Here is a 57,671-nt window from a genome sequence, read left to right as displayed (position 1 = left end):
GCTGCCTGCCAGTGGCCACCGCCGCGAAGTGAGTCGGCAGCACCTCACCATCGGGAGTTCTCCATATGACCGCGTATGAACCGTGCCCGTCCCCCGCCGTTGTGAAGTGCACCTCCCAGCTGGCCCGGCTTCCGTCCGGTGGATGGGTGGCCGCGCTGCCTGGCCAATCGACTTTGTGGCCGGCAGGCCGGGAATGGGACGCGGTCCGGCTCGGACCTGACGCCGCCGCCATGGTCTACGAGCACATGTGTGGCGCGACGCATGGCGACCCCGGTCCGGTGCTCCTCGATCCATACGCTGGATGGCACTACTGGCTGGTGCGGCCCGGGGCTACGGCCTCATGGAAGCTGCCCGGCGTGGTCTGCCGCAGCACCGGCTCCTGGGTCACGGTCGTACACGCGGCACGGACCGCAGGCCCAGGGCCGCACTGGCTCAACCCGCCGCGGCCCGACGGTCGACTGACCCACGCCGTGCTCCTCCACGCGGCGATCCGCGCCGTGGTGGGCCCATGATCTCCCGGCCGGTCCGATGTGACTGGGGCCGGACCGGCCGGGACCCGTGGTGCCATCGGCTATCCCCCGATGCCGGGGCGCCACACCCCTGCCGGGGTTGTCCGTGAACAGGTTTCCCGGGCTCGACGGCTGGGGTGACACCCACCCCTCTGTCAACAGGCAGGGACCATCACCGGAGCGAGAGAGGAGGTGAGCAACGTGACCACGACCGGTACGCAGACCAAGCTGAGCGCCGAGGCCGTGCGACTTCTTCAACGTCGCGTGAAGGCGTTCGCGGCGACCGGCACCACCAACAACGCACCGACGACCTACCACCGGTAGCCGTCACGCGGGGAGAGGCGCATGGGCGCCTCTCCCCGTCCGCCCCTTACTCGCGATCTACCCGGGAGAAGCACCCGTGTTTTCCTCTGGCTTGCACCTGACGTTCCTGGGACACCAGACCTGGCACATTAGCGACGGCCACACCGTCGTACTGCTGGACCCCATCCTCGACACCGCCTTCGGCGCGGGAGACTTACAGTTCGCCATCTGGCCGCCCCGCTCGGTCGACATCGCCGCGATGCCCGCGCCGAACGCCGTGGTGCTCAGTCACGAGCACCTCGACCACTTCCACCTGCCATCGCTGAACCTGCTGGAGCGCACCACGCCCGTCTACACCGGCGTGACCACACCGGCCGCGGTGACCAACGCGATCACCGCCCTCGGTTTCACCGTGCACCGGGCCGACCACACCCAGCCGATCAGGATCGGTGACATCGAGATCACGCTGTATCCCGCTGGCGCACGGACTCTGTTCTGGGAAAAACGGGTGGCCCAGCCACTGGTCCGTCTCGCCGGCACCACCGGCGACGATGTATTCATCGGCGTGGACGCCGATGTCTCTGACCTGTACACCGAGCAGGTCAGAGACGGGGTCCTGGCACCGCCGCGTCTTGCGGTGGTGTCCAACAACGCCCAGACAGTTCCCTACGGGGCGCTGGGTGCGGACGCCAACCTGCTGCCGGGCATGGACGGCCCACGCAACCGGAAGACCGGCCTCGAAATCCTCAACGGTCTGCTGATCGACTACCTGCGGCCGTTGGACGGGGTGGGCAATGTCGCCTTGTGCGGCAACGGCTTCACCGCCCCGCGCAGTCCGCACGGCCCCTTCCTGTACGCCGACCACGCCAGGCTCGCCCAGGCCGCCAACGCCATGCAGCACCTGTTCCGCGTTCACGGCCCCCGGCCGGGCGACTGTCTTACGGTGCCGCGCAACGGGGAAGCCATCGCCATCAGCCAGGTCCCGTGGGTCGAGATCGACACCGCCGCCGAGGACCGCGCCGCCGCCGAGCTACACCTCTTCCTCGACAAGCCCAGCCAGGTCGCTCCCACGCCGATCACCCCCGCGCTGCCCGAAAGCGAATGGGACGCCGCACGGGAAGCAGTGGCCGGGGAACTTCCCCGGATGGCGCGCGAGTTCGTGGCCACACGTACCGGGGCGCTGGCCACCAGCATCCACGACTACCTGTCCGGCCCACTCGGCGCCCACCGCGTCGTGCTGCGGCTGCTCGACCCGCCCGGCCAGCCCGGAAGTATGGACAGCTACGCCTGGGACATCACCGGCCCGAGGTGGGAGGCGGTACCGACCATCAGCCGGGAAGAAGCCATGGCCGTCTACCCGTTCGGCATCGAGATCTACTACCAAGACCTCGCGGCGCTGTTCACCGGCCGCGCCCAGATCTGGGACGTGGTCGGCGGCTCGTACCAGGGGTGGCACATCGGCGAGAACCTCGACTCGCCGGTCTACGCCCTGTTCGCGATCTACGGTGAACATCAACGCCCTGACCTGGCGGCCCGCTGCTACGCCTACAGCCTGTCCCGGCTCGGGTCCACTCCGACGGCAGCATCGTGAACTGCACCAACCATGTCGGGCCGTTGGACGGGGCCGCCCGTCTGCGGCCCGACGGCTGGCTGGCCCGCCCGCTGACCCGCAATCGGATCCAGGCTGAAGCGCAGGCCCGTCTACTGCTTCAGCGGTATCACCCTCAATCCGCAGGGCCGGTAAGGTGCCTCACCGCCCGCTACCGCACCGCCGCCTTCGCGCTCGGTGCCCCGGCGCAGCGGCTACTCAAGCGGCATGCTGATCAGGCCGCCTACCTCAGCGAAGTACTGGCCTACCAACTACTCGACAGCGAGGGGGTGCTGCCAGCCCTGCTCAGCTCCAGCGACACCTCGTTGTCCCTGGTCACCGAGTACGTCGAGGAGCGGATGGACCTCGGCAGGCCAGCGGTCTTCGAGGAACTGGTCGCCACCGTCGCAGCGATCCACACGGCCCCTGCCCGGTGGCACCCGGCGATCCAGGAGACGATGGCCGACTGGACGGTCGCGGCGGCTCTCGACGCCCCGGCGCCGCCGTGGATCAGCGTCCCGCACCCGTGGGAACTGCTGCTGAAGGTGGTCGCCGACGCGCACGGCCCGGACCATGTTCCCGTCGGCCACCTGGACCTGAAGGCCGACCACGGGCGGCGCCATCCCGACGGGCACCCGGTGGTCATCGACGTCGAGACCCTCCGGCCGGACCTGACGGGCCAACCGGACCTGATCACCCTCGCCCACCTCGCCCGGGTGGAAGGAGGGCGTTTGTCTCCACGATCGGTCCGGCACCTCTACCGTCGTTGCACCAGCATGTTTGGCGCCCAGTGGACGGACGCGGCCCTGGTGCGGGCGCTCACGGCGTTCGCGGAGGCCACGGGCTTGCGCTGCCTCCACGGCGTCGAGAGGTGACCGGAAGAGGGAAGCAACAGCACATGTTCACTGCCGTGCGTACCGTCATGGTCTTCGCCGACGATCCCGAGAAGTGCGCCCGCTGGTGGGCGAGCGTCCTGGATACCGAGGTCCGTCTGGAGGTGGATGACGGCAGGGTGTACGCCTGGCTGGACGTCAGCGGGATCGAGCTTGGCTTCCATCCCGCCGACGAGACACGCAATCCACGCGGCGGCAGCCCCGTCGTGTACTGGGCCGTCGACCACGTGGACGCGGTCCGCACGCGTCTGCTGGACGCCGGCTGCACCCACCACCGCGGCCCCATCGAAGCCGAACCAGGCCGAAAAATCTGCCAGCTCACGGACCCATTCGGAACCATCTTCGGCATCGACGGACCCGAGTCGACATCCGCGTAAATAGCAGTGCCGCTCGCAGCCGCCCTACCAGTACTACAGCCTCATTCGGCTTCGGCGTCAACATCGGCGCTGAAACCTCGTGGTCTTCGACCAGCCCTAGAGGTGCGCTCCTACTCATCTGAACTGCCCCTGCGGACACGCGGGCGAGGGCCTCCACACCGCCGCATAACGACTACCCATTGCACTCACTAACCCTCTGAACCCAGCGATTGCTAACCGAGGCCCGGCCAGGGTAGGGAGCGGACCACACCAACAGTCAGGTGCCTGCAGCGTATGCGCTGGTCGAGCCATTCGGATACCTCGGATGATTCCAGCACCTGCAGCAGACGCTTGCATTCCGCCTCACCTCCGTCCAGCGGCGTGGCCGTAATCAGGTGATTGTCCACTGCGACCGGATCAACGCCTGTGACCAGCACCCCAGCCGCCCGAGCCTCTCCACCGGCCCTCGAACCCGGCCGGGAAGTCCGACGGATCGCAATAAAAGGGGGAGTTACCAATCGCCCTGCGAACTGACGGGAACGGCCGGGAACTCCTTTGGCTCCGGACGGCGGAAGATCGCGAGCAGTGAGGAATGGAGCAACTGGCCCCTCATGCGGGTCTCGATTGTCCACGACAGCTCCCACGCGCACCTCAAACGCATCTTCAACGCTTGACGAGGCCATCGGCGCCGGCCACCACGGGCCTGCAGGGACGCTCGGGGTTCTCTTGCGTCTGCGGGCTGCTCGCATAAGAAACACATCGATGTCAGTCTGTGCATCGAACTGTCCGTAGAGGTCAGCACGTTCCACATCAAGAAGCGACTCCACCCGAGAGCGCCAGGGTTCATAGCGACTGCCGCTGCGCAGCACGTCAGGCAGTACGGCAAACATCCGTTGTTGGATCCCCAGTGCCTGTGCGGCCGCGAGGACAAAGACGGCGGCCTGCGAAACGGCACCGCTAGTCCAGTCACAGTCGGGGTCTGCGGGAGCAGAGCCATACGGAGGGTTAAGCAGCAGATGCCCTCGGTAACTGGAGGTTGAGCGCAGCAAGGCGAGCCCGTCGCCAGCTTGTATACCCCGGAAGGCGCGAAGCCCGGCGTCCACATTGATGCTGCCCGGGCTTACTTCCCCACGATGCCTAGCTGCTGCTGCCAGGAGCAGCCGCAACCGAGCGGCATCCACGAACGGCTGCTGCTGATCGGATCCGCGCAAGCGCCTGCCCCAGAGTCGAACAGTTTCGGCCAATGTGGAGCCGATAGGGAGACGATCGGCAGCAGCAAGCAGCAGGTCCCCGGCTCCACATGTTGGATCCCAGAAGCGTTCCGCGGTCGATGGCTCGCCAGTGTCCATCAGCGCGGAGACCCGGGAGCGGACCTCACCTCCTGTGAAGAAGGCACCTTCGTCCCGACGGACCTGCAACGGCACCAGGCTGCGCAAGCGCTGGGCAGCCTGGCCATTCAGAGCATGCTCCACGTCTTGATGGACTCGCCTCCACGAGCCCTTGACAACGTCTGAAGCGAGCAACCGTAGTTGATCGGTGTACGCCGCATACCCGGCTGTTCGCACGCGAGGCTCCCCTTCCCCCCTCTTGGCGTCAACTACCCAGCAGTTAGCTAGAGGTGACGCCCCGTCCGCCGCTATTCTGCAGCAGTCCGATCGACCCCGGAACCCTGGGGCACGACCTGGCTCGGAGGGGGACTCTTGAGCACTCATCTGCGCTTCGCCCCGGAAATCCTGGTCCGGCTAGGAGAGGAGCTCATCCCTCACCCCGACCTGGGCGTGATCGAACTGGTCCGCAACGCCTACGACGCAGATGCGACTCACTGCACCGTCACACTGCATAACGCTTCGCAACCAGGCGGGACACTGGTGGTCGCGGATGACGGCGATGGGATGACAGCGGAGAGCATTCGAGAGGGCTTCCTCCTGATCGGCCGGTCGACCAAACCGACCTCACCTCTCACCCGCAAGGAGCGTCGCAAGGTCGGAGAGAAGGGGCTCGGTCGGCTCGCTGCTCTGCGGCTGGGACGTCAGGTCGAACTCTTCACTCGTCCCCGCGAAGAGCCCGGCGTCGAGCACGTCCTGGTCATCGACTGGTCAGCGTACGAGTCTGTGCGAACCGTTGAGGAAGTCGAACTCATTGTCGAGACGCGGCCTACGAGGAAGGGCCCAGGAACAAACTTGACCGTTCACCGCCTTCGGCAAGGGTTCGACGATGCAGAGATGGAACGGCTCGCCCGAGCCATGCGCCTGCTCACCGGATTCTTCGATGATGAGGACACCGGCTTCCAAACCACGTTGAATGCACCACAGTTTGAGCGCGTAGCCGAGGCCGTGAACCGCGGTTTCTTCGACGAACATGAGTACAAGCTGGAGGCCCACCTCGACGAGCAAGGGTATGCCCGCACGGTCCTATATAACTGGAAGGGCGAGGAGATCGTGAGGGGTGAGCACAGTGATGTGGCTCCTGACGGGCCTCGTGGCCAATTGCAGGCACCGCTCAAGTACGAAGCTCCGTCGGCCTCTTTCGAACTGTGGATGTTTCTCCTGGACAAGCGGTCGTTCGAGCTGCGCGGGTCCCGACGACAGTACACTGAATTGCGCCCCTGGCTGAAGGTAGTCGGTGGTGTGCACCTATTTCACAGGGGGCTACGCGTTCACCCGTATGGCGATTCGGGTTTCGACTGGCTAGACCTCAACCTCATGCGATCGCGTAGCCCGGAACTTCGTCCATCCACCAACAATAGTGTTGGTCGGGTATCGGTGGATGACCCGGATGACACCTTGATTCCCAAGACGGACCGAATGGGATTTCAAGAAAATCTGGCGTTCATAGAGCTCCGGAGTTTTGCCCGCAGTGCAACTGACTGGGCCGCCAGAGAGCGAAAGCGCATACGTGATAACAATCGCACTGGGAATGCTGCGACAGTCCGGAAGGAAAAAGATCAGGCGAAGCGAGCAGTCAAGGAAGTCCTGAAAGACCTCCAGCGATTCAACCCAGTGCAGGCTAGGCAAGTTTCGGAGCTGGTCGACACCCAAGAACGATACATTCAAGCCCTAGAGCGGGACCGTCTTCTCTATCGCTCTCTGGCGACGGTCGGAATCAGCACCGCCGTGTTCGCTCATGAGTCATTGAGCACAGCTGTGGGGCTTGGCGAAGACTTGGAGATGCTAGAGCGGCGGAGCCGCAAACTTCTCGACGCCGAAACATACGAGGAGAAGATCAACAGCACTCTAGGGCGAGCTCAGCGAAGCGCTGCTTCTATCCACTCATTCGCCAAGGTCCCTCTACGGATGCTGCGCCGCAACAAGCGCCGAGCTGCAGCAGTCGACGTCAACGAAGCGTGTCGCGAGTTCGCTGAGATGTTTGGCGGCTATCTTCAGGACTGGCACATAAAGCTTGATCTCGATCTGTGCGATGAGCCCGTCTGCGTGCTGACTCCGATCGCCGATATCGAATCGATTTATGCAAATCTCGTCATCAACGCGGCACACGCTTTTGCGCGCTCAAATGACCCGTCGGGAGAGCGGACGGTGCTCATCCGAACTCGGGCGGAGGCTGACCGGGTGGTAATTGATGTCGCCGACTCTGGCCCTGGGCTCACGGATGTTGCCGTACAAGATATGTGGCTCCCTGGTGAGGGCGGTAGAAGTTCCGATGGCACGGGGCTCGGCTTGACCATCGTCAAGGACATTGTCGCTGATCTTCACGGCAAGAAGACCGTCCTTGAAGAGGGCGAGCTCTCAGCAGAGATACATGGCGAGCTTGGGGGCGCAGCCTTTCACATCCGCTTGCCTCGACAGGCAGAGGGACGCGACGGGCAGGCGGCGACCCCATGAGTAGAGCATGTGCTCACAACGTCCTGGAACTCGCTAGCCCAAGAGTTGCCCTGGTGGATGACCGGGAAGAGGCACTGATCAGAGCCTGTGATCTGTTGGGAGACCTGCCTCTGACAGTTGACCCCATGCTTTTACGTGAACCGCGTACGCTCAACAGCGTGTTAGACGAAATCCTTGGGCGCGGGTGTACTGCATTGATTTCCGATCACAGGCTGCGTCATCACGCACGCGTCGGCTTCGACGGAGCGGAGCTGGTGTACCGGGCGAATGAACGGAAGCTCCCGGCTGTGCTTTACAGTGCCCATGTCGAAGACGACGAAGCGACCTCTATCCGAGAATGGCGATACCGTATCCCTCGAGTAGTTCAGAAGGGCCCGCACTCAGTAGAGGCAATTCCCGAGGCGTTGCAAACAGCAGCGGCCGAGGTAGCTGGTCGTCGCGCGCTGGAACGTCGAGGGTTCCTTACCCCTGTACGTGTCGTGGATGTCCATCGCGACGGATACCCGACCGTTGACGTAACGGTCACCGCCTGGAAGCCCGACACCGTGGTAACCATTCCCCTGACTCGGCTCCCGGCCACACACCAGTCGGCTTCCTCATCGTTGATCGGCACGGTCTTCCTTGGCAAGGTTAACTTCTATGCTGAGTCTGAGGCTGAGCTGTTCTTCCACGATCTCGAACTTGCTCCAGATCCTCCGGCCGATTGGAACACCGAATGACCGAGGTCCAAAGTGGACTTCGCCCAGCAGGTCGCACTGCGGTTGACACGGCTGAGGCCGTGATCCTGGACGTGGGACATGGCAATTGTGCCGTGCTTCGGGATGGCGTGCGCTGTGTCATCGTAGACGCTAAGTCCGATAAGCTTCTTTATCAAGAATTGATTGACTCCGGAATCTGCCGTATCGAGCACTTGGTGCTGTCGCACGCCGACAGTGACCATATTGCGGGTGCTCTTAGACTACTGCCAAACGAAGACTTCGATATCGGAACCGTCTGGATAAATTCGGATAGCAACAAGGATAGCTTGAAATGGCACGAGCTGTTGGGCCTGCTCGCTAGGTTGAAGCGAGATGGCAGGCTCAGGACTCGGGTGGGAATCTGCGATGAGCAGGATTGGGATCTCTCCCTCGAACGAGTTCTCATCGACGTCCTTCATCCCACCCTCACGGACATAGGTCATGGCACGGGCAAGGCGGGCCGAGTCCGTCCGGAGATCACCACCAACGGCATGTCAGTCGTACTCCGAGTGCTTCTCGATGGTCATCCGGCGCTCTTGCTGCCTGGTGACCTCGACGCCGCCGCGCTGGAGCAGATGCTCAGCCGCTCTAAGGCCATGACTGCCCATGTGCTTGTCTACCCGCACCACGGCGGGCACAGCGGTGACGGCCCGGAGAACGAGTTTGCCAAGCAGTTGTGCGAGGCCGTCCAACCCGAGGTTGTCGTCTTTTCGATGGGGCGCGGTTCCTTTAAAAACCCCTTGCCTGAGGCCGTTGCTGAGATCAGAAGCTCACGTGCCGGTACCCGCGTTGCCTGTACTCAGCTATCACCGAACTGTCATGCGGGCGAACCACCTACTGCTCAACCACTCCACCTACTTGGCCGCCCAGCAGCTGGGCTCACAGGTAACCGATGCTGCGCAGGAACTGTCAGAGTCACCGCGGTTGACGGGGCACTCCTTGTCGAACCCCGGCCTGAGGACCATCTGACCTGGATTGAGCAGCATGTACGTGCCCCCATGTGCAACCCAAAGGTGCGGCTTCCAGGACCGCGTAAGCCTTGAGTTGAATGCTTACAGCGACGCAGGCCGCAGCAGGCGATGCGGCTGCGTGACCGGTGCGTGAGCAGACGGCGCGTCCCGAACCATCACGGGCCGAACAGCACAACCCGCCGCGTGGCGCTGACCAGCCAGAACAGCACCACGCGGCACGGTCGGCCAGGACCGATCCGATCTCCGTCCGCCTTGTAAAGCAGGGGCATCGGTTTCGAACCCGACCGAGGACTCCAACCTGCGGCCCAGGCTCACGCCGACCACCGTTCGGTTCCCTGGCAGCCGCCTGCCGCCCAACGCCGGCGTCCGGGGCAATTGGACACGGTCAGCCCATCCCGACCCCACACGCGCGCGCATCCGGCCCATCGGTCACAGATTCCGTGGCCAGATGCCGCCCCCTTCCGCTATCGGCCCGTCACGTACATCCAGCACCCATCCAGCAACCGTACCGATAACCAGGGATGACGACAGCCGACGACCCGTCACCAAATCCAGCACGGATCCAGCAACGGGAACGCGAACGGGGCCGACCCCAACCAGGACCGACCCCATCCGACCTGCGCGTTTGCTAAATCACTGCATCAACGCTACAGCGCCGCCTAAACGTTGAACCGGAACTCCACCACATCCCCGTCCTGCATCACGTACTCCTTGCCCTCCATGCGGGCCTTGCCCTTGGCGCGGGCTTCGGTGACCGAGCCGCATTCGACAAGGTCCTCGAAGGAGACGATCTCGGCCTTGATGAAGCCCTTTTGGAAGTCGGTGTGGATGACACCGGCGGCTTCGGGGGCGGTGGCGCCCTTCTTGATGGTCCAGGCGCGGGCCTCCTTGGGGCCCGCGGTCAGGTAGGTCTGCAGGCCCAGGGTCTCGAAGCCGACGCGGGCGAGGGTGGCGAGGCCCGGCTCGTCCTGGCCCATGGACTGCAGGAGTTCGAGCGCCTCGTCGTCGTCGAGTTCGATCAGCTCGGACTCGATCTTGGCGTTGAGGAAGATCGCCTCGGCGGGGGCGACCAGGGCGCGCTGCTCGTCCTTGAACTCCTCGTCGACCAGTTCGTCCTCGTCGACGTTGAAGACGTACAGGAACGGCTTGGTGGTGAGCAGGTGCAGCTCGTGCAGCAGGATGCCCTGCTCGGTGCCCTTGGTGATGCCCGCGGAGAAGAGGGTGCGGCCCTCCTCCAGGATCTTCTGGGCGGCCTCGACGGCGGTGACGACCGCGGCCTTGTCCTTCTGGAGGCGTGCTTCCTTCTGCAGCCGCGGCAGGACCTTCTCGATGGTCTGCAGATCGGCGAGGATCAGCTCGGTGTTGATGGTCTCGATGTCGTCCTTGGGCGAGACCTTGCCGTCGACGTGGACGACGTTCTCGTCCTTGAAGGCGCGGATGACCTGGCAGATCGCATCCGACTCGCGGATGTTCGCGAGGAACTTGTTGCCCAGGCCCTCACCCTCCGAGGCACCGCGCACGATGCCCGCGATGTCGACGAAGTCGACGGTGGCCGGGAGCTTGCGCTGCGAGCCGAAGATCCCGGCGAGCTTGTCCAGGCGCGGGTCGGGGACGCCGACCACGCCCACGTTCGGCTCGATCGTGGCGAACGGGTAGTTGGCCGCCAGTACGTCGTTCTTGGTCAGGGCGTTGAACAGGGTCGACTTGCCGACATTCGGCAGGCCGACGATTCCGATCGTGAGCGACACGTGGCGACTTCCCAGGGCGAGGACGAATGGTTCGGTCCCCATCGGGACCGAACCCCCAGTCTAAGCGGCCCGCATGCTACGGCCACCGCGCTGCGCCACCAGCACCGCCAGGCCCAGCGCCAGCCAGATCAGCCCGACCCACTGGGCGGTGCGCGCCGCCTCGACGATCACCGCGATCGTCACGGCCAGCCCCAGCACCGGCACCACGAGGTGCTTCACCACACTGAACGCGGCGTCCCGGTTACGTACCGCGAACCACCCGACCACCGACAGATGCAGCAGCGCGAACGCGGTCAGCGCGCCGATGTCCACCACCGAGACCAGCCGGTCCAGGCCGTCCGCCCGGCGCGCCGCCCACACCGCCGCGACCAGTGTCACCACGGCGTTGACCAGCAGCGCGCGGCGCGGCACACCGCTGGTCGCGTCGACCTTCGACAGGGCCCCGGGCAGCCGCCGGTCCCTGGCCATCGCGAAGAGCAGCCGCCCGGCCGCCGCCTGCCCGGCGAGCGCCGCGAAAGCCGCGCCGATCGCCTTGCTCACGGCGACCAGTTGGTGCAGCCAGTGGCCGATGCCCGCCTCCACCACGTCGTAGAAGGCGGAGCTCTGCCTGGCAGGGTCGGCCGCGAGTGCGGCGGCGGACTGCTGGGACAGCAGGGCCGCCAGATACGTCTGGGTGATGAACAGCGCCCCGGCCAGCACCAGGCAGAACAGCACCGCCCTCGCCACCCGCCCCGATCCCCCGCTGGCCTCCTCGGCGAACGCCGCGATCGCGTCGAAGCCGAGGTACGACAGCACCGCCACCGACACCGCGCCGAGCACCGCCGTCCCGGAGAAGCCGCCCTGCCCGGTGAAAGGCGAGGCCAGGCCTCGGCTGGCGCCATGGCGTACCAGTACGACGATCGCCGAGCCGACGAAGACCAGCAGCACCGCGATCTCCATGGCCAGCACCAGGAAGCCGACGAGGGCGGCCGCCCGTACCCCGCGCATGTTCAGCGCCGTGGTCACCACCACGGCGATCGCGGTGAAGACCCACTGCGAGACGGACGGGATCAGCGCATGCAGCGCGATGCCCGAGAAGAGATAGGCGACCGCGGGGATCAGCAGGTAGTCGAGCATCGCCATCCAGCCCGCGATGAAGCCGGGCGCGGGGCCGAGCCCGGCCCGCGCGTACGCGAACACCGAACCCGCCTGCGGTACCACCCGCACCATCAACGCGTACGAGAAGGCGGTGAAAGCCATCGCGACGGTGGCCGCCACGTACACCAGCGCCACCGCGCCGTGCGATCCGGCGTCCAGCGCGCCGAAGACACCGACCGGCGCCATCGGGGCGATGAACAGCAGCCCGTAGACCACCAGGTCACGGAAGCCGAGGGTGCGGCGCAGCTCCCCGGTGGGCGCCGCGGGCTCCTGTGCGGTGGTCATGGGTGCCTCCTCGGGTCCGGGCCGCTCCTCGCCCGATTGCATCACCGGGCGTGCTTCGACGCGTGCGAAGCCGCGCCCTTGGGGCGCCGGTACGCGCCCGTACGATGGGGTCATGACTGCTACGACTTCCCGCCGGGTCCTGCTCGCCGCCCCCCGCGGCTACTGCGCAGGCGTGGACCGAGCCGTGATCACCGTCGAGAAGGCCCTGGAGCAGTACGGGGCGCCGATCTACGTGCGCAAGGAGATCGTGCACAACAAGTACGTCGTCCAGACCCTGGAGAAGAAGGGCGCGATCTTCGTCGACGAGACGGAGGAGGTGCCCGAGGGCTCCATCGTCATCTTCTCCGCGCACGGCGTCGCCCCCGTCGTCCACGAGGAGGCCGCCCAGCGCCGCCTCGCCTCCATCGACGCGACCTGCCCCCTGGTGACCAAGGTCCACAAGGAGGCGCAGCGCTTCGCCAACGAGGACTACGACATCCTGCTGATCGGGCACGAGGGCCACGAGGAGGTCATCGGCACGATGGGCGAGGCCCCGGACCGGATCCATCTGGTGGACGGTCCGGAGGACGTCGCGAAGCTTGAGGTGCGCGACGAGAAGAAGCTGGTGTGGCTGTCGCAGACCACGCTGTCGGTGGACGAGACGATGGAGACCGTCGACCGGCTCAAGGACCGGTTCCCCGCACTGGTCAGCCCGCCGAGCGACGACATCTGCTACGCGACGCAGAACCGCCAGGTCGCGGTGAAGCAGATCGGCGCGGACGCGGACCTGGTGATCGTGGTCGGCTCGCGGAACTCCTCCAACTCCAAGCGACTGGTCGAGGTGGCACTGCAGGCCGGTGCCAAGGACGCGCACCTGGTGGACTTCGCGGACGAGATCGACGAGACGTGGCTGGACGGGGTCACGACGGTCGGTCTCACCTCGGGCGCCTCGGTGCCGGAGATCCTGGTCGAAGGCGTGCTGGAGTGGCTGGCCCAGCGCGGCTACGCGGATGTCGAGGTGGTGACCTCGGCGGAGGAGCACATCCAGTTCTCACTGCCGAAGGAACTGCGCCGCGATCTCAGGAAGCCGGAAGGCGCGTAGCACTTCCTTCCGGATAGCGCTTCCTTTCCGGGCGTCGCCGGGGCGGGCTGGCGCTTCCGGGGGTGACCGGCGCCGGGCGGCCTTAACTTGGGTCCTATGAATGTCTTCGGTGTGGACATCGGTGGATCCGGGATCAAGGGCGCTCCGGTGGACCTGGAGCGCGGCGACCTGGCGGAGGAGCGCTACAAGGTGCTCACCCCGCATCCGGCGGAACCTGACACGGTGGTGGAGAGCGTCAAACAGGTCGTAGACCACTTCGGTTGGTCCGGACCGGTCGGGGTGACGTTTCCCGGGGTCGTCATGGACGGCGTGACCCGCACCGCGGCGAACATGCACAAGGGCTGGATCGGAACGGACGCCCGCGCACTGCTCAGCGACGCGCTGGGCATGCCGGTCACGCTGCTCAACGACGCGGACGCGGCCGGAATCGCCGAGATGTCGTTCGGCGCGGGCCATGGCCACGACGGAACGGTGGTCCTGCTCACCTTCGGCACCGGTATCGGCAGCGCCGTCTTCGTCGATGGCCGGCTGCTGCCCAACACCGAGTTGGGCCACCTGGAGTTGCACGGCCACGACGCGGAGAAGCGGGCCTCGTCGAAGGTCAAGGAAGACCACGAGATGACCTGGAAGCAGTGGGCGGCCCGGGTGGAGCAGTATCTGGCCCATGTCGAGATGCTGTTCTCACCCGGCCTGTTCGTGATCGGCGGCGGGGTGAGCCGCAAGGCGGACAAGTTCCTGCCGCTGATCAACGGCATCCGCGCGCAGATCGTGCCCGCCGGGCTGCAGAACAACGCGGGCATCGTGGGCGCGGCGATGGCCGCCGCGAAGGGCTGACGGCCGCGCCCCGTCCGCGAGCCCGGCTCAAGGCCCTCCGCGAGCCCGACTCAAGGCCCTCCGCGAGCCCGGCTCAGGGCCGCCTGCGGGCCCGCTGGTCGCTGATCTTGCGGGCGGCGGCGATGACGGCCGCCAGTAGCGTGCCGCCGTAGAGCCAGCCGGTGCGGGTGGCCAGACCGGTCACCGTACCGGCGAGGTGCCCGAGGAAGCTGCCGTCACCGGACTCCCCGGTCACGCCCAGCGCCAGGGCGAAGGCGATGGGCGCGCTGACCGGAGCGGCGGCCAGGTCCTCGCCGCGTACCCACAGCGCGCCCAGCACGCTCGCGATGATGAAGACCACGCCGAAGAAGGTGCCCGGCTCATCGGTGAAGAGGTTGTCCAGGGCGCCGCCGATCACCGTGACCGTGATGACCACCAGACCCGTCCCGAGCCCGGTGAGCCGGGCGCTCGGCCGCACGACACGGCGCAGGACGGTCGCCACCGGCTCGGGGAGCGACGCCCGGCGCCGCGCCCGGTAGCAGGTCGCGGTGGGCTCGGGCATGCCACTGCGGGCGGGGCGCGGCGTACGCGTGCTGGGTTGCTGCTCCACCGGACCAAATTGGCATCCCATACCAGTGAAAGCCAGGAGATTTCTGCTGAAGTCGGAAAATTCCAACTTCAGCCGGTATCCGGATATCCGGCGGCGCCGAACCCGCCGCACCCCGGCCCGAACACGGCCGCGTTCGGGCTGTCGGTGCGGACGGCTAGTCTCGGCACATGGCACTGAGCACATCAGCGGAAGCGCCGATCCCGGTCGGCGAGGTGTCGCGGTTGATCGGCGGGTGGATCGACCGGCTGGGTGCGGTGTGGGTCGAGGGGCAGATCACCCAGCTGTCGCGGCGCCCCGGCGCGGGTGTGGTGTTCCTGACGCTGCGCGACCCCTCACACGATGTGTCGATCAGCGTGACCTGCTTCCGCGCCGTCTTCGACGCGGTGGCGGACGCGGTGACCGAGGGCGCGCGGGTGGTGGTGCACGCCAAACCGGAGTGGTACGCGCCACGCGGCCAGCTGTCGCTGCGGGCCGCCGAGATCCGGCCGGTGGGGGTGGGCGAACTCCTGGCGCGCCTGGAGCGGTTGAAGAAGTCGCTCGCCAGGGAAGGGCTGTTCGACGCCGACCGCAAACAACGCCTGCCGTTCCTCCCGCAGTTGATCGGTCTGGTCTGCGGTCGAGCCTCGGCGGCCGAGCGGGACGTGCTGGAGAACGCGCGGCACCGCTGGCCCGCCGTCCGCTTCGAGGTGCGCAACGTCCCGGTGCAGGGCGTACAGGCGGTGCCGCGCGTCATCGAGGCCATCCGGAACCTGGACGCGCACTCCGAGGTGGATGTGATCGTGGTGGCCCGCGGCGGCGGCAGCGTGGAGGACCTACTGCCGTTCTCCGACGAGGAGTTGGTACGGGCGGTGGCCGCGTGCCGCACCCCGCTGGTCTCGGCGATCGGGCACGAGCCGGACTCCCCGCTGCTGGATCTGGTGGCCGATCTACGGGCCTCCACGCCCACCGACGCCGCCAAGAAGGTGGTGCCGGACGTGGGCGAGGAGCAGTTGCGGATACGGCAACTGCGGGAACGGGCGCTGCGTACGGTGCGCAATCTGCTGGACCGCGAGGAGCGGGGGCTGGCGGCCGCGGTCAGCCGGCCGTCGATGGCGCATCCGCACCGGATGGTGGAGGAGCGCGAGGCCGAGGCCGCCGCGCTGGTGGAACGTTCCCGCCGCTGTCTGGGCCATCTGCTGGACCGGGCGGACGCCGAACTGGAACACACCCGGGCGCGGGTGCTGGCGCTCTCCCCCGCCGCGACGCTGCGGCGCGGATACGCGGTGCTGCAGCGCGAGGACGGCGCCGTGGTGCGTGCGGCCGACGAGGTCGTGGCGGACGAGAAGCTGCGGGCCCGGGTCGCGGAAGGCGAGTTCAGCGTGCGGGTCGCGGACGGCGCGGCGGGGTGACGCGGGGGCGGACGCCGCCGGGGTGACGCGGGCGGACGCCGCGACCCGTGGCGCCGTTGACAGTGCTGTCGTACCCCGCGCCTAGGCTTGGTCCCATGGCAGATCAGGAGACGGCCGAGCAGGACACGCTGGGATACGAGCAGGCGCGCGACGAACTGGTCGATGTCGTGCGGCGGCTGGAGGCCGGCGGCTCGACGCTGGAGGAGTCTCTCGCGCTGTGGGAGCGCGGCGAGGAGCTGGCGAAGGTGTGCCGTCGCTGGCTGGACGGCGCCAGGGCGCGGCTCGACGCGGCGTTGGCCGACAGCGAGGAGGCCGCGGACGACGCCCGCCCCGCGGACGAGGACGGCGAGGATTGAGCCCGGGGCCGACGGCGCCGTTCGCGCTCGACGGGGTCATCAGCGCCGTTTGAGCGTTGCGGCAAGTCCCTGACCGCCGGTCCGCGGCATCGTGGTGGCTCGGCGTCGCGGCGGAAGTCTCCTGGGGGCACGCCCCCAGACCCCCACCGCTACGGCGCTCTTCCCGGGGCGGTCTCCAGACCACCCGGGGGTGTCGGGCGCTTGCGCCCGGCAGGATGTCCCGGCGCGACGGCGGGCAACCACCGCGGCACGGACCGGCGGTGGCTAACCGACCGAAACCCGGATACCGACCGAAACCCGGATCAGGATCCGCCGGAGGCCCGAAGCGCCGCGGCCAGCTGAGCCAACTGGTCGTACGGTGCGGTGCCGGTGACCAGCGTGGTCACGCTGCCCTTGTGCCGCACCAGCGCCCGGTACCGGCCGCCGTCGTAGCGGTCCCAGGTCTGCCCGGCCACCGACTGCGAGCCGTTCTGCTGCGAGGACTGCGTCTTGCCGGAGATGAACTGCTGCGGGTCGCCGTTGCTCTGCTCCACCGCCACGTACTCGTTCTGCGGGTCGATGAAGCCGAGGTGCCACTGGGAGTTCTTCGGGTCCGACCCGTCGTACGTCACCGACGTGGCCCGCCACTGGTCCGACAGCCCCTCGGGTGCGGCCACCGGATAGGGCGCCGCGCGGCGGGCCTGCCCCAGCTCCACGTTGTAGCTGACCGTCTTGACCGGATTGCTCTCGGTGTGCGGGACGAAGAGGTAGATGCCCGCGACGAGCACGCCGATCACCGCGATCGACAGCACCATGTCCCGTACCGTCTGCCTGCCACGCATGTTTGCCACGCCCCCTATCGTCCCCCATGCCGGCCGCGGCTCGGCTCAGGGGTGCCGGAGCAGCGCTCTCGTTCATGGCTCGCGTGCTCCTGGCGGCGTCATCATGGCTGGTGTAGGCGCTCATGTGACGGGTGCCCTGCTCAAGATGGCGAGCGACCGATAAAGTCACAGCACCCTCGTTTCCGGCCGTCGCCGTACAGAAAGGTGCGCTCGATGACCGAGCACAACTTGCCGTCCCAACTCGAAGTGAGCCCGGAGGCCCCTGACCGCAACCTCGCCCTGGAACTGGTCCGGGTCACCGAGGCCGCCGCCATGGCCGCCGGCCGGTGGGTCGGCCGCGGCGACAAGAACGGCGCGGACGGCGCGGCGGTCAAGGCCATGCGCACCCTCGTCCACACCGTGTCGATGAACGGCGTCGTCGTCATCGGCGAGGGCGAGAAGGACGAAGCGCCGATGCTCTACAACGGCGAGCGGATCGGTGACGGAACCGGTGCGGAGTGCGATGTCGCCGTCGACCCGGTCGACGGCACGACGCTGACCGCCAAGGGCATGCCGAACGCGGTCTCGGTGCTCGCGGTCGCCGAACGCGGCACGATGTTCGACCCGTCCGCGGTGTTCTACATGGAGAAGCTGGCCGCCGGTCCCGAAGCGGCCGACGCCGTCGACATCACCGCCCCCGCCGCCACCAACATCCGCGCGGTGGCCAAGGCCAAGGGCTGTGCGCCGGAGGACGTGACCGTCGTCGTGCTCGACCGGCCGCGCCATGACGGGCTGGTCAAGGAGATCCGGGAGACCGGTGCACGGATCAAGTTCATCTCGGACGGCGATGTCGCGGGCGCGATCATGGCCGTACGGGAGGGCACCGGCGTCGACCTGCTGCTCGGCATCGGCGGCACGCCCGAGGGCATCATCGCGGCCTGCGCCATCAAGTGTCTGGGCGGCACGTTCCAGGGCCGGCTGTGGCCCAAGGACGGTGCCGAGCGCCAGCGGGCGCTGGACGCGGGCCACGATCTGGACCGGGTGCTGCACATCGACGACCTGGTCAGCGGCGACAACGTGTTCTTCGTCGCGACCGGCATCACCGACGGCGAACTGCTGCGCGGTGTCCGTTACGGCGCGGAGACCGCGACCACCTCGTCGCTGGTGATGCGGTCGAAGTCCGGCACGATCCGGCAGATCGACTCCACGCACAAGCTGGCCAAGCTGCGGGCGTACAGCGCGATCGACTTCGACCGCGCGCGGTAGCGGACAGTCAAGCGCAGCACGGGCGGGGGCCCCGCCGATCAGTTCGGCGGGGCCCCCGTCCCGTACTGCGCTGTTGCGCGGTGTCGCGGGCCTAGCCCGCGGCGGCGATCCTTGGCGATCGCTGGAGTTCCGCGTCGCGGCGGCGCCGACGGGCCAGTACGACCCTGCGCTCCGCGGCGGTCAATCCGCCCCACACCCCGTAGGGTTCGGGCTGTAGCAACGCGTGCTCCCGGCACTCCAGCATCACCGGGCAGCGCGCACAGACCCGCTTCGCGGCTTCCTCACGGGACAGCCGCGCCGCGGTCGGCTCCTTCGACGGCGCGAAGAACATGCCCGCTTCATCTCGGCGGCACGCCGCCTCAGCGTGCCATGGTCCTGCCAAGTCCCGGGGGTGACGGTACGGGGACGTGACGGTGTCCTGCACGGGCTCGATCGGTTGCAGCACGGGGTACTCCTGACGACGGCTTCGGCGTTCTGTCACCCTTGCCCGTCGCTGCGTACAGCTGTCCCTAACCGCATAGTTCCCCGCCCAGCCGTACGAGTGACGATGCACCAACCCTTACCCGCTGTGCGCTAGTTCATGCGGAGCGTACCGACCGGGGCTCCGCCCCGGTCGGGTGGTGGCGCGGCGGGGTCACTGCGGGGCTCCGCCCCGCGCCCCGTTCCGAATCGCTCCGGATGCCCCGGGGCTCCGCCCCGGCCCCCGTTCACGCAGCGACACGGCGCCCGAAGACCCTGCCCCCGGTCCTCCGCATGCCTCCCATCACGGCCCGCACCAGGGACCGGCCCGGTGGCCGTCGGGCAGGAGCACACGCCCGCTCGCGCGCCGTGAACCTCAGGCCGCACCCCCCACGTGGCCAGCCCTCGGACACCGGCGGGTCCTCGCCGGCCTGCGGTGGATTCGACACCGCCGGACTCCGCCATGGCACGTCTCGCCGTCGCGGCGGGAAGGAGTTTCCGTCACTGCGATACCCGACCACCGGCGGGCGGACCCTCAGCGGACCGCGGCCGGCCCGATCCGCGTCCGCCGCCACGGCGCGCCCCCACAACAACGTGGACCGGCGGTCGGACGGCAGCCGGTCCACGTTGGTCATGGGCCGGAGCGGCCCTACCGCGCATGCGGGGCGCGCCCCCGGAGGGTTACCCCTCCAAGCGGTCGCGGCCCCAGGACTTCAGGCGCTTGCCGCGCTTGGACTTGGCGTCCACACCGCCGAACAGGGCCATGCCGCTGATCACCACGACGGGGGCCTCGGGGTCGGGCGACTCGTGCGTGCTGACGTCGAAGCCGCCGAAGATGCCGCTGCCGGTGCCGCGCAGGGTGACGTTCTCCGGGACCTTGATCTCGACGCCGCCGAAGATCGCCACCGCGTTGATGACGATCTCCCGCTGTTCGAACACCGCCTCCGTGAGATCGATCTGCACGCCGCCGAAGCAGGCGAAGGCATTGGTGCGGGCACCGACGCGCCAGCGGCCCTTGCGGGTGGAGCCGCCGAAGACGGCGATCAGGTTCTGGGTGCTGGACGGCGGCTCGGCCGACGGCGCGGGCCGCGGCGCGGCAGCGGGGCCCCGCACCGGCAGGTCCCGTACCAGCGGCTCCAACTCGCCGACCGTCTTCGCCGCGTAGGCGGCGTCCATGCGTTGGGAGTGCTCCTCGTGCGTCAGACGCCCCTCGGCGAGCGCATCGCGCAGGATCTCGGCGATGCGGTCCCGGTCCACGTCCGACGCACGCATCTCGGGCTCGGCGTACGGCTTCTGCTCTCGCTTCTGGAGCGACGACTCGTCCACGGCAACCACGATATCCAAACGCGATAGATCGTGACTACCGGCTTCGCCTCACGATGTCACCCGGGCCGGGCGACGTGGCCGGGAGCCGGGGGCCGGGAGGGGCCGGGGGCCAGCCCCCGGGAACACGCGGCAGGCCGGTCCCGCTGCGGTGAGCCCTACCTCACAGACCGCGACGCCGGACCACGTCTTACGCTTGGTTTCGCTTCGTCGACGTCGCCGAGTGAGGAACACGCCAGATGGCTGCCGCCCCCCGCCCAACCCACGCTGCCGCCCCCCGCCCTGCGTTCGCCTACACGGACCTTCTTCCGCTCGGCGCGGACACCACGCCGTACCGCCTGGTGACCTCCGAGGGCGTGAGCACCTTCGAGGCCGACGGCCGCACGTTCCTCAAGGTGGAGCCGGAGGCCCTGCGGCGGCTGGCCGCCGAGGCGATGCACGACATCTCGCACTACCTGCGCCCGGCCCACCTCGCCCAGCTGCGGAAGATCCTCGACGACCCCGAGGCCTCTCCCAACGACCGCTTCGTCGCGCTCGACCTGCTGAAGAACGCCAACATCGCGGCCGCGGGCGTGCTGCCGATGTGCCAGGACACCGGTACCGCCATCGTCATGGGCAAGCGCGGCCAGCACGTGCTGACTTCGGGCGGCGACGAGGAGGCCCTCTCGCGCGGCGTGTACGACGCGTACACCAAGCTGAACCTGCGTTACTCGCAGATGGCGCCGCTGACCATGTGGGAGGAGAAGAACACCGGCTCCAACCTCCCCGCCCAGATCGAGCTCTACGCGACCGACGGCGGTGCGTACAAGTTCCTGTTCATGGCGAAGGGCGGCGGCTCGGCCAACAAGTCGTTCCTCTACCAGGAGACCAAGGCGGTCCTCAACGAGGCCTCCATGATGAAGTTCCTGGAGGAGAAGATCCGTTCGCTGGGCACGGCGGCCTGCCCGCCGTACCACCTGGCGATCGTCGTCGGCGGTACGTCGGCCGAGTACGCGCTCAAGACGGCCAAGTACGCCTCCGCGCACTACCTCGACGAGCTGCCCGCCGAGGGCTCCCCGACCGGCCACGGCTTCCGCGACCAAGAGCTGGAGCAGAAGGTCTTCGAGCTGACCCAGAAGATCGGCATCGGCGCGCAGTTCGGCGGCAAGTACTTCTGCCATGACGTACGTGTCGTCCGGCTGCCCCGGCACGGCGCGTCCTGCCCGGTCGCGATCGCGGTCTCCTGCTCCGCGGACCGCCAGGCGCTGGCGAAGATCACCCCCGAGGGCGTCTTCCTTGAGCAGCTGGAGACCGACCCGGCGCGCTTCCTGCCGGAGACCACCGACGAGCACCTGAACGACGATGTGGTGCGCGTCGACCTCAACCGTCCGATGGACGAGATCCGCGCCGAGCTCACCAAGCACCCGGTGAAGACCCGGCTTTCGCTCTCCGGCCCGCTGGTCGTCGCTCGCGACATCGCGCACGCGAAGCTCAAGGAGCGGCTGGACGCGGGCGAGGAGATGCCGCAGTACCTGCGCGACCACGCCGTGTACTACGCGGGCCCGGCCAAGACCCCGGAGGGTTACGCCTCCGGTTCCTTCGGGCCGACGACCGCGGGGCGGATGGACGCCTACGTCGAGCAGTTCCAGGCCGCGGGCGGCTCCTTCGTGATGCTGGCGAAGGGCAACCGCTCCAAGCAGGTCACCGACGCCTGCGCCGCGCACGGCGGCTTCTACCTCGGCTCGATCGGCGGCCCGGCGGCCCGTCTCGCCCAGGACTGCATCAAGAAGGTCGAGGTCCTGGAGTACGAGGAGCTCGGCATGGAGGCCGTGTGGAAGATCGAGGTCGAGGACTTCCCGGCGTTCATCGTGGTGGACGACAAGGGCAATGACTTCTTCCAGGACCCGGCCCCGTCCCCGACGTTCACCAGCATCCCGGTCCGTTCCTCCTGACGGACGACCGAAAAGGCAGTGCCCGGGAACAGATCACCGTTCCCGGGCACTGTCATAGGTATGAGCGATGAGTACCGGATCGAGCACGACTCGATGGGTGAGGTAAGGGTTCCGGCCGAAGCCAAGTGGCGTGCGCAGACCCAGCGCGCGGTGCAGAACTTCCCGGTGAGCGGACAGCGGCTGGAGCACGCCCACATCGCGGCACTCGCCAGGATCAAGGCGGCGGCGGCACGGGTGAACGCCGACCTCGAAGTGATCGACAAGGACACGGCCGAGGCGATCATCGAGGCGGCGCGTGAGGTCGCGGAGGGCCGTTGGGACGAGCACTTCCCCATCGACGTCTTCCAGACCGGCTCCGGCACCTCGTCCAACATGAACGCCAACGAGGTCATCGCCACCCTGGCCGGCGAGCGCCTCGGCCGCCCGGTGCACCCGAACGACCAGGTCAACGCCAGCCAGTCGTCCAACGACGTCTTCCCCTCGTCCATCCACATCGCCGCCACGTCCGCGGTGGTGCGCGATCTGCTGCCGGCCCTGGACCAGCTGGCCGCCGCGTTGGAGCGCAAGGCCGAGGAGTTCGCCGAGGTCGTCAAGTCGGGCCGTACGCATCTGATGGACGCCACACCGGTGACGCTCGGTCAGGAGTTCAGCGGCTACGCGGCCCAGATGCGGTACGGGATCGAGCGGTTGAACGCGTCCCTGCCCCGGCTGGCCGAACTGCCGCTCGGTGGAACGGCGGTGGGCACCGGCATCAACACCCCACCCGGATTCGCGGCCGCGGTCATCGCCGAGGTGGCCCGGGAGACCGGGCTGCCGCTGACCGAGGCCCGCAACCACTTCGAGGCGCAGGGCGCGCGGGACGCCGTCGTGGAGACGTCCGGGCAGCTGCGGACCATCGCGGTCGGGCTGACCAAGATCGCCAACGATCTGCGCTGGATGGGATCGGGTCCGCGGGCCGGGCTCGCCGAGATCGCGCTGCCCGATCTCCAACCGGGCTCCTCGATCATGCCGGGGAAGGTCAATCCGGTGATCCCGGAGGCGGTGGCGATGGTCGCCGCGCAGGTCGTCGGCAATGACGCCACGATCGCCTGGGCGGGCGCGTCCGGCAACTTCGAGCTCAATGTGATGATGCCGGTGATCGGGACCAACATCCTGTCCTCGATCCGGCTGCTGGCGAACGCCTCCCGGCTGCTGGCGGACCGTACGGTCGACGGCGTCACCGCCAACGTCGAACGGGCCCGTGAGTACGCCGAGTCCTCCCCCTCCGTGGTCACCCCGCTGAACCGCTACATCGGCTACGAGGAGGCGGCGAAGGTCGCCAAGCGGGCACTGGCGGAGCGCAAGCGCATCCGCGACGTGGTGCTGGAGATGGGCTATGTGGACCGGGGCCTGCTCACCGAGCGGCAACTGGACGAGGCGCTGGACGTCCTGCGCATGACCCACCCGTAACCCCGCCCGCTCGCGGTGCTCCGTAGGATCCGTGCATGACAGCCAGTTCTCACTCCCGCCCGTCGCCCACCACCGCCCTCAACGGAAGCCCACCGGGCCACGGACACGATTCCCCGTCGCCCACCACCGCCCTCAACGGAAGCCCACCGGGCGGGTGGGCGCCCGGTTCGCAGGTGTTGTGGCGCTACCGAGGCAACGGCCCGCGGTACCGGGCACAGGTGCACATCGCGCGCCCGGTGACCGTGGTGCGCGACGACACCGAACTGCTGGCGGTGTGGATGGCACCGGGCACGCAGTGTGTGAAGCCGGTGCTGGCCGATGGCACATCGGTGCACCGCGAGCCGCTTGCCACCCGTTATCTGAAGTCCCGCGCCACCCGCGTGGAGCGCTGGCACGGCACCGGCGTGCTGAAGTTGGCCCGGCCGGGCGAGCCATGGTCGGTGTGGCTGTTCTGGGAGCCGGGCTGGCGGTTCAAGAACTGGTACGTGAACCTGGAGGAACCGCTGCGCCGTTGGGCCCGTGGGGTGGACTCCGAGGACCACTTCCTGGACATCTCGGTGCAGCCGGGCCGCAGTTGGGGCTGGCGGGACGAGGACGAGTTCGCCCAGGCGCAGGCCGACGGGCTGATCGACGCCGAACTCGCCGCGCGGGTACGGGACGCGGGGGCGCGCGCGGTCCGGGTGATCGAGGAGTGGGGCTCGCCGTTCCGCGACGGCTGGGAGGACTGGCGGCCGGACCCGGCGTGGACCGTGCCGTCCCTCCCGGACGACTGGGACCGCCCCGCGAGCTGAGACATCCGTCTCAGTCGCTTCCTGGCACACCCGCGGCGGCGCCCCCGCCGCCCCGGTGGAGACATCCTGGAAAAGCAGTTGCTCCCGTGCGGAAATCCGAAAGACTCTTGATGTCCCCCTCCCCATGAACCGTAGGATCGTCCTCCGCAACATCGCGAAAAAAGCAAGCACACACCAACGCTTGACGTTAAGTCAGGGGAGTCCGTGGGAACCGGCGGATACGAGGGCATGGGGGTCACCACCCATGCCGAAGGCCAGCGGCGGGACCGGACCGGCCAGGCCGAGGCGTTCGACGCCATCGGCGACCGGTACGACGAGGCGTTCCCGCACAAGGAAGGGCAGTTGGCGGCCGGAGCCTGGCTGGCCGCGGAACTGCCCGCCGGTTCGCGAATACTCGACCTCGGCTGCGGTACGGGACTGCCGACCGCACGGCAACTGGCCGACGCCGGTCACGACGTGGTGGGCATAGACCTGTCCGCCGGAATGATCGCGCTGGCCCGAAAGCACGTACCGGAGGCGGAGTTCCACCAGTTGGACATAGCCGACCTGCGGCCTGGCGGCTCCGGCGCACGGGTGGCGGGCGGCAGGGGGCACTACGAGGGGGTCGCGGCGTTCTTCTCGCTGCTGATGCTGCGCCGCGCGGAGATCCCGTTCACCCTCCGTCTGGTCCGTGAACTCCTGGTGCCCGGCGGGTTGCTGGCACTGTCCATGGTGGAAGCGGATGTGGATGATTTCGCTATTCCGTTCCTGGGAAACACGATCCGGGTATCCGGATACCTGCGGGACGAATTGCGACGCGTCGTACGGGACGCGGGCTTCGAGATCGTCGAGGAGTCCTCGTACTCGTACGCACCGGCGAGCACCGATGTGCCCCCGGAGGAGCAACTCTTCTTGCACTGCCGCCGACTGGCCTGACCGCTTCAGACGGCCCGGCAGGCTGCCGGCGGCGCACTGACGGATACGGATGGAACCCCTAGCGTGACGGAGCACCGCGCCGCCCGGCGGGCGGCCGAGGAGAAGGGCGCGCCGAGCGCCGCCGCGCGCCCGCAGGAGCCGGGCGCCAGCAGCGACGCCCCCGCGGCCGCGCCCAGACCTGCGCAGATCCCGGATCCCCGCAGCGCACTCCGCCGCCCCCGCCACGCGGCGGAGGGGGCGGCGCCCGGCGCGACGGGTGCCGGGCATCCGGTACCGGCCACGTCCGGGACCGGCCACGGCGAACACACCGAACACGGACGGCACAGCGCCCGCCGTGAGCACGAAACGAGAGGCCAGGCCACGGAAACCCCCGGCGCACTACCGCTCAACAGCCCGCGCGGTGAAAGCCGCCCGCGCGGCGCGGACGGCGGGCGCGGCGACGGCCCGCAACCGATGGGCGAGAACCCCGTCGGACGTCCCCGCCCCAGACCGGGCTCGTCCGGCACCGGAGTGCCCAGTATCCCGGGCGCGCGCCCGGCGGCCGACGCCCCCGTTCCCGTACCGCATCCGGCCGGCGAGCCGCCGTCGGAGCCCGCGGCGCGGCCCCGCCCGGACAGTGAGACCCGGTTGGAGAGCGAGTCGGCGGAGAGTCTGCGGCTGCGCTATGTCGGGGCGGCGACGCGCCGGATCGCGCGCGGTATCGACCTGGACGAGATCGTGCTCGGCCTGTGCCGGTCGGTGGTGCCGACGTTCACCGACGCCATCCTGGTCTATCTGCGCGATCCGCTGCCGGTCGGCGACGAGCGGCCGGTGGAGCCACTGGTGCTGCGGCTGCGCAGGACCGACCGCACCCCCGAGGACCCCACCGAGACCCCGGTGCCCGACGCTCCCGGCGCGGGCGCCCGGCTGCCGCTGGTGCCCGCGCCGGAGGTCAGCGGTGCGGCGGAGACCACCCGGGTACGGATGGACGGGCCGCTGGCCGAGGTGCTGCGCGGCGTGCGACCGCTGTTCGCCGAGTCCCCGCAGGCCGCGGCGGCGCTCGCCGAGCTGGTCAACACCGATGTGCCCGGCGGGCGGCGCGCGATCCTCGCGCCGTTGCGCGGGCGCCGCCGGGTGATCGGCGCCGCGGTGCTGCTGCGCCGCCCCGACCGGCCGCCGTTCGAGGGCGACGACCTGCTGGTGGCCGCGCAGTTGGCCACCCACACGGCGCTCGGCGTCGACAAGGCGGCTCTGTACGGGCGAGAGGCGGACATCGCCGACCAGTTGCAGCGCGCGATGCTGCCCGACTCACTCCCCCAGCCCACCGGCGTCCAGCTGTCCAGCCGCTACCTTCCGGCCGCCGAGACGGCGCGCGTCGGTGGTGACTGGTACGACGCGCTGCCGCTGCCCGGCAGCCGGGTCGCGTTGATCGTCGGCGATGTGATGGGCCACTCGATGCAGTCGGCCGCGATCATGGGCCAGCTGCGCACGACCGTACAGACCCTCGCGGGCCTGGACCTGCCTCCGCAGGAGGTGCTGTACCACCTGGACGAGCAGGCCCAGCGGCTCGGCCATGACCGCATGGCGACCTGTGTGTACGCGGTGTACGACCCGATAGCGCACCGGCTGCTGGTGGCGAACGCCGGGCATCCGCCGCCGGTGATGCTGCACAGCGATGGGCGCACCGAGGTGCTGCGGGTGCCGGAGGGCGCGCCGATCGGGGTCGGCGGGGTGCCGTTCGAGGCGGTCGAGCTGCCCGCACCGGCGGGTGCCACGCTGCTCCTCTACACCGACGGCCTGGTGGAGTCGCGGACCCGCGACGTGTGGTCGGGGATCGAGCGGTTGCGGGAGCGGCTGGCCGCGGTGGGGTCGATCGTCTGCCCACCGCCGTTGGAACCGCTGTGCGACGAGGTGCTGGACATCCTCGGCCCCGGCGACCGCGATGACGACATCGCGCTGCTCGCCGCGCGCTTCGACGGAATCGCGCCGAGCGATGTCGCGTACTGGTTCCTTGAACCGCACCCGCAGACGGCCCGCCGGGCCCGGCGGCTGGTGCGGCGGGCGCTGCACCGCTGGGGTCTGGACGAGTTGGCCGACTCGGTGGAGCTACTGGTCAGCGAGGTGGTCACCAACGCGGTGCGGTACGCGGGACGGCCCATCACGCTGCGGCTGCTGCGGACCGATGTGCTGCGCTGCGAGGTCGGCGACGACGCGCCGCAACTGCCGCGGATGCGGCACGTGGCGCCGCAGGAGGAGACCGGACGCGGTCTGTTCCTGGTGCACAGGATGGCCCAGCGATGGGGGGCGACCCGGCTGAGTGCGGGCAAGGTGGTCTGGTTCGAGCTGCCGTTGCCGCAGGCGCTGCCTCACCCGTTACCGAGCGGCCGCTGATCCTCACCAAGCACGATGTGGAGCAGGCCGGGAACAGTGCGAAAACACCCATAGCGCCCATATCGGGTTTAGGCTTGGACCGAGTCCAAGCTGTTGCCGATATGCCGTCGCGGCGATTCACTGCTGGGGTGGACATAGCGGCCTGAACCCCATTTTTGGGAGGACGTCCGATGAGCACCCCCTTCACCACCAACAACGCGGGCATCGCGGTGGAAAGCGATGAGCATTCGCTCACCGTGGGACCGGACGGCCCTATCCTGCTGCAGGACCACTACCTGATCGAGAAGATGGCCCAGTTCAACCGCGAACGGGTACCGGAACGGGTAGTGCACGCCAAGGGCGCGGGCGCATACGGATTCTTCGAAGTCACCAACGACGTCAGCCAGTTCACCAAGGCGGACCTGTTCCAACCGGGCAAGCGCACCGACATGCTGGCCCGGTTCTCCACCGTCGCCGGTGAGCAGGGCAGTCCCGACACCTGGCGCGACCCGCGTGGCTTCGCCCTGAAGTTCTACACGGACGTGGGCAACTTCGACCTGGTCGGCAACAACACGCCGATCTTCTTCGTCCGTGACACGATCAAGTTCCAGGACTTCATCCGCTCGCAGAAGCGCCGCCCGGACAACGGCCTGCGCGACAACGACATGCAGTGGGACTTCTGGACCCTCTCCCCCGAGTCCGCCCACATGGTCACCTGGCTGATGGGCGACCGCGGCATCCCCAAGACGTACCGCAACATGAACGGGTACGGCTCGCACACCTACATGTGGATCAACGGCGGCGGGACCAGGTACTGGGTCAAGTACCACTTCAAGACCGACCAGGGGATCGACTTCCTCACCCAGGCCGAGGCCGACGCGCTGGCGGGCTCTGACCCCGACGTCCACCGCAAGGACCTGTGGCAGGCCATCGAGTCCGGCAACGCGCCGTCGTGGACCCTGTACGTGCAGGTCATGCCGTTCGAGGACGCGGCCGACTACCGCTTCAACCCCTTCGACCTGACCAAGGTGTGGCCGCACGGCGACTACCCGCTGATCGAGGTCGGCCGGATGACGCTCGACCAGAACCCCGAGGACTACTTCATCCACATCGAGCAGGCGGCGTTCGAACCGGCCAACATGGTGCCGGGTGTCGGGCCGTCCCCTGACAAGATGCTGCTGGGACGGCTGTTCTCGTACCCCGACACCCACCGCTACCGGATCGGCCCCAACTACGCGCAGCTGCCGCCGAACCGGCCGCGGGTGCCGGTGCACTCGTACGCCAAGGACGGCCCGATGCGGTACGAGCCGGCCCGCACGGCCCGGCCCTACGCGCCGAACTCCTACGGCGGCCCGCACGCGTCGCCGGAGGCGTACGGCGACATCGCGGGCTGGCAGACGGCCGGCGAGATGGTGCGCGAGGCCTACTCACTGCACCGCGAGGACGATGACTTCGGGCAGCCGGGCACCATGGTCCGCCAGGTCCTGGACGAGGACGCCCGCACCCGGTTGGTGTCCAACGTCGCCGGACATCTGAAGCAGGGCGTCAGCCAGCCGGTGCTGGAGCGGGCGGTGCAGTACTGGCGCAACATCGACAAGAAGATCGGCGACCGCATCGCGGCCGAGGTCAACGGCCTCTGACCGCGCGGCGGAGGCCGACGGCCTCCCGTCGCAACGGACCGCAGCCCCGCGGCACGTGAACGTCCCTCCGTGCCCGGGGCTGCATGTTGCCCTTCCGGCGGATTCCTGATCGGGGTGCGGCGCGCTTTGACCGCCGGTCCACACCGTGGCGGTTGCCCGCCGTCGCGGCGGCAACCACGATGGAGTGGACCGGCGGTCAAAGCGCACCGCCGCTGATCACGACTCCACCGGAAGGGCACACCGACCCGAGCCGGGCCGCAGGCGGCGCTAGCCGCCCTGCGGGAAGCTGAGGCCGTTCATGTTGTTCGCGCCGCCCTGGCCCTGGGTGGTACCCGTGCTGCCGTCCGGCGGGTTGGAGCCGGTGCCGCCGGTCACCGGCGGCGTCGACGGGTGGGACGGGCGCGGGTCCGGGATCACCGGCGGCGTGCTGTGCGACGGCAAGTGCGACGGGGGCGTCGACGGCGACTGCGACGGCTTCGTGGACGGCTTGGTCGACGGCGGCGCCGAGGCGGACGGCGCGGTCGACGGCGCGTCCGACTGCACCGCGGCGCCCTGGTCGGTCTGCAGGTCGAACTGCTGGGGCGACTCACTGCTCAGCGCGACGCGGGTGTAGGCGCTCCAGATCTGTGCCGGGAAGCCCGCGCCGTTGACCCGGCCACCGCCGCCCGCGCCGGAGATCGTCACCTGGTTGTGGGTCTTGGCGTCCTCGCCGAACAGGCCGACCGAGGTCACCAGGTCCGGGGTGTAACCGGTGAACCAGGCCGACTTGTTGTCGTCCGAGGTACCCGTCTTGCCCGCGACCTGGCTGTCCTGCTGCGCGGCGGTACCGGTACCGGAGTTGACCACGCCGGTCAGGATCGAGGTGACCGCGTCCGACGTGGAGCGGCTGATCGCCTGACCGCCGATCGGGTTCTTCAGTGCGGGCTTGTCATTGCCGCGCTCCACCGACTTCACGATGCTCGGGGTGACCAGCTGTCCGTGGTTGTCGAGCGTCGCGTAGATCCCGGCCATCTCCAGCGGGCTGCCGCCCATCGTGCCGAGCGCGATCGCGGGGCCGTCGTGCAGGCCCGCGGTCTTGGTCGGCATGCCGAGCTTGACCGCCGTGTCCGCCACCTTGTCCAGGCCGACGTCCACCGCCATCTGGGCGAAGACCGAGTTGACGGACTGGTCCACGGCCCGCTGGACGGTGATGTTGCCGTAGTCCTGGTGGTCTTCGTTCGCCGGGCCGAACGGCTGGGGCGAGCCCTGCACCTGACGGCCGCTGGTGCCGTCGTAGATGGTGTTGGCGGTGATCGGGCGACCGTCCTGGGTGTGGGCGTTGTTCTCCAGCGCGGAGGCCAGCTCGATCGGCTTGAAGGTGGAGGCGACCTGGTAGTCCTGGCGGGTCGCGTTGTCCAGGTAGTGCTTCGGTGGGCCGTCACCGCCGTAGAGCGCCACGACATGGCCGGTCTTGGGGTCCACGGAGGCCGCGCCCGCCTGGACGTTCCCGTCGACCTTGCGCGCCGAGGGGTCGAGCTGGTTGGTCAGCTGGGTCTTGACCGCCTTCTCCAGGGCCCGCTGCTTGGTCGGGTCGATGGTGAGCGTGATGGTCCAGCCACCAGTCGCGAGGTCCTGGTCGGAGATGACGTTGTTGCTGGTCAGCTCGTGGTTGGCCTCGTTGACGAAGTACTGGGTCTGGCCGCTCAGACCTGGCGTGCCCTTCGGCTGGATCGGCTGCGGGAACTTCGCCTGGCCGCGGGTGCCCGCGTCCAGCCAGTGCATCTCGACCATGTTGTTGAGGACGTAGTTCCAGCGGCCGACGGCCAGTTGCTTGCCCTCGGGGCTCGCGAACGTCACGTCGTACTGGCTCGGGGCCTGGACCAGTGCGGCCAGGTAGGCGCCCTGCGGGACGGTCAGCTTCTTGACGTCGACGCCGTAGTAGGCCTGCGCGGCGGCCTGGATGCCGTAGGCGCCGCGGCCGAAGTAGACGGTGTTGAGGTAGCCCTCAAGGATCTTGTCCTTGCTCATCTCCTGGTCGACCTTGAGGGAGATGAACAGTTCCTTGAACTTCCGGCTGAACGTCTGGTTCTGGGTGAGGTAGTAGTTCTTGACGTACTGCTGGGTGATCGTGGAACCGCCCTGGGTGCCCCTGCCGCTCAGGGTGTTGTAGATACCGCGCGCCATACCGCGCACATCGACGCCGCCGTCGGTGTAGAACGTCTTGTTCTCGGCCGCCACGAACGCGTGCTGCACACCGACGGGTATCTGGCTTATGTCGACCTTCTCGCGGTTGAACGTGCCGCTCCTGGCGATGACCTTGCCGTCGGCGGTCTTGTAGACGTTCGCCTGGAGGGTGGCTGAGGCGTTGGCCGCCGGCAGGCCCACCGTCTCGTACAGGTAGACGAAGGCCGCCATGCCGAGCAGGAGCACGCCGAGCGTGCTCCCGAGCAGCCACCGCAGCCAGCGGCGGCGTGGCTTGCCGTCGGCCTTGACTCTGCCCATGGCTGGCTTGGCCTTGCTTCTACTGCCCACGATCCGGTCTCCTCACCCCGCCCAGTGGTCACAGCGCGCACTCGCGACTCCTCGGCACATACGCGCGACCGATGAAGCTAGCACCGGTAGCTGTCCTTATTTGGCCAAAGTCGCACAATTTCGGTACGTGAGAAGGCCCACGCCGTCCGACGGGAACCATTTCCGCGAGTTTCAACAACCCTGTAATGTGCTATCACTTTGCTAGGCGCGTGCCAGCGCACCGACCGACCACCGAAACGACCGCCGAAACGACCGCCGAAACGGGGAGCCATGACCGACACCCAAGACCCTCAGGCCCGCCCGGGCACCGAGACCGCCCAGGCCGAGATACCCGAGATGCCCCGGCCGCGGATCACCGAGCGCCGCGCGCTCGGCATGCCCGGCCTGCCGTTCCTGCTACTGGCCCTGATCGCACTGGTGATCGGCATCGTCCTCATGGCCACCGGCGGCAACATGGCCGGCACCGGCCACAAGGGCGCCGGTTCCACCGCGCTCATCGTGGGCGGTGCACTGGTGATCGTCGCCGACCTGTTCATGCTGCGCGGCCTGACCCAGGTCGCCCCCGGCCAGGCGCGGGTCTGCCAGTTGTTCGGCCGCTACCAGGGCACGATCCGCCATGACGGACTGCGTTGGGTGAACCCGTTCACCTCGCGCACCAGGATCTCCACCCGGCTGCGCAACAACGAGACCGAGGTGCTGAAGGTCAACGACGCCTACGGCAACCCGATCGAGATCGCCTGTGTGGTCGTCTGGCAGGTCGAGGACACCGCCCAGGCGGTCTTCGAGGTGGACGACTTCGTCGACTTCGTCTCCATCCAGACCGACACCGCGGTCCGGCACATCGCCACCAAGTACCCGTACGACTCGCACGGCGACTCCGAGTTGAGCCTGCGGGAGAACGCCGAGACGATCACCGAGCAGCTCTCCACCGAGATCGCCGCCCGGGTGGAGTCGGCAGGCGTGAAGATCGCCGAGTCCCGGTTCACCCACCTCGCATACGCACCCGAGATCGCCTCCGCGATGCTCCAGCGCCAGCAGGCGGGCGCCATCGTCGCCGCACGGCAGAAGATCGTCGAGGGCGCGGTGGGCATGGTCGAGTCCGCACTCACCCGGATCGCCGAGCAGGACCTGGTCGACCTCGACGAGGAGCGCAAGGCCGCCATGGTGAGCAATCTGCTCGTCGTGCTGTGCGGCGACCGCGCGGCCCAGCCGGTACTGAACACGGGCACCCTCTACCAGTGACCGATCCCACCGAGGACACGGACGAGCCGCGTCGGCAGCCCGCGCGCGCCGAGCGCAAGAAGGTGCTGCTGCGACTCGATCCCGCCGTCCACGACGCGATCGCCCGCTGGGCGGCGGACGATCTGCGCAGCACCAACGCCCAGATCGAGTACCTGCTGCGGCGGGCGCTGTCCGAGGCCGGCCGGCTGCCGGGCGCGGCGAAGCCGATTCCGCGCCGCGGGCGGCCACCGAAGTCAGAGGCCTGACGAAGACCCAGGGCCTGGGGGTTTCACCCCCAGGCCCGCTATACGGCCGACGTATACACGCGGTGTATACCCATGGTGTAGTGTCCTTGCCATGTCAATCGGCCACACCTTCCTCGGGCTCCTGGAGTCAGGCCCCCGGCACGGCTACGACCTCAAGCGGACCTTCGACGCACGGTTCGGACACGACCGCCCACTGGCATACGGGCAGGTGTACTCCACGCTGGCGCGCCTGCTGAAGAACGGGCTGGTGGAGGTCGAAGGCATCGAGCCGGGCGGCGGCCCCGAGCGCAAGCGGTACGCGATCACCGATGCCGGGATCACCGATGTCGAGCGGTGGCTCGCCCAGCCGGAGAAGCCCGAGCCGTATCTGCACAGCACCCTGTACACCAAGGTCGTCCTCGCCCTGCTCACCGGCCGCAGCGCCGCAGAGCTGCTGGACACCCAGCGCGCCGAGCATCTTCGGCTGATGCGGGAGCTGACCCGTCGCAAGAGCGGCGGCGACCTCGCCGACCAACTCGTGTGCGACCACGCCCTGTTCCACCTTGAGGCGGATCTGCGGTGGCTGGAACTGACCGCCGCCCGGCTGGACCAACTGGCCAAGGAGGTCACGAAATGACTGAGGCGGGAAGCGCCGACGACGGGCGGCGGGCGGGCGAACTGCTCCTGGTGGCCACCGCACTGCGCAAGACCTACGGCCACACCCCGGCCCTGGACAACGCCGACTTCTCCATACGCCCCGGCGAGGTCGTCGCCGTGATGGGCCCGTCTGGCTCCGGCAAGTCCACGCTGCTGCACTGCCTGGCCGGGATCGTGCGCCCCGACGCGGGCCAGGTCCGCTACCGGCACCGGGAGCTGTCCGAGATGTCCGACGCCGAGCGCAGCGCGCTGCGCCGTGGCGAGTTCGGCTTCGTCTTCCAGTTCGGCCAGCTGGTACCGGAGTTGACCTGTGTGGAGAACGTCGCGCTGCCGCTGCGGCTGAACGGCGTGAAGCGCAAGGAGGCCGAGCGCCGGGCCACCGAGTGGCTCGACCGCCTTGAGGTCACCGATGTCTCCGCCAAGCGCCCCGGCGAGGTCTCCGGCGGACAGGGCCAGCGCGTCGCGGTCGCCCGCGCCCTGGTCACCGGCCCCCGAGTGGTGTTCGCCGACGAGCCGACCGGCGCCCTGGACTCGCTCAACGGCGAACGCGTGATGGAGCTGCTGACCGCGGCCGCCCGCGACACCCAGGCCGCCGTCGTCCTGGTCACCCACGAGGCCCGGGTCGCCGCGTACTCCGACCGCGAGGTCGTGGTACGGGACGGCAGGTCACGCGATCTGGAGCACGTCGCATGACCGCCACCACCCGCACCTCCCGTGCCACGCCGCGCACTTGGGGGCGTGAACTGGCGCTCGGCGCCCGGTTCGCCACCGGGGGCGGCACCGAGGGCTGGACCCGCACCGCGCTGACCGCGGTCGGCGTGGCGCTCGGCGTCATGCTGCTGCTGGTCGCCGCCGCGGTACCGGCGATGGTCGACAACCGCAGCGACCGCAGCTACGCCAGGGAAGCCCCGTACAGCCCCGAGCTGACCAGGCCGACCGCCGGCACCATGCTGGTCAAGGACGCCAACACCACGTTCCGCCAGGACCGGATCAGCGGCAGCCTGCTCCAGCCGGAAGGCCCGAACGCCCCCGTCCCGCCCGGCGTGGACAGGCTGCCCCGGCCGAACGAGATGGTGGCCTCCCCCGCGCTCGCCAAGCTGCTGAACGCCCCGGACAGCGAGCTGCTCAGGCAGCGACTGCCCTACCGGATCATCGGCACCATCGGCGACCAGGGCCTGGACGGCCCCGGTGACCTCTCGTACTACGCGGGCACCAAGTCGCTGTCCGGCCGGGCCGACGGCGGCTTCCGGATCGACCACTTCGGGCTGAAGCGGAAGTCCACCCCGCTCGATCCGATCCTGATGCTGCTGGTCGTCATGATCTTCGTGGTGCTGCTGATGCCGGTGATGGTGTTCATCGGCACCGCCGTACGGTTCGGCGGCGAGCGGCGGGACCGCAGGCTGGCCGCGCTGCGCCTGGTGGGCGCGGACGTACCGATGGCGCGGCGGATCGCGGCCGGTGAGGCCCTGTTCGGTTCGCTGATCGGGCTGGTCGTGGGGGCCGGATTCTTCCTCGCGGTACGGCAGTTCGTCGGCTCGTTCAGCATGATGGGGATCGGCGTCTTCCCCTCGGACGTGACGCCGAGCGCCGCACTGGTGGCGCTGATCGCGCTTGCGGTGCCCGGGGCGGCGGTCGGCGTGACGCTGTTGGCGCTGCGCGGGGTGACCATCGAGCCGCTGGGTGTGGTGCGCGCCGCGACGCCGCGTCCGCGGCGGCTGTGGTGGCGGCTGGTGCTGCCGGTGCTGGGAATCGCCCTGCTGTTCCCGCTGATCGGCCGGGTCGGCACGCATGGTTCGATCAACCAGTACCAGATCGCCGCGGGTGTGGTGCTGCTGCTGGTGGGGCTGGCGTTGCTGCTGCCGTGGCTGGTGGAGTCGGCGGTACGGCGGTTGCGCGGCGGCCCGTTGCCGTGGCAACTGGCCACCCGCAGGCTCCAGTTGAGCAGCGGCATGGCCGCCCGGATGGTCAGCGGGATCACCGTCGCGGTGGCCGGGGCGATCGCGTTGCAGACGCTGTTCGCGGGGGCCGAGCACTACTTCACCTCCAGCACCGGTCAGGACCCGAACCGGGCGCAGATCATGGCCCGGGTCCAGGTACACGACGGTACGCAGGCCCAGCAGGCCATCACCACGTTCCGCACCACCCAGGGAGTGCGGTCGGCGTTCGGCGTCACAGAGGCGACGGCCGCGGGCGACAGCGGCAACGACCGCAGGGTTCCGGTCACCGTCGCCGACTGCACGACGCTGCGGGAGATCGCCCGGATCGACGGCTGCTCACCGAACAGCGTGTTCGTGATCAAGGGGTCAGACAACAACCCGTCCGCCCCCTACGCCATGCCCGGCAAGCGGCTTGACCTCAACGCCCCCTACATCGGCGCCCCCACCGGCGGCCCCCGGCCGTGGACCATTCCGGCCGACGCCCGGATCGTACAGCCGCGCGAGGACGCCGCGGGCATGGCGCACTACGGTGTGCTGGCCACCCCCGGCGCGCTGAGCGTCAGCGAACTGGCCCACCCGGTGGCCACCGTCGCCATGAAGCTGGACCCGACCGATCCGGACGCGGCGGACCGGGTGCGCAACACCGGCAGCCGCCTGGACCCCTCGGACCCGACGATGACGCTGACCTCGACCGCGCAGGACCACACCTTCTCCAGCATCCGGCGCGGTCTGCTGGTCGGGGCCACCGCGACGCTGCTGGTGATCGGGGCGAGCATGCTGGTGTCCACGCTGGAGCAACTGCGCGAGCGCAGGCGGCTGTTGGCGGTGCTCGTGGCGTTCGGCACCCGGCGCGGCACGCTGGCCCTGTCGGTGCTGTGGCAGGCCGCGGTGCCGGTGGTCATCGGCCTGGGGCTCGCCCTGGTGGGCGGGCTAGGGCTGGGCACGGTGCTGCTGAAGATGGTGAAGGCACCGGTGCGGTTCGACTGGGCAGGCGTCGCGGGCCTGACCGGTGCGGGCGCGGCGGTCGTGCTGCTGGTGACGGTGCTGAGCCTGCCCCCGCTGTGGCGCATGATGCGCCCGGAGGGGCTGCGCACGGAGTGACGTTACGGCTGGGCCTCCCCGACGATCCGCACCGGAAGCTCCCGCAGGGCCCCGCGCAGCGCCGAGGCGAGTTCCTCGAACTCCTCGGCGCGCGCGGCGCCCTGCCGCATGGCCAACGCGATCCGGCGGTCCGGCGCCGGATCGCGGAAGTACCCGGTGGCGAGGTGGGCGCTGCGCCCGGTCTCCACCCTTACCGCGGTGCGCGGCAGCAGCGTCACCCCCAGCCCGCCCGCGACCAGCTGCACCAGCGTGGACAGACCGGCGGCGCTGGTCGTCCCCGGAGTGCCCTCGGGCCGTCCCACCTCACGGCAGATGTCCAGTGCCTGGTCCCGGAGGCAGTGCCCCTCCTCCAGCAGCAGCAGGTCGAGGTCGCGCAGCACCTCGCGCTGGATGTCGCCACGCCCGGCCAGCCGGTGCCCCTCCGGTACGACCAGCACGAAGTCCTCGTCGAACAGCGGCAGTTCGACGACCGACGGCATGCCGAGCGGCACCGCGAGCAGCAGCAGGTCCAGCCGTCCCGCGGCCAGTCCCTCGACCAGCGAGGCCGTCTGCTCCTCGTGCACCTGGAGGTCGAGCTCCGGGTAGCGCTCATGGACCAGCCGCAGCACTATCGGCAGCAGATACGGCGCGACGGTCGGGATCACACCCAGCCGCAGCGCCCCGGTGAACGGCGCACGGACCGCCTCGGCCTCCTCCATCAGCGCGCCGACCGCGTCCAGCACCGCATGCGCCCGGACCGCCAGCCGCTCTCCGGCGGGGGTCAGCAGCACCCGCCGGGTGGTACGTTCCACCAATTGCACGCCGACCACTTCCTCCAGCGCGGCGACCGCCCCGGACAGCGCGGGCTGGCTGGTTCCGATGGCGGCGGCCGCGTCGCGGAAGTGCAGATGGTCGGCGACGGCGGCGAACGCCCGTAGCTGGGCGAGGGTCGGCTGGCGCTGGCTATTGATAAGGATCTCCAATCAAGATCACGGCTCGCGGCTATTTCACTGATCAATGCACTCTATGGCACTGTGGATCACGTCCAACCCTAAGGAAGTCCCCTATAGCACTCATATGGGATTTTCCAGCCCCTCGAAGGAGAGCGCGTGCTCACTGTCGGTGACAAGTTCCCCGAGTACGACCTGACCGCCTGTGTCGACCTTGACCCGGACAAGGCGTTCGCCCAGATCAACCACAAGAGCTACGAGGGCAAGTGGCGCGTGGTGTTCTTCTGACAGAAGACCACTGGAACACCTTTTTTTCGGTAGGCTGTTGTCATGACCTCGACCAACCTGATGACCTGCATAGATGTTGCCGCTCGGGCGTTAGCCCTTGAGCAGGGACGGACACCTGTCGGGATCTACGTCCGCCTGTCTGAGGACAAGGCCCTACGCGCTGGCAGCGAAGGGCGCGAAGAGGGCGAGCAGGTAGCCGAGCAACGCCGCAGGCTCCACGAAGCAGCGCCCAACCTCGGATGCGTCATCGTCCGCGAGTACAACGACAACAACACTCCAGCCTCAGACCCGTTCATCGTCCGTCGCGACTTCGAACAGATGCTCAAAGACCTTGAGAGCGGCGAGATTCGAGGCTTTCTCTTCACGCACTCCGACCGCGTGGCCAGGTTGGAGTACGACGCCGCGCGCGTCAACCGCCTCTTCACGATGTTCCCCAGCTACGTCGGCCGCGCCCTCGACGGCGGTACCGATCTGAGCACCCAGGAAGGCCGAACCATGTTCATGGTGCAGGCCACCATGGGCGCCTACGAAGTCCACAACACCAAGCGGCGGGTCAGCGGCACGAACAAGTCCCGCGCCCTGAAAGGCAAGAAGCACGGAGGCCCACGCGCCTTCGGGTGGAACGAGGACGGGACCCTGCACCCCAAGGAATCCAAGGATCTCCTAGAGGCGGTACGGGCCATCCCTGGCGGCAAGTTGGTCGGCGAGGTTAGAAAAGAGTGGATCGACGAGGGGTACACCCCCAAGGCAAACAAGAGGTCCAGGGAAAGCGGGAACAACTGGACTCTTCAACACTCCACGGTCGAGGCTCGTCTGGTCAACCCCAGGAATTGCGGCTACGTGGTGTACATCCCGCAGCAACTACACCGAGAGTCATCACGCCTATGGCTCCCCGATCACGTCCTATATAAGGACGGTAAACCAGTTATCGGGGACTGGGAGGCCGCTTGCACTCCGGAAGAATGGGCCGCATGCGTAAGCGCTATTGAGACACGCAAGGAATCAAATCGGGAAGGCAACCCGAACCACGACACCTCACCAGCCTATTTCTTGACCGGAATCGCCCGGTGCGGAGAATGCTTCTTCCCAATGAGGGCATCCCTGTACACCAAAGGAACCGGAGCGTACGCCAAATACCGGTTCCGCTACCAGTGCAGGTCGTCTCTTGGCGGATGCGGAGGGGTTTCGCGGGTCGGGCCCCCCGTTGACGACCTCGTGGAGACCGCCTTCTTGGATGACCTACGGAAGCGGTTGAAGAAGTCCAAGGTCAAGGTAGAGGTAGTCGACCCAACCAAAAACGACGCCCGACTGAAGGAAATCGCTTGGGAGAAGGATCAAGTCAAGATCCGGCGCAACGAGAAGCGTATTTCCGTCATCGAAGCCATGGACGCCATCGAACACCTAGAAAAAGAGGAAGCGCAACTCGTCAAAGAGACGCGGCAATTGCAGGCCGCCAAGGCTAGGGCCACCATCGACACAGATGAGAAAATCCTGACGGAGTGGGTGGACTACACGACAAGCGAGAAGCGCGCCAGACTCAAGCACTCCATTCGCGCCGTCCTCATCCACCAGGTTGGACGGGGAAAGCGATTCGACCCAGCGTACATCGAAATCCTCTGGACGAAGGACGAGCAGAACACAGCCCCGAATACTCCTGCTACATAGCGCCGGGATGAATAAGGATGGACCCCTCACTGCGGCCGGGAACGAGGGGTCCATCCTTATTCATTCAGATACCCTAAAACCGAATAGCTTCAGCATCTCTCTGCACCATTGATCACTACGCTCCGGCGCCTTAGCTAGCTCACGCCTAAGCCATTCTTCCTTAGTCATGGGGCCGGGACGTTCATTCGACTCCTCCGGCATCAGAGATCAACCCCAACGCCAGGGCGCCCACTGCCGCCACCCGCAAACCTCGCTTCCTCACGCGCATGCTCACGATCCGCAGCAATCCCGCGCGCTATCTCGGCCTCGCCGGGCGTGTGGCCTGAGCCAACGAACCGCCAGACAGACTCCACATCAACGCCGTCCACCAGGCCGTCACCCTGCCCCCGGGACGTGTCGCCCAAATAGTCCGCCCGAGCCGCCCGAAGCGCCTTGTACGTCGTGCTGTAGGCCCGGCTTTTGGTGAGTACGTGGCCGCGGTAGCCGAGGGTGTGAGCCCATGCCCTGAGTCTCAGGTCGGCGAGTTCGGGTAGGCCGCCGAGACGCCAGCAGGTGAGCATCAGCGCCCGTAGGTGGGCGTGCACGGGCAGGAGTTGTATTTCCTCCAGCGAGCGAACGCGTTGGTCGGTGCCGCCCGCGTCGGATATGGATTTGCTGACGTACTTGGCGACGTAGGCCGCTACTGCTGAGTCGGATACCGCACCGTCGCCGACGAGCCCGCGGATTGGGTGGATATCGATCTGCGGGCCCCAGCGCAAGACCGGCTCACCCAGGGCATGCGTGTAGGGCGCGCGTACGTACGTCGTAGCCGCCGCCTGACGGATCGCCTCTTCCAGGAGGTCACCGGTAGCCCACGCGGGCGGGGGCGACCCAGGACCGTGCGGCCCGTCGAGGCGCACAACGGCATGGAAGTGGACAGCTCCCCGACGTTGGAATTCCGCGACTTTGGCGAAGCCCACCAGGACGTGCTCCCGCAAGCGGGAACGCGGTATGCCCGCCGAGGAGGCGAGTTGCCGCCGCGCCTCGGTGCAGAACCGGTTCCACAGCCGTCCGGCCATCGCGTGCCACAGGACGTGCCCCGGGTAGTCGTAGCAGGCGGGGCACAGCGGTTGGCCGACGTGGGGGTCGGTATCAGCGTGGTGCGCTCCGCAGTGGACCGGCCGCCCATGCGGGCACTGGCCCCCCTCACGGCGTGGATGGCAGCGCTCCCCCGCGCGATGGACAGCGCCGAAGGAGGGGGCAGTCAGGGTGACGAACAACCGTGGATGCCCGGCGACAGCGGTAGGCACGTGCTTGCCGCCGACCAGGCCGCTACGCACCAGGTGGAAGGTGTCGCCCGCGTGCAGTCGCGAGCAGGACGGGCACCGGGACTCACGGCGGTTTCGACACCGCACGGCGAGCCGACCGCCAGGTTCGTGGGATGTGTCGTAATGCTGGAGAACCGCGCCGGTAGCGTCACGGATGGTTTTCCGGCCGGATAGGTATATAGGGTGAGCGCACCCGCCGATGGCGTGGATTTGCTCCAGCCAGCGGGGGAAGCCAGGTTCATGGACGAGCCGGATAATATCCCGCTCTGTTTCTGTCAACGCGCGCAGGCGCTCAGCATTTGCCAGTGCCGAGCGCCGCGCGTCCGAGGTAGCCGGGTAGGCCACGGTGGACCCCTTCCACTAGGTACGAGCAGGTGAACGGACATGCCAGCGCTCCATATCTGATGCATCGTCAGTGATCTGTGAGAGTGGCGAGGCTATAGAGAGAAAGTCGAAGAAAGCCAAGGAGAGATGTTGCGCTAGGCCATCATGACCAGCATGTTCACTACCGCCACAACGGCATTTCCTATGGGTGTTAGGGCGAGGTAGAAACCGGCCAGTGCGATGATGACGAGTTGCCAGCCGCGCACGTCATTACCGCGCACCAGCATGATGGAGACGACCCAGAGGAAGATTTCGAAGAGGTAGATTTGGTTTTGGCTCATGCTGCACCCCCCTCCTTTTCGAAGGTCACCGCCGCCAGCGCGGGCAGGTCGGGAGTAAGCGCGGCGTACTCCTCGGCGACCTGTCGTGCCTCTTCGGTCGTGACGAGGACCGACCGGGCGCGTACCCACCGGCCGCCGATGGTGGCGACAGCGACGCCCTGTTCCTCTTCAGTGATCATTTGGGCCACCGCCACGGCGTCCGGGCTTAGGTCGCCCAGCGCCATTTCCGCTGACGCTTCGTCGTGCACGCGATGGACGATGCGCCCGCCGAGTTGGGCACGCAGCGCCGTGACCCTTGGCCCCATGTCGGAGCCCACCCGTTGACCAGCCACCACCAGGTGTACGCCCAGGGCTGCGCCGAGTTGCGCGAGGCGAAGCAGCAAGGTGGAGCACTGCTCAGACTGATCTCGCCCTTCCCGCGTGCCGTCCATCAGGTACAGCTCTGCCAGCTCATCCACGATCAAGACCACCGGTACCGGCCGCCGATCTTCCGGCAGTTCCCAGATGGAGCGGACCCCCGCCGACCAACACAGGGTCATCCGTTGCTGCACCTCGGTCACCAGGCCGGTAAGCACCCTCAGCGCCTCGGGTCGACTCGTAGCCAGCGCGGACAGCCGACGCCCGAAAAGGCCCAGTTCCATACCTCCTTTACAGTCGATGCCGACCAGTGCGACCGGTTGCGGCGCTATGGCCCGGATGAAGGCTGCGAGCAGCGTGGATTTCCCCGATTGGGTCGCGCCGACCACCAGCCAGTGGGGTATGCGTCGCAGGTTCAGCACCCACGGCCCGCCGTCGTCCACTCGCCCGACCCTCGCCACCAGCACGGGTCCAGCCGTCGGCGCCGCTACATCGCGCGCCGTGTCATCGAGCGTGTTGTGTGCGGTGATCGTGATGAGCACCTCACCACGTCGCGGACTGGTCACCCGCACCCCGTGCACCCGCCAGGCATGCTCCAGTGCCTGTGCGGCAGCGAGGAAAGGGCCGGGAGTCTGCCCCGGATGGATCCGAATCCGAACGACGACGCCGGTACGGGTGAGATGCGGCAGACCCAAGCGGGGAGGTGACTGCCGCAGGGCAACGCCACGCACCATGACGCCGTCAACCACCCGCGCAGTACTGCGCCGCGAGATGGACAGCCCGTTCAACAGGCAGACCTGACGCCACGTCACACGCATACGCACGGTCAAGACCGGATATTCCAGCAGCCACCAGCGCCACGGGATCTGTCGCGCCTCAGCCCACCGACTAGCGTGGGGTGCCCACCACTTGCGTGTCAGTGCGCCTACCGTCGCGGCGAGCAGCACCACCCACAGCAGCAGGTGATTAGTCATCCCCGCCACCCCCTTGGAGGCGAAGCCGGGCGCCGATCAACTGGGCACGCCGTGCGGCCTGTTCGGCAGTGACGCCGACCATACCCATCACGAATTCCAGCGTGGGCAGATCATCCACGGTGACCAGCAGCGACTTAGTACCGCTCAGCAGTTCCAGATCACGCAGCAGGTGACCGAAGGTGTCGTCATCCCCCAGGTACATCAGCACTCACTCCCTGTCGAGGTAGGCCCGACCGCCGCGGACCGGTACCAGTGCGCGCACGGCGCGGTGCAGGCGTAGACCGGGGCGCCCAGCGTGGACCGGCCGACCTGAACGTTGGCCACGGCCTCGAACCGTTCGCCGCACACCACGCACGCGAGCCCGGCAGCCTCCTCTGCGGACAGCAGAAGGACGATGGTTAAGGGCATCACTCGCCACCCTTTCGGGCAGCCGGAGCCGCCGCCGCGCTCCCACCGCTGGCAGCCGTGCCCCCAGCCGGGACGATCTGTTCCGCCCGCCAGGACGTTCCGCTCCTGCCGTCCACTGACCAGTCATTCGCCCACAGGTCGACCACCCGTACGCTCATGCCCTCCGCGATGCCCCGCGGCTGACCAGGCACAACCACATGGATCACGTCCGTACGCCGACCCGCCGCCTGCCGTACGGACAGCCCCACGATCCACTGTTCGCGCCCCTCCCTGTCTTTACGCGGCTCATCGGTAGTCGGGTCGACACGTCGTTCCGGCGCGATCACGCACATGAACTGACCCAGTCGCCCAGTGTCGATTGGCTTCTGTTGCATGGCACCTCAACTCCATCTTCTACCTTCGTACTTATTCGTATAAGTACGAGGACACTCATCGTGCGCTCTAGATAGGTAGCAGGTCAAGCACTTATCCTGTGACCGCTGAAGAGCCCTATAGCACCTACCACTGACAACCGCCGACGCCGAGACCAGGAGCCGAGATGGACAGCGGCATCACGCGACCGCAGCCGATGTACCTGCAACTTGCCGGACGAATCGCGCAGGCGATCCAACAAGGTGATCTGGAAGCGGGCAGCACCCTGCCCAGCGAGTCAGAGATGGTGAGCACCTACCGGGTCAGCCCGGCGACCGTGCGAGCTGCCGTCAACGAGCTACGAAATATGGGGCTGGTGATCAAGGCGCAGGGTCGGCGGACCACCGTCAAGGGCAGCCCGGCAGCACGAGCGATCCCGCGCACGGTCAGCCGCACCGGCACGCGGTACGAGCTGCCGGAGATGAAGGAGACGGAAGCGCCCGCGATCTCCCGCGTGACCCTCACCGGCACACCCGCCGAACTGCTGAACCAGCAGGGACAGCAAGCTATTTCCGTCGACCGCCTGTTGCGCGATCCGCTGACTGGCGAGCGCCTAACTCACCGCATGCTGATTCCGCTCCAGGTCGCCGCCGACGTCCCAGCACTGGCCACGACCCCTGACGCCCCCGTGCCCGAGCTGTACAAGCACCTGACGACCGCTGGGTTCACGATCGTGTGGGATGAGGAAGTAGGGGCGATGATGCCGACTCCCGACGAACGCATGGCGTTGGGACTCACCGACCCGCAGCCCCTATTGGTCTCCTATCGCGTCACCCTCGACGAGGCCACGCAACGCCCGCTGCTAGTCGAAGAGTTGCGCGTGTCCGCCGCTACAACCCGTCTCAGTTACCGCGTGACGCCTGTGAAGGCACCCACCAAGCGCCGCCCCGCCAAAGCTGCGGAGTAACTTTTCTCTACTTACTCAAGGGCACGCCTGCGGCGCGCCGGGCGGCCCTGCCGCCTCGGCCGGGCATGCGGCCTGACGGCCGGTCCCGTCCGGACGGCAACCGCCCGCGCACGCACCACGCCTTGAGCAGCAGAAAGCCCCCCGCCGCCAGCCGGGGGGGCATCCTTGTGCACCAGCAGCCGTCACCGGACACTGACGCGTCTACCGGGACCGCGAACTCCCGCCGCACCGAGCGCCGTTGGCAACCGCGCCGCCGCGTACGGGACCACTCCGCAGGCCGGCGCCCACGGTGCTCAACACGGTGGCGGAGATCGTGACGAGGCTGGTTGCGCGGCGTGGTACCAGGGACCTATAGCGGTCCCTGGACCCCGCCCGCTGGTCGGTGCCCTCCAGCGCGAAACCGCATCGTCCGGGTCAAGGCCCGTCCGCGCTGGAGAACACCGCCCCTTGGATGACGGTTGATGCCGATGGGGGTAGTGCGGCACCAATCGCGCCTGTCGACCCTCTACCCCGCCGCGGAACCCACGGTCAGTGGCTGAGCAGCGGGAAGGGGTAAGAGTTGTTCAGTTCATCGTCCGCCACCAGGCCGTGCCCCTGGCGTTCGGCCAGGTCAGCGCCTAGAGCACTGCCGCGCATGCCGCCGAGCCGCGCCAGCAGGAGAACCCCAGCCCCGCACGGGGATCGGACGAGGGCACGCCTCACAGCAGACCCGACGCCCCGTCACGTCGACCTCGACCCACACCCGCTTGCCTGTCCTTGTCATCCATGTCGTTCCCTTGGGTCGACCACGCATGATGCCCCTCCCTCACAGACATTCCGCTAAAGCCACCAGGACAGCCACGCAGAGCTGCACCGCCTCGACCGTCAAGACCACCAGCGGCTCACCGTCCGGACCAGTGCGCGGAAGTGCCCGAAACCGCTCGTCCTCCAGGCCCAAGCCGAGAAGCGCCATCACCTCGTTGAAATCCGACGCTACGGTATCTGCCTGCCGATAGCTGGTCACGTAGTCCACCCCACGTATCCACACAGAGTCATCAGCCGACTCGCCCGCGCCGCGTCCGTCACCGGGCGTGTCCATCACGTTCCACCTCCCGAAACCTGAGCCGTCCAGCCTCTCACGCCCCAGGCATATGCACTAGACCTTTGAATTCCCTTGTCACACAAGGGGACCGCCCACCGTGCACCCGCCCGGTAAACACTGACTACACATCAGAATTGGAAAGCGGCTGCACAGTAGGTAACTGGCGAATGGGAAACCAACCTAGCGGTATGTAACGCTACGGAAAAACGGAGGTGCCCCCTCCCGCCGACACAGGAGGGGGCACCGCAGGCGGTTACGAGCAGTCCGACGATGGAGCACCCGTTATCGGGTCAATGTAGGCATCGTTGACCCACCCCCACGTACCTGCGGGTAGACCACCGGCACTGTTCGCAGTCAGGTACACGTGGTACCACGACCCGGAGCAGCCCACCGGCTGAACCGTGTCCCCGTAGTAGAGAAGACCCTCCACCCCGTACCCGGTCCCCGGACCGGTCCTCAAGCGGACCCCATTCCCGGTGATGCCCCCAGGCCAGCCATGCGGCTCAGCAACCGCAGAGGGCGCGGCCGAGTGTGCCGGAGCCGCCGAGGCGGACGTCACGCCGACGCCCAGACCAGCCGCAGCCACCGCCGTCACGACCGCCAGCGCACCCAGACGACGCACGGCACGACCGGCGAACCAAGTAGAAGACATGCCTACTCCTTCGTTCCGTTTCTGATGACTGATCACTGCACGCGGTCACTCGCAGCCCGAAGGCAGCCCGCCGCCTATCGGCGAGCCCGCAAGCGGCTCCAGGTAGCTGCCGTACACCCACCCCGCAGCGCCCGAGCCCAGGCCGCCCGCACTGTCAGCGGCGAGATACACCCGATCCCAGCCCCCGCTGCACTGCGTGATGTCGACCGCGTCCCCGTAGTAGAGGAGCCCCTCCACGCCGTACCCAGTCCCCGGACCGGTCCGCAGCCGGACCCCATCAGCTGTGACCTGTGTGGCATAGCTACTCGCCGCCCGAGCCGCATGCGACGGAGCCGCCGAGGCAGACGTCACGCCCACACCCAGACCGGCCGCCGCCACCATCGTCACGACCGCCAACGCACCCAGACGACGACCAACGCGACCGGTAGAGCTTGCACGCATGTTGTTCTCTCTTCCTGATGACTGGCCAGATTGCTTGTCCGTGCGAGCGCGAGAGCCCCGGCGATCAGTCATGACCGCCGTACATCAGGCACTGGATCTGGCTATCCGACGGGCACGAAGGCTCACTGAGGTACGCCTCACTGACCCAGCCCGCGAAGCCGGAAGGCAGCCCGCCCGCACTGTCGTTGGCAAGCGTCACCTGGTCCCACTGCTGGCCGCCCGCATCCTGCGCGGTCGAAAGGATCTGCACCTGGTCACCGGCGTAGAGCTGCCCGAGGATGCCCGCACCGGTCCCCACGTCGTCACGCATCCGCAGACCGTCCACCGTGACTTGCGGAAGGACCACCGCAGCCGCCGCCGGACCCTCCACCCCGGATCCGTCAGCCGGAGTCGCAGCCGACGCCGAAGCCGCGCCGACACCCACACCAGCCACCGCCAGAACTCCGGCCACAGCCAGAGCCCGCACGCGCATACGCACACGCGTCATTGCCATCTGATTGCCCCTCAGATTTGCCGCGTGAGCACACCCTGACGGCTTGTCCGTCAGCACTCACGCGGAGGAGGCATCAGCATCAGCCCACTCCACCTCTTACGTCAAGCACTTATCCGTATAAGTTGGAGCCGCAAGAAAGCCCGACCAGGGCCGGAGCCTGGGACAGGCCCGAATGACCGCGTGTCAACAGCGCACCGTCCCAGCACCGCGCCCCCGCCAGCTCAGCGCGAGGGACGCCGCCGACTCCCGCGACGACCCTTTGCCCCGCCACGTTCTTGATGGGCACGGACCACAGCCGCCATAGCCACCCCACGGCTTGGCCACAGACCGGCAACCCCACCCGGAACCGCATGCCCAAGGTGACGCGCTTCCCAGCCCCGCACGCCACGGCCCGACAACGTGCGCACACGCCCCACGCTGCCGACCGTCTCACCGTGCAGCCGCACCAGCCAGTCACCGTCAAAGCTGCTCGCCAGCCGGACCAGTTGCCAGCCGCCCCCGAACTCATGCGCCATGTCCACCGTGCGCACCACCCGTTCGACAGGCCCAGCCGCCGCCGACTCCACCACGGCTACGGGCACCGATGTTTCGTCACGCGATGAAACCGTACGGCGAGCAGTCGCCGCCGCCGACGAGCCCATCCGCCCATCCTGCGCCCCAGCAACCACCACCCCCGACGTTTCGTCACACCGTGACGATTCAGCCGACGGGTGCGTAGGCAAGGAGGCGGAGCGGACGAGATCAACCACCTTCGCGGCGAGTTCCGCCAGGTCGTCAGCGTCACGACCGGCGCCACCAGGACCAACCTCGCCGCCCTCCGCCGCGCACACTGCCTGTTCGGCCCGCTCAGCGAACAACCCGACCAGCCGCCGAACCTCCCGCGCCAACTCCCCGCCACCTGCCGCAACCGACACGGCACCCGCAGCCGACGACTCCGGCCGGGACCGTCCAGCCCCAGCCACACGAGCGCGATACGCCCGAGCCTGACACGCGCGCGAGCAGTACACCGACGGACGTCCCGTTCGAGCCCGCACCCCCAACGGCCCGCCGCACACCGCGCACGCGCTACCCGACTCACCGGCCATGACCCACCCTCCCAAGTTTCGTCACACGTGACGTTACTTGGGGACGACCGCACCCGCCCTCAGGTTTCGTCACGCGTGATGAAACTGTGACCCCTCAGACCAGATCGAAGCCACCAAAGAGCCAGTGCCGCCTGATGAGTTGAGAGACGTAGTGATCAAAGGCCACGAAAGGACCACTCGTCGACGCCCCGTCATCAGAGTCGATCAGCCGGGACTCGCGCCCGCTCGTAGAGCTGTCGTGCAACCTTATTCTTTAGGTAGGGACGAATTCGAGCCCGCATATTGGCCATGCTTTGGTCGCATTGCCCCGACTGGACTAGCGGGTAAATTTCGACGGCTTTCCCCCACGTGTCACACGCGGCCTCAAGGTGACCAAGTTCTAGCTGTCGTTCAGCGAGCATGGATAGATACCGCACCCGATTTCGCCGGAACGAGTGATGACGTAGCCTGTCAGATTCTCCCAAGGCCGCGATGGAGCCGCGGATGTCACCCAACTCATATAGGACTTGACCAACGTGGTACGTGAGTGATGACGGGTTGTAAGAACCAAAAGTCTTCGATCGTGACTCGGCCTTCTCCATGGCCCGTTCGGCTTCTTTGAGGTACATAAGCGCCTTATGACGGTCGCCGGTTTGCGCCGCCGCATGGGCCTGTTGACCAGCGAGGAAGGCACGCATCCTAGGACCAGCGTTCGGAGACGCAGCGGCGGCAGCGTCAGCACGTCGCATAGCCTCTCGACCGTGCCCTAGGTCGACGGCTTGAACACTCATTCCCCGCAGTGTTGTGCAGTACGTCAGGTGATCTTCCGCCGCTCCGGCCAGCTCCAGCGCCTTGAGGTAATACTGTTGAGCCGTGCCGTGAACTCCCTCGTCCACCGCCATATACCCAGTGAGGTAGCACAAATCCGACGCAGCCGACATCATCGCTTTACGGACCGATTCGGAAGCATCCGCCCGCAGATAGGGGCTTACGGTATTCACGAGGAACGCAGCAGCCATGGGCCGCGCGTGCCGCCCGCCGAATTCGTCGTCAAGTTCAGACACCCGCTCGGTCATTGCGATGACCATCTCAACCTCGGGCATGCCTATATGTTGCGTCTGACCGGTCTGAACAGCGTCCATTCGGCCGACTACGTCCGTCCACCCGGGCACGGTGAGGGCAACAGAAAATAGACCCGCACCGAGGACGCTGCGGCGAGATGGGTCCATGTCTTGCCTCCCGAGATCGATCAGCCCCTCCACGGTACTTGGACGGCTGTTCGGTTGACCGGGAGGCGGAGGAAACCCCGCCTCGGAGTGCGTGATCGGACGGTGCAGCCTGCGGGACAGCGCTTCCAAGATCAGGGGTTGCACGTCCGCCTTGGGCATGTGCCCATTGAGCCACTGGTGAACGGAAGGTTCTCGGTACCGCAGTGGCGTTCCGCGCTCGGTGCCGATGCGGTTGACCTCTTGGGCAGCCTGGCGCAGCGTCCAGCCAGTCTCGCGGTACAGCCGCTCTAGAACTTTGTTCGGCTCAGGCGTGGTCACTGGCCCTCAACTCCCCGCGCTGCTGGCTCTCTTAAAGCTCTTAAGTCCTGCTGCTGTTGCCACGGTACCGCCGTGCGTAGTCGAGGGGTTGCCTAGAGCGAGCAGAGATCACCGAACAGGCGAAGGGCATGGCGACTATGGCGGAGCAGACCCCAGCCCCAGGAGTAGCCAGCAGGGGTGACAACCTGGCAAAGGCAGCGGTCAACGGGCATCAGTTCCGTCGGTTGCTACCGGCCGACGTAGCAGCGGAGCAGCGTAAGCGCTGGGAGCGCACGCCGGACAAAGTGTGGTTCTCCCCCCGGACCCCGTTACCGCCAGAGGTGCCGCGCGGGCCGTATGCAAGGCCAACGCGGGCGCTCGTCCGCAGCGTTGCAATCGGTTTGCGGAGGTTGACCGGTGAGCAGTGAAACCACGGCGACCGTAGCACCAGTAGAGGATTGCGACGTGTGCGCCGCACTGGCCCGGCAGCGCGAAGCAGCACGCCGGACGGGCAGCCCCGTTACGGCCCAGAGCTGCAATGCAGAGATCGCTAACCACCCGCACAGAAGGGCACGAGCGTGAGAACGAGCAATCCTGTCGCTCCACCCTCGCGGGCCATCGCACGAACCGTCGTGTTCGCCACGCCGGATGAAATCAGCGTTGGCACGGTGGTTTTTGATCACGCCTACGACATGCCCGGCAAGGTGCGAAGGGTGGACGGCCGGTACGTCGAGTTGGAGCGCCCCACGGGCTTTACCTGGCGGGTGCCCTTCCTAAGACTCCGGCGAGGTACCGAGCGGGAAGCACGGCAGTTGGAGGCGATTGGCAGGTTGCATGCCCTACGGCAGCGGGGACGGTCATGACCGCGGGCAAAAGCGCTGAGCACGCCGCCCGCAAAGCAACTAGTGAACTCCCGTCCCTGCCGGACGGACCGAACCGGCCTACCCCCTTCGCTGATTCGGGATCCCGGCAGGGGCGGGTACGAACGCCCGTCCGGCTTGTTCCTCCTGTTCGAGGCTGGGCGGGTACTACCCGTCCCGGTTGGGTGCACACGAGGCCACTCAGCCGGGGCGGGTCAGCAGAGGCACACAACCGAAAAGGAGAGTGCAGCAGTGAGCGCAACACTTTTAGTTCCCTTCGGAGTTCGCCACCTGATCTCGCCCCCTGAGGGGACCGAAGAGGATCCGGTTATCACCTACAGCGAGGCACTTCAACTGAACGTCTCCGCACAGGGCAACCCTTGGCACGCCCTTGCCGCGAACAAGCCGGAGACGAAGACCGAGACCAGCAACGGTGACGGCTCTACACCCGGCTCCGACAGCGGAACCGACCTGTACTAACCACATGAAAACCATCCTCATCCTTACCGGCCGGGACGATCTGACGGCCGATGCGGTGGTTGAGGAGCTGGGCAAGCGCGGTGAGAACGTCGTTCGCTACGACACGGCCGACTTTCCTACCGCTTCCCGCCTGGCCGTCTCCCTAACGGGGGATGGCTGGGCGGGCACCTTGACCAGCTCCCGGACGCTGGACCTCGAAACGGTCAAATCTGTTTGGTGGCGTCGCCCCAACGAATTCGTTACGCCTGAGGAATGGCCAGACCACGCGCGTGCATTCGCTCTATCCGAAGCGCGCGTTGGGGTATTGGGCGTTCTAGGCTCGCTCCCCGTGCGGTGGATCAACCATCCGGCCAACGAATCGGCCGCCAACTACAAACCCCGCCAACTGGCCGTAGCTGCTCGCGTCGGCCTAGACGTACCTAGGACCGTGATCACGTCAGACCCGGAGCACGCACGGGACTTCATCGGCAGTGATCAGGTGATCTACAAGGGACTTAGCGGTGGGATCCTCGGACCGGACGGCCGCAGAAAGTTCCTTCCCACAACGCTTGTGACCGCTGGGGAGATCGACGACAGCCTTTCGGGCACGACTCACCTGTTCCAAGAGCATGTTCCGAAGGCGTACGAGGTCCGGCTGACGGTCATCGGGGATCGCATGTTCCCGGTAGCTATCCACGCTGGAAGCGAACGGGCAAAACTGGACTGGCGCACCGATTACCGCTCGCTCACCTACGAGACGATAGAAATGCCCGCCTCCGTTGAGGAAGTGGTCCGACGCCTCATGGACGAACTTGGCTTGTTCTTCGGCGCACTAGACTTCGCCGTAACTCCGGACGGGCATTGGAAGTTCTTTGAGGTGAACCCTAACGGACAATGGCACTGGATTGCCGTAAAGGCCGGTTTGCCATTGGTATCCGTCATGGCTGACGCTCTGCAAGGAGAGAACGAGTGAGTTGGAAAGGCGCGGCAACAGCGCTTGCCGACGCGGTGACTACGAACGCGCCCGAGTGGCACGATGCGGTAAGCAACACTCCCCGGCATCACCTCGTACCCCGTTGGTGGCAGCGGATTCCGAACAGTCCAACGGAGGAATGGGAACTCGTCAGCCCGTCCCCGCTCTCTGCGGAACACACCGCCGCTGCATACCGGGACGAGACGCTTGTTACCAGGGTAGGCCCGGATCACGCCGACCACGCGAAGCCGGGGGGCAAGGCCGCGGGTAGCCCTACATCGTCGTCAACGTTGCCGGGACTCGTGGTGTCCATGCTTCATCACCTGGGCGCGGAACCGAGCCACCAGGTCCTAGACGTTGGTACCGGCTCCGGGTACTCCGCTGCCCTGCTTAGCCGCCGCATCGGAGACGAGCACGTGACGAGCGTGGACGTCGACCGGTACCTAGTTGAGATCGCCCGCGAACGCCTAGCCGAATTCGGCCGGAACCCGCGCATGGAAGCCATTGATGCCACGGGCAAACTCCCCGACGCCGCATACGACCGAATCGTTGCGACTGTCTCAGTCCGCCCCGTACCGGAAACCTGGCTGCGCGCACTCCGACCAGGGGGCAGGCTCGTGACAACCATCGCCCACACAGCACTGTTGATCACGGCCGACATGGGAGACGACGGAGTTGCACGGGGGACCGTTCAGCCGGACCCCGCTACGTTCATGGAAACCCGCCAAGAGGCCGACTACCCGCCGAAGTTGAACGACGTGTTCTCGGCAGCACGCGAAAGCGATGGGGACGACGTACGGCCAACCGACGGACCAATCCCGGACCTCTGGCAAGAATGGTCACTCCGTTGGCTGTACGAGCTGGAGACGCCCGGCATCGAGACGCGCGCCGCTTCGTATCCGGATGGACGCCGCGTGCTCTGGCTTCTCGCCGCCGACGGGTCATGGGCGCGCGGCGAAGACGGCTCAGCGCCTGCGGTACACCAGAGCGGCCCTCGCCGTCTGTGGGACGACCTAGAACGCGTACGTCGACGTTGGGAGAGCGCGGGCAAGTTCCCGCTACACCGAATGGCCGTTGAACTCACACCAGATGGCAGTAGGTTGACCGCCCCGGACGGCTGGACGTTCAAGCTCTGAGCCGTCACCCGAAGCCGCCCCGCCCACCCGCGTGCCCATCGCAGATGGGCGGGGCTACTTGGACTTTGCGCTCCGGTCCGCCACGTAAGAACCGCGCTGCGGCACTGTAAAGACGTACCCCTCCTCACGTAGGTAGCCGACAGCGTGCCGTGCAGTCTCGCGGGCGACCCCAAAGCGTTGGACCAATGCCGCCTCGGACGGAATCTTTCGGTTCACGACCAGAAGGCCGCTCTCAATGTCGGCAATGATCAGCGCCGCAATCTGCCGGTAGACCGGCGTCGGTGCGTCATGGTCGATCTCGCTTGCTGCCATAAGGGCAAAGGTAGACAACCAGCCATGTCTGCGCCTGGTGGCATACGTCTGCCTACCGATGTAGACGAGGGTAGACAAGATGGCTACTGTCAGGCACAAAGAAACCCCGACAGGCCGCGTAGGACCGGCCCGCCGGGGCTTGGAACGCCACCAGCTAGTAGGAGCTGACGACATGCGTGACACTATCGCTCGCGCCCTAACGTGGGTGCTGCGGATACTGTTGCCCGCCCAAGGCCGACACAGCGCGGGACACGTCTTAGCCCACCAGGCCTCGACAGCCCAGCCCGCTTACGTGATCTGCGGACCGACGCGGCCTATCCCTGCACACGTGCTGGCTCGAACCCTGCCCATTCCTGAGAGCACGCGCCCCCTCGTTCCCCTCTACATGGTGGTGTGGGAACGTGACTTCGAGCGACGACAGCAGCACGAGCGACGCCGGGCAGCAGCGGCAGCGAGCATGGGCCACGACTACCCGTACACCTATCCCGGAGCCCAGATGGCGGTATGAGCCCCGAGGCTCTAAGCCCACACCAGCCCGACGCCCCCGAGTGCCGCATCGGCCGGGGGCGTCGGCGTGATCACCGGCGATGGACTGCGATGCCCGCGATTGATCGGAGGATCCGATCAATCTTTCCCGGAGTGGCAATTTTTCTAGATCAATGAGTCTATGGCACGGTGGAGTCCGTCCAACCCACAAGATCATGGAGACATCACAGATGCTCACCGTTGGTGACAAGTTCCCCGCCTGGAAGCTGCTGGGCGTCGAAGGCCCGTCCGACGACAAGCTGGAGATCAAGGAGTACAGCTCGGAGGACAACAAGGGTTGGTCAGTGGTGTTCTTCTGGCCCAAGGACTTCACCTTCGTGTGCCCGACCGAGATCGCCGCGTTCGGCAAGCTGAACGACGAGTTCGCGGACCGCGACGCCCAGATCCTCGGCGTCTCCGGCGACTCGGAGTTCGTCCACCACGCCTGGCGCAAGGACCACAAGGACCTGCGCGACCTGCCGTTCCCGATGCTGGCCGACTCCAAGCACGAGCTGATGCAGGCGTGCGGCGTCGAGGGCGAGGACGGCTTCGCCCAGCGCGCGGTCTTCATCGTCGACCCGAACAACGAGATCCAGTTCACCATGGTGACCGCCGGGTCCGTCGGCCGTAACCCCAAGGAGGTCCTGCGGGTCCTCGACGCGCTGCAGACCGACGAGCTGTGCCCCTGCAACTGGAGCAAGGGCGAGGACACCCTCGACCCGGTCAAGCTGCTGGCCGGTGAGTGAACATGGCGCTCGATGAGCTGAAGTCACAGCTTCCGGAGTACGCCAAGGACCTGAAGCTGAACCTCGGTTCGGTGATCGGCAACAACGACGCGCTGTCCCAGCAGCAGCTGTGGGGCACCGTGCTCGCCTGCGCGATCGCCTCACGCAGCCCGATCGTGCTGCGTGAGCTGGAGCCCGAGGCCAAGGCCAACCTGAGCCCCGAGGCGTACACCGCCGCCAAGGCCGCGGCGGCCATCATGGCGATGAACAACGTCTACTACCGGACCCGGCACCTGCTGTCTGACCCGGAGTACGGCAACCTGCGTGCGGGCCTGCGGATGAACGTCATCGGCAACCCGGGCGTGGAGAAGGTCGACTTCGAGCTGTGGTCGCTCGCGGTCTCCGCCATCAACGGCTGCGGCATGTGCCTCGACTCGCACGAGCAGGTGCTGCGCAAGGCGGATGTCTCTCGCGAGACGATTCAGGAGGCGTTCAAGGTCGCGGCGGTCATCCAGGCCGTCGGGACGACGCTTGACGCCGAGGCGGACCTCGCCTGACGTACCCCGAAAACGGGGTCCGGGACCTTTCGGCCCCGGACCCCGTCTTCGCTTTGATTTCCAGGGGACTTCGTTTCCAGGGGACTTCGTCCACTGGGCCCCCTCAGGGGACCTCGTCCTCCAAGCCCCCCTGGGGGCTTCACCCGCTAACGCCCGTCAGGGGGCCTCGTCCGCCGGGGTTTCCTTTTGGACCGGCGCCACCTCCACCGCCGTGGAGCCGTGGGGGCCGGGCGCAGCCCTCAGCGCGGCCTCGTGGGCGTGGACGCGGAGGTAGCCGACCACCGTATTGGTCACCGCGACCAGCGGAACCGCGACCACCGCACCGCCGATCCCAGCGATCAGCGAACCCGCCGCGACCGCCAGCACCACCCCCAGCGGATGCACCCGCACCGCGCGCCCGAGGATGAACGGCTGCAGGATGTGGCCCTCTATCTGCTGCACGGCGAGCACCACCACCAGCACCATCAGCATGGTGAACGGCCCCTGGGTGACCAGCGCCACGATCATCGCCAGCGCACCCGAGGCCACCGCGCCGACCAGCGGGATGAACGCCCCGAGGAAGATCACCACGGCCAGCGGCACCGCCATCGGCACCCCGAGGAAGTAGATGCCGACACCGATGCAGACCGCGTCGATGAAGGCCACTATCACCGTGCCGCGCACATACAGCGTCAGCGTCCGCCAGGCGCGCGGACCGGCGCCCGCGATCCCTTCCCGGGCGTCCCGCGGAAAGAGCTTGAGCACCCAGTGCCAGACGTTCCGCCCGTCGTAGAGCAGGAACAGGGTGGAGAACATCGCCAGGAAGATCCCGGTGAACAGCTCGATCACCACGGTGACACCCTGCAGGCCCGCCGAGGTGATCTGTTCGGCGTTGGTGCCCACCGCGTGCTGGAGGTTCTTGGCGATCTGGTTGATCTGCGTCTCGGTCACATGGAACGGGGAGTGCAGCAGCCACTTCTTCAACTGCCCGATGCCGTCCTGGAGTTGCTGGGACAGCATGTCGGTGTTCTCCATGACCTGCCAGGCCACGAACCATCCCACCAGGCCCATGATCACGAAGCCGCCGATGAAGGTGACGGCGGTGGCCAGGCCGCGCGGCAGCCCCGCGCGCTTGAGCATGGCGACCGTCGGCTGCAGCAGCGCGGTGATCAGCAGCGAGCCGACGAAGGCGAGGACGACCAGTTGCACCGCGCTGATGACGCGCATCAGGACGTACAGGGCCCCCGCCAGGATCAGGAAGCGCCAGCCGACTTCGGCGGCGACCCGAACTCCCCAGGGGACCGCGCCGACGGGGTCGCGCGGCGCCGCGACCGCCGGGGCGTAGGACGGGGGCGGCGGTACGTAGTCGGCGTGCGGTTCCCGCTCCGCCGTGGGCCCGCCCCGCTCCGGTTCGCCCTCCTCGCCGGGCGCACCGGGGGTCACGGGGATGCCCTCCTCGCTCTCCACGGCCGCGCGGCGCTCTTGGAGGCGAACGGCGAATCCGGCCAGATTCGCGGCAAGGCCCGCCCTCCATCGGCGCATCTGCGACATTGCCTTCCCCATCCCCAGTACCGAACCCGTGAGGAGGACGACGTTACCCGGGCCGGTGGTTGCCTTGCGCACAAGCCCCCGACCGGTGAAGGCGAATTCCAGGGATCGTCGCAACACGTGATCACTGACGTGTGGTGGCGAGAAGTTTAGACAGACGCTCGGCTGGGGTTTCCCAGCCGAGCGTCTTGCGTGGGCGGCTGTTGAGTTCGGCGGCGGC

At 67.6% G+C, this 57,671-nt stretch carries 53 protein-coding genes and 1 pseudogene; 33 read left to right on the top strand and 21 right to left on the bottom strand.

What is annotated here, in order from left to right:
* Positions 1-65 precede the first annotated feature (65 nt).
* The 8 genes from P2L57_RS34180 to P2L57_RS34145 all read left to right on the top strand — a co-directional run bounded on the left by P2L57_RS34180 (position 66) and on the right by P2L57_RS34145 (position 9,268).
* Positions 66-512 carry a hypothetical protein gene (locus P2L57_RS34180; RefSeq protein WP_275821309.1) on the top strand — a complete coding sequence of 149 codons (447 nt, stop codon included), beginning with the start codon at positions 66-68 and terminating at the stop codon, positions 510-512.
* Between the two features lie 198 nt (positions 513-710).
* On the top strand, positions 711-833 hold the full coding sequence (locus P2L57_RS34175; RefSeq protein WP_275821307.1) for a hypothetical protein: 123 nt from the start codon (positions 711-713) through the stop codon (positions 831-833).
* Between the two features lie 76 nt (positions 834-909).
* Entirely contained in the window at positions 910-2,403 is a 1,494-nt protein-coding gene (locus tag P2L57_RS34170) for an MBL fold metallo-hydrolase (RefSeq protein ID WP_275821305.1), read from the top strand.
* Positions 2,400-3,275 (top strand): hypothetical protein, encoded by an 876-nt coding sequence (locus P2L57_RS34165; RefSeq protein WP_275821303.1) that lies wholly within the window; start codon positions 2,400-2,402, stop codon positions 3,273-3,275. Before P2L57_RS34170 ends, P2L57_RS34165 begins: the two co-directional genes overlap by 4 nt.
* 23 nt (positions 3,276-3,298) lie before the next feature.
* On the top strand, positions 3,299-3,670 hold the full coding sequence (locus P2L57_RS34160) for a VOC family protein (RefSeq protein WP_275821301.1): 372 nt from the start codon (positions 3,299-3,301) through the stop codon (positions 3,668-3,670).
* 1,679 nt (positions 3,671-5,349) lie between these two features.
* Positions 5,350-7,488 (top strand): sensor histidine kinase, encoded by a 2,139-nt coding sequence (locus P2L57_RS34155; protein ID WP_275821299.1) that lies wholly within the window; start codon positions 5,350-5,352, stop codon positions 7,486-7,488.
* A 53-nt stretch (positions 7,489-7,541) separates the two neighbouring features.
* Positions 7,542-8,207, top strand: a complete 666-nt coding sequence (locus tag P2L57_RS34150) for a hypothetical protein (RefSeq protein ID WP_275821297.1) — start codon at positions 7,542-7,544, stop codon at positions 8,205-8,207.
* Positions 8,208-8,266: 59 nt separating this feature from the next.
* Positions 8,267-9,268: a ComEC/Rec2 family competence protein gene (locus tag P2L57_RS34145; RefSeq protein ID WP_275821294.1), complete on the top strand. Its 1,002-nt coding sequence runs from the start codon at positions 8,267-8,269 to the stop codon at positions 9,266-9,268.
* A 587-nt stretch (positions 9,269-9,855) separates the two neighbouring features.
* On the opposite strand, the gene ychF is transcribed toward P2L57_RS34145, so the two are convergent.
* On the bottom strand, positions 9,856-10,944 hold the full coding sequence (gene ychF, locus P2L57_RS34140; protein ID WP_275821293.1) for a redox-regulated ATPase YchF: 1,089 nt from the start codon (positions 10,942-10,944) through the stop codon (positions 9,856-9,858).
* A gap of 60 nt (positions 10,945-11,004) precedes the next feature.
* Complete coding sequence (locus tag P2L57_RS34135; protein ID WP_275821291.1) at positions 11,005-12,366, bottom strand: APC family permease; 1,362 nt, start codon at positions 12,364-12,366, stop codon at positions 11,005-11,007.
* Positions 12,367-12,478: 112 nt separating this feature from the next.
* On the opposite strand from P2L57_RS34135, the gene P2L57_RS34130 reads away from it, so the two are divergent.
* Together P2L57_RS34130 and ppgK are read left to right on the top strand one after the other, a co-directional pair.
* Positions 12,479-13,447, top strand: a complete 969-nt coding sequence (locus P2L57_RS34130) for a 4-hydroxy-3-methylbut-2-enyl diphosphate reductase (RefSeq protein WP_275821289.1) — start codon at positions 12,479-12,481, stop codon at positions 13,445-13,447.
* A gap of 96 nt (positions 13,448-13,543) precedes the next feature.
* On the top strand, positions 13,544-14,281 hold the full coding sequence (ppgK, locus tag P2L57_RS34125; protein ID WP_275821287.1) for a polyphosphate--glucose phosphotransferase: 738 nt from the start codon (positions 13,544-13,546) through the stop codon (positions 14,279-14,281).
* A gap of 73 nt (positions 14,282-14,354) precedes the next feature.
* On the opposite strand, the gene P2L57_RS34120 is transcribed toward ppgK, so the two are convergent.
* Positions 14,355-14,870, bottom strand: coding sequence for a DUF6542 domain-containing protein (locus tag P2L57_RS34120; RefSeq protein WP_275821285.1), 516 nt, complete (start codon positions 14,868-14,870; stop codon positions 14,355-14,357).
* Positions 14,871-15,037: 167 nt separating this feature from the next.
* Between P2L57_RS34120 and xseA the strand changes: the two genes are divergently transcribed.
* Both xseA and P2L57_RS34110 read left to right on the top strand, forming a co-directional pair.
* Entirely contained in the window at positions 15,038-16,258 is a 1,221-nt protein-coding gene (gene xseA / locus P2L57_RS34115) for an exodeoxyribonuclease VII large subunit (protein WP_275821283.1), read from the top strand.
* A gap of 95 nt (positions 16,259-16,353) precedes the next feature.
* Positions 16,354-16,614, top strand: coding sequence for an exodeoxyribonuclease VII small subunit (locus tag P2L57_RS34110; RefSeq protein ID WP_275821281.1), 261 nt, complete (start codon positions 16,354-16,356; stop codon positions 16,612-16,614).
* A gap of 302 nt (positions 16,615-16,916) precedes the next feature.
* Here P2L57_RS34110 and P2L57_RS34105 read toward each other — a convergent pair whose 3' ends face one another.
* The gene (locus tag P2L57_RS34105) at positions 16,917-17,435 is read right to left on the bottom strand and encodes a DUF4245 domain-containing protein (protein ID WP_275821358.1); all 519 of its coding nucleotides are present in this window, start codon (positions 17,433-17,435) and stop codon (positions 16,917-16,919) included.
* Positions 17,436-17,648: 213 nt separating this feature from the next.
* Here P2L57_RS34105 and glpX point away from each other — a divergent pair, with 213 nt between their 5' ends.
* Positions 17,649-18,680, top strand: coding sequence for a class II fructose-bisphosphatase (gene glpX, locus P2L57_RS34100; protein WP_275821279.1), 1,032 nt, complete (start codon positions 17,649-17,651; stop codon positions 18,678-18,680).
* Positions 18,681-18,771: 91 nt separating this feature from the next.
* On the opposite strand, the gene P2L57_RS34095 is transcribed toward glpX, so the two are convergent.
* The gene (locus P2L57_RS34095; RefSeq protein WP_372516044.1) at positions 18,772-19,125 is read right to left on the bottom strand and encodes a WhiB family transcriptional regulator; all 354 of its coding nucleotides are present in this window, start codon (positions 19,123-19,125) and stop codon (positions 18,772-18,774) included.
* Between the two features lie 695 nt (positions 19,126-19,820).
* A complete protein-coding gene (locus P2L57_RS34090; RefSeq protein WP_275821354.1) occupies positions 19,821-20,411 on the bottom strand; it encodes a DUF1707 SHOCT-like domain-containing protein in 591 nt (196 codons plus the stop codon).
* Positions 20,412-20,701: 290 nt separating this feature from the next.
* On the opposite strand from P2L57_RS34090, the gene P2L57_RS34085 reads away from it, so the two are divergent.
* From P2L57_RS34085 to P2L57_RS34060, 6 genes are all read left to right on the top strand, one after another.
* Positions 20,702-22,393, top strand: coding sequence for a fumarate hydratase (locus P2L57_RS34085; protein WP_275821277.1), 1,692 nt, complete (start codon positions 20,702-20,704; stop codon positions 22,391-22,393).
* A 60-nt stretch (positions 22,394-22,453) separates the two neighbouring features.
* Positions 22,454-23,842, top strand: coding sequence for a class II fumarate hydratase (locus P2L57_RS34080; protein WP_275821275.1), 1,389 nt, complete (start codon positions 22,454-22,456; stop codon positions 23,840-23,842).
* Positions 23,843-23,877: 35 nt separating this feature from the next.
* Entirely contained in the window at positions 23,878-24,633 is a 756-nt protein-coding gene (gene fomD, locus P2L57_RS34075) for a cytidylyl-2-hydroxypropylphosphonate hydrolase (RefSeq protein ID WP_275821273.1), read from the top strand.
* 228 nt (positions 24,634-24,861) lie between these two features.
* Positions 24,862-25,548 carry a class I SAM-dependent DNA methyltransferase gene (locus P2L57_RS34070; protein ID WP_275821352.1) on the top strand — a complete coding sequence of 229 codons (687 nt, stop codon included), beginning with the start codon at positions 24,862-24,864 and terminating at the stop codon, positions 25,546-25,548.
* Positions 25,549-25,611: 63 nt separating this feature from the next.
* Positions 25,612-27,918 (top strand): SpoIIE family protein phosphatase, encoded by a 2,307-nt coding sequence (locus P2L57_RS34065; RefSeq protein ID WP_372516043.1) that lies wholly within the window; start codon positions 25,612-25,614, stop codon positions 27,916-27,918.
* Between the two features lie 170 nt (positions 27,919-28,088).
* Positions 28,089-29,537 carry a catalase gene (locus tag P2L57_RS34060; protein ID WP_275821271.1) on the top strand — a complete coding sequence of 483 codons (1,449 nt, stop codon included), beginning with the start codon at positions 28,089-28,091 and terminating at the stop codon, positions 29,535-29,537.
* Between the two features lie 267 nt (positions 29,538-29,804).
* Here P2L57_RS34060 and P2L57_RS34055 read toward each other — a convergent pair whose 3' ends face one another.
* Positions 29,805-32,048 carry a transglycosylase domain-containing protein gene (locus P2L57_RS34055; RefSeq protein ID WP_372516041.1) on the bottom strand — a complete coding sequence of 748 codons (2,244 nt, stop codon included), beginning with the start codon at positions 32,046-32,048 and terminating at the stop codon, positions 29,805-29,807.
* Positions 32,049-32,318: 270 nt separating this feature from the next.
* Between P2L57_RS34055 and P2L57_RS34050 the strand changes: the two genes are divergently transcribed.
* The 5 genes from P2L57_RS34050 (at position 32,319) to P2L57_RS34030 (ending at position 37,209) form a co-directional block, all read left to right on the top strand.
* A complete protein-coding gene (locus P2L57_RS34050) occupies positions 32,319-33,290 on the top strand; it encodes an SPFH domain-containing protein (RefSeq protein WP_275821269.1) in 972 nt (323 codons plus the stop codon).
* Positions 33,287-33,535, top strand: a complete 249-nt coding sequence (locus P2L57_RS34045; protein WP_275821267.1) for a type II toxin-antitoxin system antitoxin — start codon at positions 33,287-33,289, stop codon at positions 33,533-33,535. The genes P2L57_RS34050 and P2L57_RS34045 overlap by 4 nt, the downstream gene beginning before the upstream one ends.
* Before the next feature lie 91 nt (positions 33,536-33,626).
* Positions 33,627-34,151 carry a PadR family transcriptional regulator gene (locus tag P2L57_RS34040; protein WP_275821265.1) on the top strand — a complete coding sequence of 175 codons (525 nt, stop codon included), beginning with the start codon at positions 33,627-33,629 and terminating at the stop codon, positions 34,149-34,151.
* The gene (locus P2L57_RS34035) at positions 34,148-34,864 is read left to right on the top strand and encodes an ABC transporter ATP-binding protein (protein WP_275821263.1); all 717 of its coding nucleotides are present in this window, start codon (positions 34,148-34,150) and stop codon (positions 34,862-34,864) included. The genes P2L57_RS34040 and P2L57_RS34035 overlap by 4 nt, the downstream gene beginning before the upstream one ends.
* Positions 34,861-37,209 (top strand): FtsX-like permease family protein, encoded by a 2,349-nt coding sequence (locus P2L57_RS34030; RefSeq protein ID WP_275821261.1) that lies wholly within the window; start codon positions 34,861-34,863, stop codon positions 37,207-37,209. The genes P2L57_RS34035 and P2L57_RS34030 overlap by 4 nt, the downstream gene beginning before the upstream one ends.
* Before the next feature lie 2 nt (positions 37,210-37,211).
* Here P2L57_RS34030 and P2L57_RS34025 read toward each other — a convergent pair whose 3' ends face one another.
* Positions 37,212-38,171, bottom strand: a complete 960-nt coding sequence (locus tag P2L57_RS34025; protein ID WP_275821259.1) for a hydrogen peroxide-inducible genes activator — start codon at positions 38,169-38,171, stop codon at positions 37,212-37,214.
* A 126-nt stretch (positions 38,172-38,297) separates the two neighbouring features.
* Between P2L57_RS34025 and P2L57_RS34020 the strand changes: the two are divergent.
* Positions 38,298-38,420, top strand: a pseudogene (locus P2L57_RS34020) (peroxiredoxin); the annotation flags it as partial.
* Between the two features lie 48 nt (positions 38,421-38,468).
* Positions 38,469-40,091 (top strand): recombinase family protein, encoded by a 1,623-nt coding sequence (locus P2L57_RS34015; protein WP_275821257.1) that lies wholly within the window; start codon positions 38,469-38,471, stop codon positions 40,089-40,091.
* A 200-nt stretch (positions 40,092-40,291) separates the two neighbouring features.
* On the opposite strand, the gene P2L57_RS34010 is transcribed toward P2L57_RS34015, so the two are convergent.
* The 6 genes from P2L57_RS34010 to P2L57_RS33985 all read right to left on the bottom strand — a co-directional run bounded on the left by P2L57_RS34010 (position 40,292) and on the right by P2L57_RS33985 (position 44,176).
* Positions 40,292-41,677 carry a replication initiator gene (locus P2L57_RS34010; protein ID WP_372516046.1) on the bottom strand — a complete coding sequence of 462 codons (1,386 nt, stop codon included), beginning with the start codon at positions 41,675-41,677 and terminating at the stop codon, positions 40,292-40,294.
* Between the two features lie 200 nt (positions 41,678-41,877).
* Positions 41,878-42,063, bottom strand: a complete 186-nt coding sequence (locus P2L57_RS34005) for a hypothetical protein (RefSeq protein WP_275821255.1) — start codon at positions 42,061-42,063, stop codon at positions 41,878-41,880.
* Positions 42,060-43,394 carry an FtsK/SpoIIIE domain-containing protein gene (locus tag P2L57_RS34000; RefSeq protein WP_275821253.1) on the bottom strand — a complete coding sequence of 445 codons (1,335 nt, stop codon included), beginning with the start codon at positions 43,392-43,394 and terminating at the stop codon, positions 42,060-42,062. The genes P2L57_RS34005 and P2L57_RS34000 overlap by 4 nt, the downstream gene beginning before the upstream one ends.
* Entirely contained in the window at positions 43,387-43,596 is a 210-nt protein-coding gene (locus P2L57_RS33995) for a hypothetical protein (protein ID WP_275821252.1), read from the bottom strand. The genes P2L57_RS34000 and P2L57_RS33995 overlap by 8 nt, the downstream gene beginning before the upstream one ends.
* Positions 43,596-43,802 carry a hypothetical protein gene (locus P2L57_RS33990; protein ID WP_275821250.1) on the bottom strand — a complete coding sequence of 69 codons (207 nt, stop codon included), beginning with the start codon at positions 43,800-43,802 and terminating at the stop codon, positions 43,596-43,598. The genes P2L57_RS33995 and P2L57_RS33990 overlap by 1 nt, the downstream gene beginning before the upstream one ends.
* Positions 43,802-44,176 (bottom strand): hypothetical protein, encoded by a 375-nt coding sequence (locus P2L57_RS33985; RefSeq protein WP_275821248.1) that lies wholly within the window; start codon positions 44,174-44,176, stop codon positions 43,802-43,804. The genes P2L57_RS33990 and P2L57_RS33985 overlap by 1 nt, the downstream gene beginning before the upstream one ends.
* Before the next feature lie 164 nt (positions 44,177-44,340).
* Here P2L57_RS33985 and P2L57_RS33980 point away from each other — a divergent pair, with 164 nt between their 5' ends.
* Entirely contained in the window at positions 44,341-45,120 is a 780-nt protein-coding gene (locus P2L57_RS33980; protein ID WP_275821246.1) for a GntR family transcriptional regulator, read from the top strand.
* A gap of 805 nt (positions 45,121-45,925) precedes the next feature.
* Here P2L57_RS33980 and P2L57_RS33975 read toward each other — a convergent pair.
* The 5 genes from P2L57_RS33975 to P2L57_RS33960 form a co-directional block, all read right to left on the bottom strand.
* Positions 45,926-46,132: a hypothetical protein gene (locus P2L57_RS33975; protein WP_275821244.1), complete on the bottom strand. Its 207-nt coding sequence runs from the start codon at positions 46,130-46,132 to the stop codon at positions 45,926-45,928.
* Positions 46,133-46,454: 322 nt separating this feature from the next.
* Positions 46,455-46,853: an SH3 domain-containing protein gene (locus P2L57_RS40965; RefSeq protein ID WP_372516040.1), complete on the bottom strand. Its 399-nt coding sequence runs from the start codon at positions 46,851-46,853 to the stop codon at positions 46,455-46,457.
* Between the two features lie 45 nt (positions 46,854-46,898).
* Positions 46,899-47,234, bottom strand: a complete 336-nt coding sequence (locus P2L57_RS33970; RefSeq protein ID WP_275821343.1) for an SH3 domain-containing protein — start codon at positions 47,232-47,234, stop codon at positions 46,899-46,901.
* 124 nt (positions 47,235-47,358) lie between these two features.
* The gene (locus P2L57_RS33965) at positions 47,359-47,787 is read right to left on the bottom strand and encodes an SH3 domain-containing protein (protein WP_275821242.1); all 429 of its coding nucleotides are present in this window, start codon (positions 47,785-47,787) and stop codon (positions 47,359-47,361) included.
* 1,279 nt (positions 47,788-49,066) lie between these two features.
* A complete protein-coding gene (locus P2L57_RS33960; RefSeq protein ID WP_275821240.1) occupies positions 49,067-50,398 on the bottom strand; it encodes a tetratricopeptide repeat protein in 1,332 nt (443 codons plus the stop codon).
* Positions 50,399-51,489: 1,091 nt separating this feature from the next.
* On the opposite strand from P2L57_RS33960, the gene P2L57_RS33955 reads away from it, so the two are divergent.
* The 3 genes from P2L57_RS33955 to P2L57_RS33945 are packed head-to-tail and all read left to right on the top strand — an operon-like array spanning position 51,490 to position 53,805.
* Entirely contained in the window at positions 51,490-51,717 is a 228-nt protein-coding gene (locus P2L57_RS33955) for a hypothetical protein (protein WP_275821238.1), read from the top strand.
* Between the two features lie 4 nt (positions 51,718-51,721).
* Complete coding sequence (gene tgmB / locus P2L57_RS33950; RefSeq protein WP_275821236.1) at positions 51,722-52,669, top strand: ATP-grasp ribosomal peptide maturase; 948 nt, start codon at positions 51,722-51,724, stop codon at positions 52,667-52,669.
* Entirely contained in the window at positions 52,666-53,805 is a 1,140-nt protein-coding gene (locus P2L57_RS33945) for a methyltransferase domain-containing protein (protein ID WP_275821234.1), read from the top strand. The genes tgmB and P2L57_RS33945 overlap by 4 nt, the downstream gene beginning before the upstream one ends.
* Before the next feature lie 54 nt (positions 53,806-53,859).
* Here P2L57_RS33945 and P2L57_RS33940 read toward each other — a convergent pair whose 3' ends face one another.
* A complete protein-coding gene (locus P2L57_RS33940) occupies positions 53,860-54,117 on the bottom strand; it encodes a GntR family transcriptional regulator (protein ID WP_275821232.1) in 258 nt (85 codons plus the stop codon).
* 328 nt (positions 54,118-54,445) lie between these two features.
* On the opposite strand from P2L57_RS33940, the gene P2L57_RS33935 reads away from it, so the two are divergent.
* The 3 genes from P2L57_RS33935 to P2L57_RS33925 all read left to right on the top strand — a co-directional run bounded on the left by P2L57_RS33935 (position 54,446) and on the right by P2L57_RS33925 (position 55,924).
* On the top strand, positions 54,446-54,625 hold the full coding sequence (locus P2L57_RS33935; RefSeq protein ID WP_275821230.1) for a hypothetical protein: 180 nt from the start codon (positions 54,446-54,448) through the stop codon (positions 54,623-54,625).
* A gap of 208 nt (positions 54,626-54,833) precedes the next feature.
* Positions 54,834-55,388, top strand: a complete 555-nt coding sequence (locus tag P2L57_RS33930; RefSeq protein WP_275821228.1) for a peroxiredoxin — start codon at positions 54,834-54,836, stop codon at positions 55,386-55,388.
* A 2-nt stretch (positions 55,389-55,390) separates the two neighbouring features.
* Positions 55,391-55,924: an alkyl hydroperoxide reductase gene (locus tag P2L57_RS33925; RefSeq protein ID WP_275821225.1), complete on the top strand. Its 534-nt coding sequence runs from the start codon at positions 55,391-55,393 to the stop codon at positions 55,922-55,924.
* A gap of 156 nt (positions 55,925-56,080) precedes the next feature.
* On the opposite strand, the gene P2L57_RS33920 is transcribed toward P2L57_RS33925, so the two are convergent.
* Complete coding sequence (locus P2L57_RS33920; RefSeq protein WP_372516039.1) at positions 56,081-57,466, bottom strand: AI-2E family transporter; 1,386 nt, start codon at positions 57,464-57,466, stop codon at positions 56,081-56,083.
* Positions 57,467-57,671 lie beyond the last annotated feature (205 nt).

The sequence above is a fragment of the Streptantibioticus ferralitis genome (genome assembly GCF_029223525.1).
In the GTDB taxonomy this organism is placed as follows: domain Bacteria; phylum Actinomycetota; class Actinomycetes; order Streptomycetales; family Streptomycetaceae; genus Streptantibioticus_A; species Streptantibioticus_A ferralitis.
Note: the sequence above shows the minus strand (reverse complement) of the source record. Positions and strands in the feature narration are given on the sequence as shown.

Coding starts and splice junctions, on each gene's coding strand:
- P2L57_RS34040 (WP_275821265.1), top strand. CDS start 33,627: ATGTCAATCGGCCACACCTTCCTCGGGCTCCTGGAGTCAGGCCCCCGG.
- ppgK (WP_275821287.1), top strand. CDS start 13,544: ATGAATGTCTTCGGTGTGGACATCGGTGGATCCGGGATCAAGGGCGCT.
- P2L57_RS33930 (WP_275821228.1), top strand. CDS start 54,834: ATGCTCACCGTTGGTGACAAGTTCCCCGCCTGGAAGCTGCTGGGCGTC.
- P2L57_RS34090 (WP_275821354.1), bottom strand. CDS start 20,411: ATGCGTGCGTCGGACGTGGACCGGGACCGCATCGCCGAGATCCTGCGC.
- P2L57_RS40965 (WP_372516040.1), bottom strand. CDS start 46,853: ATGTCTTCTACTTGGTTCGCCGGTCGTGCCGTGCGTCGTCTGGGTGCG.
- P2L57_RS34135 (WP_275821291.1), bottom strand. CDS start 12,366: ATGACCACCGCACAGGAGCCCGCGGCGCCCACCGGGGAGCTGCGCCGC.
- P2L57_RS33940 (WP_275821232.1), bottom strand. CDS start 54,117: ATGGCAGCAAGCGAGATCGACCATGACGCACCGACGCCGGTCTACCGG.
- P2L57_RS33965 (WP_275821242.1), bottom strand. CDS start 47,787: ATGGCAATGACGCGTGTGCGTATGCGCGTGCGGGCTCTGGCTGTGGCC.
- P2L57_RS34060 (WP_275821271.1), top strand. CDS start 28,089: ATGAGCACCCCCTTCACCACCAACAACGCGGGCATCGCGGTGGAAAGC.
- P2L57_RS33925 (WP_275821225.1), top strand. CDS start 55,391: ATGGCGCTCGATGAGCTGAAGTCACAGCTTCCGGAGTACGCCAAGGAC.
- xseA (WP_275821283.1), top strand. CDS start 15,038: ATGGCACTGAGCACATCAGCGGAAGCGCCGATCCCGGTCGGCGAGGTG.
- P2L57_RS34050 (WP_275821269.1), top strand. CDS start 32,319: ATGACCGACACCCAAGACCCTCAGGCCCGCCCGGGCACCGAGACCGCC.
- fomD (WP_275821273.1), top strand. CDS start 23,878: ATGACAGCCAGTTCTCACTCCCGCCCGTCGCCCACCACCGCCCTCAAC.
- P2L57_RS34110 (WP_275821281.1), top strand. CDS start 16,354: ATGGCAGATCAGGAGACGGCCGAGCAGGACACGCTGGGATACGAGCAG.
- P2L57_RS33920 (WP_372516039.1), bottom strand. CDS start 57,466: ATGGGGAAGGCAATGTCGCAGATGCGCCGATGGAGGGCGGGCCTTGCC.
- P2L57_RS33990 (WP_275821250.1), bottom strand. CDS start 43,802: ATGCCCTTAACCATCGTCCTTCTGCTGTCCGCAGAGGAGGCTGCCGGG.
- P2L57_RS33980 (WP_275821246.1), top strand. CDS start 44,341: ATGGACAGCGGCATCACGCGACCGCAGCCGATGTACCTGCAACTTGCC.
- P2L57_RS33995 (WP_275821252.1), bottom strand. CDS start 43,596: ATGTACCTGGGGGATGACGACACCTTCGGTCACCTGCTGCGTGATCTG.
- P2L57_RS34085 (WP_275821277.1), top strand. CDS start 20,702: ATGGCTGCCGCCCCCCGCCCAACCCACGCTGCCGCCCCCCGCCCTGCG.
- P2L57_RS34000 (WP_275821253.1), bottom strand. CDS start 43,394: ATGACTAATCACCTGCTGCTGTGGGTGGTGCTGCTCGCCGCGACGGTA.
- P2L57_RS34180 (WP_275821309.1), top strand. CDS start 66: ATGACCGCGTATGAACCGTGCCCGTCCCCCGCCGTTGTGAAGTGCACC.
- P2L57_RS34015 (WP_275821257.1), top strand. CDS start 38,469: ATGACCTCGACCAACCTGATGACCTGCATAGATGTTGCCGCTCGGGCG.
- glpX (WP_275821279.1), top strand. CDS start 17,649: ATGACCGAGCACAACTTGCCGTCCCAACTCGAAGTGAGCCCGGAGGCC.
- P2L57_RS34070 (WP_275821352.1), top strand. CDS start 24,862: ATGGGGGTCACCACCCATGCCGAAGGCCAGCGGCGGGACCGGACCGGC.
- tgmB (WP_275821236.1), top strand. CDS start 51,722: ATGAAAACCATCCTCATCCTTACCGGCCGGGACGATCTGACGGCCGAT.
- P2L57_RS33970 (WP_275821343.1), bottom strand. CDS start 47,234: ATGGTGGCGGCGGCCGGTCTGGGTGTGGGCGTGACGTCTGCCTCGGCG.
- P2L57_RS34130 (WP_275821289.1), top strand. CDS start 12,479: ATGACTGCTACGACTTCCCGCCGGGTCCTGCTCGCCGCCCCCCGCGGC.
- P2L57_RS33985 (WP_275821248.1), bottom strand. CDS start 44,176: ATGCAACAGAAGCCAATCGACACTGGGCGACTGGGTCAGTTCATGTGC.
- P2L57_RS34105 (WP_275821358.1), bottom strand. CDS start 17,435: ATGCGTGGCAGGCAGACGGTACGGGACATGGTGCTGTCGATCGCGGTG.
- P2L57_RS34005 (WP_275821255.1), bottom strand. CDS start 42,063: ATGAGCCAAAACCAAATCTACCTCTTCGAAATCTTCCTCTGGGTCGTC.
- P2L57_RS34080 (WP_275821275.1), top strand. CDS start 22,454: ATGAGCGATGAGTACCGGATCGAGCACGACTCGATGGGTGAGGTAAGG.
- P2L57_RS34160 (WP_275821301.1), top strand. CDS start 3,299: ATGTTCACTGCCGTGCGTACCGTCATGGTCTTCGCCGACGATCCCGAG.
- P2L57_RS34035 (WP_275821263.1), top strand. CDS start 34,148: ATGACTGAGGCGGGAAGCGCCGACGACGGGCGGCGGGCGGGCGAACTG.
- P2L57_RS34030 (WP_275821261.1), top strand. CDS start 34,861: ATGACCGCCACCACCCGCACCTCCCGTGCCACGCCGCGCACTTGGGGG.